43 protein-coding genes are annotated in these 53,879 nt (G+C 73.0%); 21 read left to right on the top strand and 22 right to left on the bottom strand.

Annotated features, from left to right (window positions below; translation table 11 throughout):
- From K7C98_RS18805 to elbB, 4 genes are all read right to left on the bottom strand, one after another.
- Positions 1–1,032, bottom strand: a 1,032-nt coding sequence (locus K7C98_RS18805) for a DUF692 domain-containing protein (RefSeq protein ID WP_224193065.1), incomplete at its 3' end; no start/stop codon positions are given.
- 246 nt (positions 1,033–1,278) lie between these two features.
- Entirely contained in the window at positions 1,279–1,731 is a 453-nt protein-coding gene (locus K7C98_RS18800) for a hypothetical protein (RefSeq protein WP_224193064.1), read from the bottom strand.
- Between the two features lie 62 nt (positions 1,732–1,793).
- Positions 1,794–2,675, bottom strand: a complete 882-nt coding sequence (locus K7C98_RS18795; RefSeq protein WP_224193063.1) for a hypothetical protein — start codon at positions 2,673–2,675, stop codon at positions 1,794–1,796.
- 54 nt (positions 2,676–2,729) lie between these two features.
- On the bottom strand, positions 2,730–3,401 hold the full coding sequence (gene elbB / locus K7C98_RS18790; protein ID WP_224193062.1) for an isoprenoid biosynthesis glyoxalase ElbB: 672 nt from the start codon (positions 3,399–3,401) through the stop codon (positions 2,730–2,732).
- Between the two features lie 64 nt (positions 3,402–3,465).
- Between elbB and K7C98_RS18785 the strand changes: the two genes are divergently transcribed.
- From K7C98_RS18785 to K7C98_RS18770, 4 genes are all read left to right on the top strand, one after another.
- Complete coding sequence (locus tag K7C98_RS18785) at positions 3,466–4,467, top strand: hypothetical protein (protein WP_224193061.1); 1,002 nt, start codon at positions 3,466–3,468, stop codon at positions 4,465–4,467.
- Positions 4,468–4,472: 5 nt separating this feature from the next.
- Entirely contained in the window at positions 4,473–5,060 is a 588-nt protein-coding gene (locus tag K7C98_RS18780) for an RNA polymerase sigma factor (protein ID WP_224193060.1), read from the top strand.
- A complete protein-coding gene (locus K7C98_RS18775; RefSeq protein WP_224193059.1) occupies positions 5,057–5,875 on the top strand; it encodes a hypothetical protein in 819 nt (272 codons plus the stop codon). The genes K7C98_RS18780 and K7C98_RS18775 overlap by 4 nt, the downstream gene beginning before the upstream one ends.
- 100 nt (positions 5,876–5,975) lie before the next feature.
- Entirely contained in the window at positions 5,976–7,136 is a 1,161-nt protein-coding gene (locus K7C98_RS18770; protein ID WP_224193058.1) for a hypothetical protein, read from the top strand.
- Positions 7,137–7,589: 453 nt separating this feature from the next.
- Here the strand turns inward: K7C98_RS18770 and K7C98_RS44870 are convergent, their stop codons facing one another.
- Complete coding sequence (locus tag K7C98_RS44870) at positions 7,590–9,512, bottom strand: M1 family metallopeptidase (protein ID WP_224193057.1); 1,923 nt, start codon at positions 9,510–9,512, stop codon at positions 7,590–7,592.
- Between the two features lie 161 nt (positions 9,513–9,673).
- The gene (locus tag K7C98_RS18760; protein WP_224193056.1) at positions 9,674–10,399 is read right to left on the bottom strand and encodes a Bax inhibitor-1/YccA family protein; all 726 of its coding nucleotides are present in this window, start codon (positions 10,397–10,399) and stop codon (positions 9,674–9,676) included.
- A 174-nt stretch (positions 10,400–10,573) separates the two neighbouring features.
- On the opposite strand from K7C98_RS18760, the gene K7C98_RS18755 reads away from it, so the two are divergent.
- From K7C98_RS18755 to K7C98_RS18740, 4 genes are all read left to right on the top strand, one after another.
- Positions 10,574–11,068 (top strand): YkgJ family cysteine cluster protein, encoded by a 495-nt coding sequence (locus K7C98_RS18755; RefSeq protein ID WP_224193055.1) that lies wholly within the window; start codon positions 10,574–10,576, stop codon positions 11,066–11,068.
- 8 nt (positions 11,069–11,076) lie between these two features.
- Positions 11,077–12,060 (top strand): ABC transporter ATP-binding protein, encoded by a 984-nt coding sequence (locus K7C98_RS18750; RefSeq protein WP_224193066.1) that lies wholly within the window; start codon positions 11,077–11,079, stop codon positions 12,058–12,060.
- A 52-nt stretch (positions 12,061–12,112) separates the two neighbouring features.
- The gene (locus tag K7C98_RS18745) at positions 12,113–12,919 is read left to right on the top strand and encodes an ABC transporter permease (RefSeq protein ID WP_224193054.1); all 807 of its coding nucleotides are present in this window, start codon (positions 12,113–12,115) and stop codon (positions 12,917–12,919) included.
- A 74-nt stretch (positions 12,920–12,993) separates the two neighbouring features.
- Positions 12,994–13,761, top strand: a complete 768-nt coding sequence (locus K7C98_RS18740; protein WP_224193053.1) for an ABC transporter permease — start codon at positions 12,994–12,996, stop codon at positions 13,759–13,761.
- Positions 13,762–13,890: 129 nt separating this feature from the next.
- Here the strand turns inward: K7C98_RS18740 and K7C98_RS18735 are convergent, their stop codons facing one another.
- The gene (locus K7C98_RS18735; RefSeq protein ID WP_224193052.1) at positions 13,891–15,207 is read right to left on the bottom strand and encodes a hypothetical protein; all 1,317 of its coding nucleotides are present in this window, start codon (positions 15,205–15,207) and stop codon (positions 13,891–13,893) included.
- A gap of 445 nt (positions 15,208–15,652) precedes the next feature.
- On the opposite strand from K7C98_RS18735, the gene K7C98_RS18730 reads away from it, so the two are divergent.
- From K7C98_RS18730 to K7C98_RS18715, 4 genes are all read left to right on the top strand, one after another.
- The gene (locus tag K7C98_RS18730) at positions 15,653–16,552 is read left to right on the top strand and encodes a tetratricopeptide repeat protein (protein WP_224193051.1); all 900 of its coding nucleotides are present in this window, start codon (positions 15,653–15,655) and stop codon (positions 16,550–16,552) included.
- Entirely contained in the window at positions 16,549–18,126 is a 1,578-nt protein-coding gene (locus K7C98_RS18725; protein ID WP_224193050.1) for a PQQ-binding-like beta-propeller repeat protein, read from the top strand. Before K7C98_RS18730 ends, K7C98_RS18725 begins: the two co-directional genes overlap by 4 nt.
- A 138-nt stretch (positions 18,127–18,264) precedes the next feature.
- Positions 18,265–18,873 carry a flavin reductase family protein gene (locus K7C98_RS18720; RefSeq protein ID WP_224193049.1) on the top strand — a complete coding sequence of 203 codons (609 nt, stop codon included), beginning with the start codon at positions 18,265–18,267 and terminating at the stop codon, positions 18,871–18,873.
- 58 nt (positions 18,874–18,931) lie between these two features.
- Complete coding sequence (locus K7C98_RS18715) at positions 18,932–19,855, top strand: hydroxymethylglutaryl-CoA lyase (protein WP_224193048.1); 924 nt, start codon at positions 18,932–18,934, stop codon at positions 19,853–19,855.
- Positions 19,856–20,078: 223 nt separating this feature from the next.
- Here the strand turns inward: K7C98_RS18715 and K7C98_RS18710 are convergent, their stop codons facing one another.
- Positions 20,079–22,115 (bottom strand): hypothetical protein, encoded by a 2,037-nt coding sequence (locus K7C98_RS18710; protein WP_224193047.1) that lies wholly within the window; start codon positions 22,113–22,115, stop codon positions 20,079–20,081.
- A gap of 92 nt (positions 22,116–22,207) precedes the next feature.
- Between K7C98_RS18710 and K7C98_RS18705 the strand changes: the two genes are divergently transcribed.
- The 5 genes from K7C98_RS18705 (at position 22,208) to K7C98_RS18685 (ending at position 27,659) form a co-directional block, all read left to right on the top strand.
- On the top strand, positions 22,208–23,398 hold the full coding sequence (locus K7C98_RS18705; protein WP_224193046.1) for a cysteine desulfurase family protein: 1,191 nt from the start codon (positions 22,208–22,210) through the stop codon (positions 23,396–23,398).
- Positions 23,395–24,474 carry a tRNA 2-thiouridine(34) synthase MnmA gene (gene mnmA / locus K7C98_RS18700; RefSeq protein WP_224193045.1) on the top strand — a complete coding sequence of 360 codons (1,080 nt, stop codon included), beginning with the start codon at positions 23,395–23,397 and terminating at the stop codon, positions 24,472–24,474. Before K7C98_RS18705 ends, mnmA begins: the two co-directional genes overlap by 4 nt.
- Positions 24,471–25,256, top strand: a complete 786-nt coding sequence (locus tag K7C98_RS18695) for a ribonuclease III family protein (RefSeq protein ID WP_224193044.1) — start codon at positions 24,471–24,473, stop codon at positions 25,254–25,256. Before mnmA ends, K7C98_RS18695 begins: the two co-directional genes overlap by 4 nt.
- Before the next feature lie 328 nt (positions 25,257–25,584).
- The gene (locus K7C98_RS18690) at positions 25,585–26,811 is read left to right on the top strand and encodes an ATP-grasp domain-containing protein (protein WP_224193043.1); all 1,227 of its coding nucleotides are present in this window, start codon (positions 25,585–25,587) and stop codon (positions 26,809–26,811) included.
- Between the two features lie 407 nt (positions 26,812–27,218).
- Positions 27,219–27,659, top strand: coding sequence for a hypothetical protein (locus K7C98_RS18685; protein WP_224193042.1), 441 nt, complete (start codon positions 27,219–27,221; stop codon positions 27,657–27,659).
- 27 nt (positions 27,660–27,686) lie between these two features.
- On the opposite strand, the gene K7C98_RS18680 is transcribed toward K7C98_RS18685, so the two are convergent.
- The 8 genes from K7C98_RS18680 to K7C98_RS18645 all read right to left on the bottom strand — a co-directional run bounded on the left by K7C98_RS18680 (position 27,687) and on the right by K7C98_RS18645 (position 39,073).
- Complete coding sequence (locus K7C98_RS18680; RefSeq protein ID WP_224193041.1) at positions 27,687–28,184, bottom strand: hypothetical protein; 498 nt, start codon at positions 28,182–28,184, stop codon at positions 27,687–27,689.
- A 50-nt stretch (positions 28,185–28,234) separates the two neighbouring features.
- Positions 28,235–29,758, bottom strand: a complete 1,524-nt coding sequence (locus K7C98_RS18675; protein WP_224193040.1) for a vWA domain-containing protein — start codon at positions 29,756–29,758, stop codon at positions 28,235–28,237.
- Positions 29,759–31,846: 2,088 nt separating this feature from the next.
- Positions 31,847–34,051 carry a prolyl oligopeptidase family serine peptidase gene (locus K7C98_RS18670; RefSeq protein WP_224193039.1) on the bottom strand — a complete coding sequence of 735 codons (2,205 nt, stop codon included), beginning with the start codon at positions 34,049–34,051 and terminating at the stop codon, positions 31,847–31,849.
- Positions 34,052–34,131: 80 nt separating this feature from the next.
- The gene (gluQRS, locus tag K7C98_RS18665) at positions 34,132–35,061 is read right to left on the bottom strand and encodes a tRNA glutamyl-Q(34) synthetase GluQRS (RefSeq protein WP_224193038.1); all 930 of its coding nucleotides are present in this window, start codon (positions 35,059–35,061) and stop codon (positions 34,132–34,134) included.
- On the bottom strand, positions 35,058–35,567 hold the full coding sequence (locus K7C98_RS18660) for a hypothetical protein (protein WP_224193037.1): 510 nt from the start codon (positions 35,565–35,567) through the stop codon (positions 35,058–35,060). The genes gluQRS and K7C98_RS18660 overlap by 4 nt, the downstream gene beginning before the upstream one ends.
- Positions 35,568–36,003: 436 nt before the next feature.
- Positions 36,004–36,696 carry a hypothetical protein gene (locus K7C98_RS18655; RefSeq protein ID WP_224193036.1) on the bottom strand — a complete coding sequence of 231 codons (693 nt, stop codon included), beginning with the start codon at positions 36,694–36,696 and terminating at the stop codon, positions 36,004–36,006.
- Between the two features lie 269 nt (positions 36,697–36,965).
- Positions 36,966–38,036, bottom strand: a complete 1,071-nt coding sequence (locus tag K7C98_RS18650; protein ID WP_224193035.1) for a hypothetical protein — start codon at positions 38,034–38,036, stop codon at positions 36,966–36,968.
- Between the two features lie 320 nt (positions 38,037–38,356).
- A complete protein-coding gene (locus K7C98_RS18645; protein WP_224193034.1) occupies positions 38,357–39,073 on the bottom strand; it encodes an NUDIX hydrolase in 717 nt (238 codons plus the stop codon).
- 132 nt (positions 39,074–39,205) lie between these two features.
- On the opposite strand from K7C98_RS18645, the gene K7C98_RS18640 reads away from it, so the two are divergent.
- Both K7C98_RS18640 and K7C98_RS18635 read left to right on the top strand, forming a co-directional pair.
- Complete coding sequence (locus K7C98_RS18640) at positions 39,206–41,800, top strand: ATP-binding protein (RefSeq protein ID WP_224193033.1); 2,595 nt, start codon at positions 39,206–39,208, stop codon at positions 41,798–41,800.
- Positions 41,797–42,777 carry a response regulator gene (locus tag K7C98_RS18635; protein ID WP_224193032.1) on the top strand — a complete coding sequence of 327 codons (981 nt, stop codon included), beginning with the start codon at positions 41,797–41,799 and terminating at the stop codon, positions 42,775–42,777. The genes K7C98_RS18640 and K7C98_RS18635 overlap by 4 nt, the downstream gene beginning before the upstream one ends.
- Before the next feature lie 92 nt (positions 42,778–42,869).
- Here the strand turns inward: K7C98_RS18635 and K7C98_RS18630 are convergent, their stop codons facing one another.
- The 5 genes from K7C98_RS18630 to K7C98_RS18610 form a co-directional block, all read right to left on the bottom strand.
- Complete coding sequence (locus K7C98_RS18630; RefSeq protein WP_224193031.1) at positions 42,870–43,457, bottom strand: TlpA family protein disulfide reductase; 588 nt, start codon at positions 43,455–43,457, stop codon at positions 42,870–42,872.
- On the bottom strand, positions 43,457–44,020 hold the full coding sequence (locus tag K7C98_RS18625) for a sigma-70 family RNA polymerase sigma factor (RefSeq protein ID WP_224193030.1): 564 nt from the start codon (positions 44,018–44,020) through the stop codon (positions 43,457–43,459). Before K7C98_RS18625 ends, K7C98_RS18630 begins: the two co-directional genes overlap by 1 nt.
- A 240-nt stretch (positions 44,021–44,260) precedes the next feature.
- Complete coding sequence (locus K7C98_RS18620) at positions 44,261–46,234, bottom strand: HEAT repeat domain-containing protein (RefSeq protein WP_224193029.1); 1,974 nt, start codon at positions 46,232–46,234, stop codon at positions 44,261–44,263.
- A gap of 212 nt (positions 46,235–46,446) precedes the next feature.
- Complete coding sequence (locus tag K7C98_RS44865) at positions 46,447–49,158, bottom strand: amidohydrolase family protein (RefSeq protein ID WP_224193028.1); 2,712 nt, start codon at positions 49,156–49,158, stop codon at positions 46,447–46,449.
- A 133-nt stretch (positions 49,159–49,291) separates the two neighbouring features.
- On the bottom strand, positions 49,292–49,657 hold the full coding sequence (locus tag K7C98_RS18610; protein ID WP_224193027.1) for a hypothetical protein: 366 nt from the start codon (positions 49,655–49,657) through the stop codon (positions 49,292–49,294).
- Between K7C98_RS18610 and K7C98_RS18605 the strand changes: the two genes are divergently transcribed.
- Positions 49,656–51,080 (top strand): choice-of-anchor L domain-containing protein, encoded by a 1,425-nt coding sequence (locus tag K7C98_RS18605; RefSeq protein WP_224193026.1) that lies wholly within the window; start codon positions 49,656–49,658, stop codon positions 51,078–51,080. The two genes, K7C98_RS18610 and K7C98_RS18605, sit on opposite strands and share 2 nt — an antisense overlap.
- Before the next feature lie 463 nt (positions 51,081–51,543).
- Positions 51,544–52,686 (top strand): hypothetical protein, encoded by a 1,143-nt coding sequence (locus K7C98_RS18600; protein WP_224193025.1) that lies wholly within the window; start codon positions 51,544–51,546, stop codon positions 52,684–52,686.
- Positions 52,687–52,818: 132 nt separating this feature from the next.
- Here the strand turns inward: K7C98_RS18600 and K7C98_RS18595 are convergent.
- The coding region (locus K7C98_RS18595; RefSeq protein WP_224193024.1) for a WD40 repeat domain-containing protein at positions 52,819–53,879 on the bottom strand (1,061 nt) is incomplete at its 5' end.

Raw genomic sequence — 53,879 nt, 5'->3', positions numbered from 1 at the left:
TCGCGCGCGGAACCACTCGAGGGGACCGCTCACCAGTCGTTCGCCGTCATGCTCGACGATCAGCTGCTGCACCCCCCGCTGGAGCTCGTCGAGCTCGGTCGCGCGGCTGTCCTCGCGGACAGTGCCCGAGAGGACATGTCTTTCAGGACATGCGACGGGCGCGGCCGAACGATCGGCGAGGGCGGCCTCGTAGATCGCGGCCAGTTCGCGGACCTCGGCGACGAGCTCGGCGTACTCGGGGATGTTGTGATCGCGCTCGTAGAGGACGGGCACGGGGCCGAGGCGGGCGACGACGCGGGCCATCAAGGCGCGGACGGGCGAGGGGACGGGCGCACCGTGGGTGTCGATGAGCAGGCCGCCGAGCTGCGGGCGGACCTCGCCGCCGGCGACGTGCAGGCGGACCACACGGTCGAGCGGCAGGTCGGCGACGAAGGCGTCGGGGTCGAAGCCGTGGTTGATGGCGTTGACGACGACGTTGTTGACGTCGAGCAGCAGACCGACGTCCGCGCGGGTGAGCACCTCGTGGAGGAACTCGAGCTCGCGGGCGGCCAGCGCGGGGCCGCGGTCGCCGCCAGGAGGGGCGCCGGCGGCTGCGTAGTAGCTGATGTTCTCGAGCGCGAGCGGGCGCGCGAGGGCGTCCTGGGCCCGACGGATCTGGTCGGCCGCGCGTCGCGCCGAACCCGTGGTGAAGGGCAGGGGCAGGAGGTCGTGGAGGCACACGCCGTCGCGGCCGGTCCAGCACAGGTGGTCGGTGTGTTCGGCGACGCCGAGCTCGTCGAGGAAGGCGCGCAGCTCGGCGAGATAGGTCGTGTCGAGGCCGGTCGCGGCGCCGACGTTGAGCATGAGGCCGTGGGTCAACAGCGGACGCCGCCCGGCCATGGTCGCCAGCGCGGCCGGAAAGTAGCCGCCGCGGCGCATGTAGTTCTCCGGCGAGATCTCGAAGAAGGCGAGCGCCGGGTCGACGGGTTCGGCGAGCGCCTCGTCGAGGAAGCCCCAGCGCAGGCCGAGGCCGATGCCGGTCGGGCGGGTCATCGCGTCAAGCATACGGCTTCGGTCGTCGAGCGCGCGGACCGCCGGGCGAGGCGACCGCAAGGCGGTCGCGGGCAGGATGCTGGCTCAAAGGACAGGAGACCGCGAGGTGCCGGGCGACGCGCGGCGGGCGGTGCTCGCCGGCGTGGGGTTCGTGGGAGTCGAGCTGGCCCAAGGGACAGGTTGCCCGAGCGTTGCGAGGCCGACCCGCGGCCTGGGCAGGCCGGTCGGCCGGGACGTCGGAGAGGCTCAGCCGCAGGTGCCCTCGCCGCAGGCGGCCTCGCCTCCCTTGGCCTTCTTGGCGGCCGGCTTCTTCTTCTTCTTCTCGGTCGTGGTGGCGGTCGGCTCGGCCGCCGCGGTGCTCGGCGCGGTCGCGGTCTCGGTCGTCGCCGGATCGGTGGCCGCCGCGGGATCGGCCGCCGCCGCCGTCTCGGTCGGCTCGGCCTTGGCGCCGCCGCAGCCCTTCTCGCCGCCGCAGCCCTTCTCGCCGCCGCAGCCCTTCTCGCCGCCGCAGCCCTTCTCGCCGTTGTGGCCGCCGCAGCTCTTCTCGCTGTCGTCGGCGTGGCCCTTGCACGACTTCTCGCCCTCGGCGGCGGTGTTGCCGGGGACCTCGGTCGCGTCGGTCTGGGTCTTGTTGCAGCCGCCGAGAGTGAGGCCGGAGCCGAGCAGGGCGAGGGTGGCGGAGATCGTGCGAATGTCCATGACTGAGGTGCTCCTGTGCGTTCGTTACGAGGATGGGCGCGCGCCGGATCGCAGCGCGCGAGTCACTTGGCTGCGGGCGCGGGGGCGGGCTGGGCGGCGGGATCGGAATTCGGGGCGGGCGCTGGTGCGGTCGCGGGACCGGGATCGCCGGGCTTGCCGTCGGGGCGGGCGATGAACTCGAGCGAGACCTCGGCCTCCTTGGCGACCTTGGGCGCCAGCTGATCGAGCGTCTTGGCGGCGAGCTTGCCGAAGCCGGAGCGCGGACGGACGTCGTACTCGTCGAGGCCGATCGTCAGCGGCTCGACGCTCTTGACCTCGACCTCGCGCAGGACGTCGCCGTCGTAGCGGAAGGTGGCCTCGAGCTCGACCGACTTCTCGGCCTTGCGCTGGTGCAGCAGGAAGTCGCCGCTGGCGGTGAAGGTGACCTTGCGCTCCGGACCTGTCACTTGGGTCAGGTCGGTGACGGACGCGGCGGTGATGCGCGTCAGGGCGAACTCGATGATCGCGTTCTTGGCGAGGTCGTCGGCCGGGGTGTCGGGCGAGATCTCGAGCCAGTCGCGGGCGTGCTGGTTCTGCGTGTCGCTCTTGACCTCCTCGCCGAACTCCTTGCCGGGCTCGGGGGCGGTGCGCTGGAACAGCTCGAGGTCGCGGAGATCGACGCGCACGAGGCCGCGTGACTTGGCGAGGTCGGTCGGGTCGAGCCACACCTCACCGCTGAGGGCCGAGGCCGGGACCTTGCCGCGGATCTTCTCGATCGGCGCGTCCATGTCGAAGCCGAGCCGGCCGCTGGTGCCGTCGACGACGAGGTGCACGGTGGTCGGAGCGGGCGGCGGCGGCTTGACCTCGAGCTTCTGGGCTTTCTCGGCCAGTTTGACGGGTTCGCCGCCGCAGGCGCAGGCGAGGGCGACGCAGACGACGAGGGCGGAGGCGAAGCGGCGCGGCATCGAGGACTCCTCGGCAACGGGGCGGGCGGGCAGTTGTTACACGGGCTCGATCGCTCAGCGCAGCCAACCCGCGAGGGTCGCGACGGCCTGCTCGATCCCGGCGCCGACGTCCCGCGGACCGGGGCCCAGCATGTAGGCCGGCGTGGAGACGATCCGGAGCCGCTCGTCGACGATCGCGCGATCGACCGCGCAGGCCTCGTGGCGCGCACCGAGGGCGGTCACGGCGGCAGCGGTGCCGACGTCGTCGCCGATGGTGAGGCGGGCGCCGCCGATGCCGAGCTTGCGCAGGGCCGCGGCGAGGATCGCCGGGCTGATGCAGATGGCGACCAGCGGCTTGCCCCGCGACAGGGCCTCGCCGACGAGGCGCACGAGGTCGGGATCGATGTCTGCCTCGGGGCCGCGGACGGCGAAGTCGCTGAGGTTCTTGGCGACGCCGTAACCGCCGGGCAGCACGAGCGCGTCGAGTTCGTCCATCCGCGCGCGATCGAGCGGTTCGACCTTGCCGCGGGCGATCCGGGCCGACTCGACGAGGACGTTGCGCGTCTCCCCGGTCGGCTGACCGGTCAGGTGGTCGACGACATGCATCTGCGGGCGGTCCGGGGCGAAGCAGCGAGGCTCCAGACCGGCGCGCTCGAGGAAGTAGAGGGAGAGGACCGCCTCGGTGATCTCGGCCCCGTCGAGGTAGCCACAGCCGGCGAGGACGACTCCGACGCGTTTGCCCTGCATCGCGCCGACCTTACCACGAGAAGCGACTGGCGAAGCGCGGGCGAGGCGACGCATCCTGGGGTCCGTGCTCGTCTCCGTGCTCGCCGCCGGCCTGCTGCTCGCGCCCGCGCCTGCGGCTGCGCCACCGCGCCCGCTGCGAGAGGTGCTGCGCGTGGAGCCGGGGGCGACGTGCCTGACGGCGAGCGGGCTCGCCGAGACCATAGCGACGTGGCTCGGACGCGACACGATCGATGTGCCGGTCGCCTATATCGATGTTCGCGGCGATCCGACGCGCGCGCAGTCGGTGACCATCGCGCTCGAGATCCGCGGCGAGTTGGTCGAGCGGAAGTTCGATCCGGTGCGACCGACGTGCAGCGACCTGCATGCGGTGGTGGGACTCGGGATAGCGATCGCAGTCGACGCGGCGGTGCTCGAGGGGCTCGGCTACGAGGTGATCGATCCGGGCGAAGAAAGCGTGCCGCAGGCGTACGATCCGGAGCGACCGCCGCTCACGCGACGCTCGCGGAAAGGCGAGCCGAGCGAGGCGCCTCCCCGGCGCGCGTCGGTGTCCGTGGTGGCCGCGGTGCGCAGCGGACTGTGGCTCGGTGTGCTGCCCGGTCTCGCCGGCGGTGGTGGGGCCCAGCTCGAGCTCGGCTGGCGGCGGTGGGTGGACCTGCGCGCGAGTCTGTTCGGCGGCTACGCGGGGCCTCGCGCGCTCGACGCTGACACGCGGGTGACGCTCGGACTGGTGGGAGGACGGGTCGACGTGTGTGCCGCGCTTGCACGTCCGCGAGTGCGGCCTCGCCTGTGCTTCGGGCCAGCCGCGGGTGCGCTCCAGATCGGCGCGAGGACGCCCGGCGTGCGCGACGCGGTCGGACCGTGGGTGGCGCTGACGGTGGCGCCGGAGCTGCGGATCTGGGCCGCGAAGCGCTTCGCGGTCGACCTCGCGGTCGAGCTGATCGTCCCGGTGGTGCGCCCGGTGCCCGCCGAGCGCGATCCGAGCAAAGCAGGTATGATCGGCGACTCGCTCGCGGTCCCGCCGGTGGGGGCCATGGTGAGTCTGGGCGCCGCGTTCACGATCCGGTGAAGGATTTGACGGACCCGCGACATACAGCCAAGCGTGACGGCCCTCAGGTCCTCGATGCGGCGCGCCTGTTCCGCGACCACGCGGAGTTCGTCGCCAACTTCGCGGTCCGCCTCGGGGTCGGTCGCCCCGAGGTCGACGACGTGGTTCAAGAGGTCTTCCTGGTCGCCCATCGTCGCGGGGGCTTCGTGCCGGGGGCTGCGCGCCCGACGACCTGGCTCGCCGAGATCACGCTGCGAGTGGTGTCTGCAGGCCGCCGCCGCCTGCGACGCTCGCGGGAGGACGCCGACACCGAGGCCGTCGCGGCCGCCACCGCCCAGGGCGGCAGCTCCCCGGGCGAGCAGGCCGAGACGAGCGAGGCGCTGCGCCGCGTGCAGCAGGCGCTCGACACCCTCGAGGAGGGCAAGCGCGCCGTGTTCATCCTCTTCGAGCTCGAGGGCGAGAGCTGCGAGGCGATCGCCGCCGGCCTGGGGATCCCCATCGGAACGGTGTATTCGCGGCTGCACAAGGCCCGCAAGCAATTCATGGAAGCCCACGCGCGCCTCGTCGCGGGGCCCCCTCGGCCGCTCGCTCGCTCGCAAACGGTGACGTCATGACTCAAGAGCCCACCCGCCTCCTCGACGACGTGACGACCTCCGCCGGACTGCGCCGCGACCTCACGGCCGCCGTTCGCCACCGCGTCCCGTACGACGCCGGCGCGGGCGCGGCCCGCTTCGAGGCCTCGCTGGCCAAGGGCGCGGGCGCGGCCTCGTCGGGCTGGGGTGCCGGCACGCTCGGGCTCGGGGCGCTGATCCTCGGCGGCCTGATCGGAGCCGGACTCTGGCTGTCGCGCGGGCCCGATCCGAGCCCGCCGGAGGTCGCGCTCGGGGGTGCCGGCGTGACGGCCCGCTCGGTGCAGGCGGCGCCCGAGACTGTCTTGGAGGACAGGGTCCAAGAGACAGATCGTCCGGGCGCGCAGGGGCCTGTGGCTGTCCTGGAGGACAGGTCCGGAGAGACAGCCGGCGCGGCGCCGGCGGAGGCGCCCGAAGAGGTCGTCGAGGACATGTCCGAAAGGTCAGCTGCCGATGCCCGCGGCGACGGCAAGAAGGCGCGGGCGCGCAAGGCGGCGCGTGTCGAGGCGGCGCGCGGATCGGGCGACGGGGCGGCCGACTACCTCCGGGAGGCCCGCAGCCTGCAGGCGGCCCGCGGCTTCCTCGGACGCGATCCTGCCGAGGCGCTGGCGCGGGCCGAGGCAGGGGCGGCCGAGTTCAAGGCCGGGCAGTTCGCCCAGGAATGGGAGGGGGTGGCGGTGCTGGCCCTGTTCGAGCTGGATCGGCAAACCGAGGCAGAACGGCGCGCGGCGGCCTTCTTGACCCGTTTCCCGAACGGGCCCTACGCCTCCCAGGTGCGCGAGGCGCTCGACCGGCAGTGAGCAGCGACGGGCGAATTCGTCCGCGCTCGCCACAGATCTCACATGCCGGGCTGCCGCTCGGCCAGTGCCGTGAGTTGACTCCGGTGGCATGCTCGCCAAAGTGCGCTCCCCCCACTCTGCGCTGATCGTGGCCGCGGCATGCCTGCTCGAGAGCGGCTGCCTCGTGACGGTCTTCGTCAAGGATGCGGGCGGTGAAGCGGATGGGACTGGCGGGGGCAGCGGGTCAGTCGGCTCGGACGACCAGGTGTCTCAAGAGACAGGTTCCAGCGCCTCGACGTCGGGGACCACCGGCGAGCCGACGAGCGAGGGCTTCGGGGTGACCGTCGACGTCGACTTCGACCTCGGCGAGCAGGAAGACTGGAACTCCTGCTCGCTCGTGCGGGTGCCGTGCGACGGCGACAGCGAGGACATCGACCACGCCCTGGGGATCAACTGCGACGGTGGCCTGCAGACCGAGGGGGCGCTGACTTGGTCGGGGCCTGCCGGGTCGCGGCTGGTGGTCGACCAGGTCCTCGGCACCACCGAGGTGTACGCGCCGACCGAGGGCTCGCGCCGGGTGGCGCTGTCCACCGGCGACGCCAGCCACTTGCTGCTGACGCTCCCGGAGATGCCCGACCTCGGCAACTGCCCGGTCTCGCAGACGTGCCCGTCGACCGACTGGCCGGGCGCCGACCTCGACGAGCTGCCGCCGCCGATGGTGGCGAAGGCGAAGCAGTGCGAGGAGGACGAGCCGGTGGGGGTCCCGGGCGACTGCAGCCAGACGATCGAGAGCCAGTGGCTCCTCGGCGGGGATATGATGAAGGCGTACGATTACACCGAGCTGCGCTTCTCCGCGGTCGCGCCGCTCGGCACCGCCGGATTCGCGTTCGACTTCGCGTTCCTGACCGCCGAATTTCCGCCGCGCTTCCCGGGCGGCTACAATGATCTGTTCGTGGCCTGGGTCGCAAGCGAGCGCTACACCGGCAACATCGCCCTGGACCCCGACGGCAACCCGATCGGCGCGGTGACGCTGCCGTACACGATCAAGCTCGATGAGATGCCGGCCGGCTGCGGGGACGAATGCGTCGACATCCCGCTCCGCGAATTCGCGTTCGAGGGTCGGGCCGGGACCGCCTGGTATCAGAGCGAGATCGGGATCGACCCCGGCGAGTCGATCGAGGTCGTGTTCGCGCTGTTCGACGTCGGCGACGCGATCGTCGACAGCGTGGTGCTCCTCGACGGGGTCCGCTGGCAGTGCGCCCCGCCGCCCTCGAGCCTCTGACCCGTACACCTGACCGCCGGACCTTCGCGGCCGACCTTCAGCGGACGCAAAAAAAATCCTCGCGAGCGTGAAGGACAGACGAGGCTCGGGACATGAAGTGATGTGAGCCTCGCACGAAGCTCGCGCCTCGGGTCCGCCCGGAGCGCTCTTCCTCTCCGCGTCTGCCCGAACGGCGGCGCGGGGTGCCGCGGTCCACAGTCCGAACTCGCCGGGTCCCGCGATTCCCGATCACAGCGGGGGTTGTATGGGGGGTCCGAACACCGCTCAAGTCGCCGGGTGCACGTCGTCGTTGCGCCCTGGAGTCCGCGGGGGTCTCGTCGAGTCTCGGACATTCTTGTGTAGTGGTGCGTCGGAGCACTGGGGGGTGCTCCGCCGCGGCGCGCGTCAGACAACTGACGCGCGCTTTTTTTTGCGCCGAGATCGACCTGTCCCGAGGGACAGGCCATGGCCCGCTCACGGGACGCCGAGCAGGGCGTCGAGGCTGCCGCGGGTGATCGCGTGGTAGCCGGGGCGGGCGACGGCGAAGATCTCGCGGGCCAGCGCGGCGCCCTGGGGGGTGGCCAGCAAGGCGTCGTAGATCGGCAGGACGTACTTGCGGCGGCCCACGCCGGTGAGAAACTCGCGGATCCGCGCGTCGGCCGGGCGGTGGCCGTACCGCGCCGCGAGGATCAACCACTCACTGAGGACCTCGGCGTTGGCGGTGGCGGTGAGGTGATGGGCGGCGTCGAGTTCGGCGAGGATCGCGGCGGCCGGGCGCGGCCCGGCGGTCAACGGCAGGGCGCGCAGGAAGTGGATCCACTGCAGCGGGGAGAAACTCTGGACGTCGACCTTGCGCCCGGCCGCGAACTCGCGGGCGGCGTCGGCGGCCAGCGTGAGGCTGGCCGCCTGCGGACGCGGGGCGTCGTCGGGCAGGCCGGGCGCCTCGAGCCAGCGATCGATGTCGGGGGCGGTCTGGCCGGGGAGCAGCGGGGCCGTGAGCTCGGCGGTCAGGAAGGCGCGGAAGGCCTCGGTGGTCTGACCCGTGAAGGCGTGGCGATCGAACCATGCGCGCACGAACGGATCGAAGGCGTCGCGGCCGTACGCCTCCTCGAGGCGGCGCAGGAACAGGGCGCCTTTCTCGTAGGCGATGTCGCTGACGCCGTCGTCCGGATCGCGGCCGGCGAGGTCGAGGTGGAGGATCTGGTCGCCTGGCCGATCGGCCATGTCCGCGAGCTCGATCTCGAGGTGCTCCCGGCCGAGCGCGGCCTCGACCTCGGCGCGCTCGCGGCCGTAGATGGCCTCGAGGATGCGCCGCTCGACGTACGTCGTGAACCCCTCGTTGAGCCAGAAGTCGCGCCAGGTGGCGTTGGTGACGAGGTTGCCCGACCAGGAGTGGGCCAGCTCGTGGGCGATCAGCGACACGAGCGAGCGATCGCCGGCGAGGATCGTCGGGGTGACGAAGGTGACCCGCGGGTTCTCCATGCCGCCGAACGGGAAGGCGGCCGGGAGCACGAGGACCTCGTAGCGGCCCCACCGGTAGGGCCCGACGGCCGCCTCGGCGGCGCTCAGCATGGCCTCGAGGTCGGCGAACTCGGAGCGCGCGCGCGGGAGCACGCCGGGCTCGGCCCACACGGCGGTGCGCGGGCCGAGCTGGACCGACTCGAGCCGGCCGACCGCCAGCGCCAGCAGGTAGGCGGGGATCGGCTGATCGAGTTTGAAGGTCCTCAGGACATGTCCGTCAGGACCTGGCTCTGAGGACAGCTCCTCGGCGGCCATGACGGCGCGGTAGGGCGCGGGCGCGGCGATCCTGGCGGCGACGGTGGCGCGGATCCCGGGGCTGTCCTGGCACGGGACCCACGAGCGGGCGTGGATCGCCTGCGACTGGCTGTAGAGGAACTCACCGGCGCGATCGCTGGTCTGCTCGGGCGCCAACCACTGCAGGCCGGTGCTGGCGGGGCTGGTGCGGTAGTGGACGCGCACCTGGTCGGCGCCGGGCGGGAGGTCGACGGTGAGCGCCCGGCCGAGGATCGGGTGCGCGCCGCCGAGGGCGTGGGTGGCGGCGATCCAGTCGGTCCCTTCGGGCAGGCGCGCCTCGACGCGCTCGATGGTGAGGTCGCGCGTGTCGAGCACGAGCGGGGCGTCGGCGACGGTGCGCGTGAGCCGGTGCGTGACGCTGCCGTGGAGGACGTGGGCGGTGAAGTCGACGGTGAGGTCGAGGTCGACGGCGTCGACGCGGACCTCGTCCGGGCGGGCGAAGGAGTGCGGATCGCGGCCCGGCTGGGCGACGGCGGGGAGCTGCACGACGGCGGCCGGCGGGGTGACGAACGAGGCCGCCGGAGGAGGCCCGGAGCAGGCCGAGACGGTGAGCGCGGCGAAGGCGACGAGGAGGCGGGACACGCGGCGGTGATTGTAGCGGCTGCGACGCCGCGGCTTGAGCGCGAAGAAGTGAGTCGCCGCGGCGAGCGAGGCGCGGCCGGATGCCCGCGAGGTCCGGGCCGAGAAAGCGAAACGGGCGCGGGGGTCACCCGCGCCCGCTCAGGCGCCGCTGCGCGTGCGGCCTACTCGCGGTTGAGCGAGATGAGGAGGCGCAGGACGTACCAGAACATCAGCGCGACCGAGGCGAACAGCGCCAACGCGGCCGAGACGTACTGGTCCTCTTCGTAGTGATGCACCACGTTCGAGGTGTCGTAGAGGATGTAGCAGGCGGCCAGGATGATCATGCCGATCGTGAAGCCGAGCCCGAGGGTGAACCCGAACAGCAGGCTGGCGATGATCAGGCCGAAGACGCCGAAGCTGACGATCATCAGCGCCGACCGCATCCACGAGAAGTCGCGCTTGGTGGCGAGGACGATGCCCGTGAGCGCGGCGAAGGTCGCCAGCGTGGTGACGCCGGCGGTGAGGATGATGTTGTTCTCCGGGCCGCTGAAGTAACTGGCGATGAGCAGCAGCGGGAGGAAGATGATCGCCTCGAGGACGACGTAGAGGCCGAGGCCGAGGTACTGCATCGGCTTCGAGCGCGCCGCCTGGGCCATGTGGGTGGCGACGGTGCCGACCAGCATGAACAGGCCGAGGACGATGAGCCAGCTGGTGGAGCTGCTCATCATCTGGAGTGCCATCTTGGACGCCGGCGAGTTGAGGAGCACGGCCTCGAGGGCGACGAACAGGGCGATCGCGCCGGCGAGGTGGATGTACGTGCGCTCGATGAACTTGGCGCGGCCCGCGAGGGCGGCCTGGGGAGTGGCGGTGTCGGCGTAATACGGCTGCTGTTGCTGATTGAACGTCACGGGGCGGCCTCCTCGACCGTGGGAGCGGCTCCCACGATGCCTGAGATTGCGATCGGTGAGGGAGATTAGCCAGGGACGCCCACCGGAGCAAGTCCGCGCGCATCCGCGAGCGGGCCGGGGGCGCGTGGCGGCGACGCTCGCGTCGCGCTCCAAGGTGCGCTACAGCCCCCGACGATGCCGCGGTCGCGCGACCCCCTCGGGCCCTTGATGAACCTGAACGTCGGCCACGTGCCCCTGGTCGCGCTCCAGCGCCTGGCCAATCGCATGCGCGTGGCGAAGATCTCGGTCACGGCGCTGACAGAGCAGAGCTCGGTGGATCCGGAATCCGGGGCCGTCACACGGGCGCTGACGCTGTGTCACAGCTGCCAGGGGACGTGTTGCACCAGCCTCCGCGTGCCGATCACCCGCTCGGACGCACGCCGCCTGGCGCGCCACGTCGGCACGACGCTCCGCGGCCTGGGCCTGTATCCGACGCAAGGTGGCGAGGACGAACCGGACGATCTGGCGGGCTACCTCACGCTCGGCGATCGGCCGTGCCGCTTCTTCTCGGCCGGCTGCACGGTGCACGTGGCCCGCCCCGACGTGTGCCGCAGCTTCGGCCTCAACGCGTGCACGAAGCTCGGCACGTTCGTGCCGCTGCGACAGGTCCAGCGCCGAGGCAAGCCATGAGCGCGCCGATGGTGCGGGTCGAGGGGCTGCGCAAGCGCTTCTCGGTGCCGCGACGCGAGGCGGGGCTGCGCGCCGCGCTGCGGGCGCTGGTGCGGCGGGAGTTCCGCGTGGTCGAGGCGGTGCAGGGGCTCGAGTTCTCGCTGGCGCCGGGCGAGCGGGTGGGCTTCCTCGGGCCCAACGGGGCCGGCAAGACGACGACGCTGAAGATGCTGGCGGGCCTCATCGTGCCGTCGGCGGGGCGCGTCGAGGTGGCCGGGTTCACGCCGAGCGACCGGCGGCCGGAGTTCCTGCGCCGCGTCAGCCTGGTGATGGGCCAGAAGCGGCAGCTCAGCTGGGACCTGCCGGCGATCGACAACTTCGAGTTCAACCGCGTGGTCTACGAGATCGAGCCGGCGCAGTACCGGCGGCGGCTCGACGAGCTGACGGCGCTGCTGGACGTGGGCGAGGTGATGCGCCGGCCGGTGCGGCAGCTCAGCCTCGGCGAGCGGATGAAGTGCGAGCTGGTGGCGGCGCTGCTGCACGGGCCGCAGGTGCTGTTCCTCGACGAGCCGACGATCGGCCTCGACGTGTCGATGCAGCTCGGGATCCGCGAGTTCATCCGCCGCTACAACGCCGAGCACGGGGCGACGGTGATCTTGACCTCGCACTACATGGAAGACGTGGCGGCGCTGTGCCCGCGGATCCTCGTGATCGACGAGGGCCGGCTGCGCTTCGACGGCAGCATCGAGGCGCTGCGGCGGCAGATCCGCCCGCTGCGCCGGGTGTCGGTGCGGGCGGCGACGCTGCCGGCCGAGCCCGCGGCGCTCGGGCGGGTCGTGCTGTGCGAGGGCTCGCGCCTGGTGCTCGACGTCGAGCCGGAGCGCGTGCCGGCGGTGGTGCAGGCGCTGGTGGCGCTGCCGGAGGCGCAGGACCTGGCGGTCCACGACGCGCCGCTCGAGGAGGTGATGCGGGCGCTGTTCGGGCGCGAGGAGGAGGCGGCCGAGGTCGGCTGAGCGATCGGGCATGCGCGAAGGAGCAGGACCAGAGGGACATGTGCGATGGAGCATGTCCCAGCGGGCAGCTCGACTCGGGCGGGTGAGCGCGGCGGTGTGGCGGATCAGCCTGGCGGAGGCGATCGCGTACCGGGTGTCGATGCTGATGTGGGTGCTGACGACGACGTTCCCGCTGGTGTCGCTGGCGCTGTGGTCGGGGCTGGCGGCGTCGGGGCCGGTCGGCGACTACGCGCGGCCGGACTTCGTGGCGTACTTCGTGGCGGCGTTCCTCATCCGCCAGTTCACGGCCAGCTGGGTGGTGTGGGAGCTGTCGGCGCAGATCCGCAGCGGGGACCTCAACACGCTGCTGATGCGGCCGATGTCGCCGATGCTGTACCACGCGATCCAGAACCTGGCCGCGCTGCCGATCCGGGTCGCGCTGGCGCTGCCGATCGGGGTCGTGGTGCTGGTGCTGGCCGGGAGCCTCGGGTGGCCGAGCCCGGGCTCGCTGGCGCTGTTCGGGCTGTCGCTGGCGCTGGCGTGGTTGCTCAACCTCGGGGTCCACGTGTGCATCGGCTGCCTGGCGTTCTGGGTCACGGAGTCGACGGCGCTGTTCGAGGTGTGGCTGGGGCTGTACCTGGTGCTGTCCGGGGCGGCGGTGCCGACCAGCCTGTACCCCGCGGGGCTGGCGGAGGTGGTGCGCGCGCTGCCGTTCCACGCGTCGCTGGGCTTCCCGGTCGAGCTGGCGATCGGGCGCGCGACCGGAGCCGCGGTGACGCAGGGGCTCGCGCTGCAGGCGCTGTGGGCGGCCGGGTTCGGCGCGCTGGGGGCGTGGCTGTGGCGCCGCGGGGTGCGGACGTACGAGGCGGTGGGGACGTGAGGGCGCTCGGGGACATGTCGGATCGGGCAGGTCCATCGCGACATGTCCCTCGCGTCCTGTTCTATGTGCGCCTGGTGGCGGCCCAGCTCGAGATGAGCACGCTGACCGCGCTGCAGTACCGGCTCGGGTTCTGGACGGAGGGGCTCCTGGGCCTGTTGTGGAGCGTGCTCGGCATCGCCCCGCTGTTCGTCGCGGTCGACCACCTCGGCGCGGTCGAGGGCTGGGGCCGCTGGGATCTGGTGGTGCTGACCGGCTGCTTCACGATGCTGTCGGGGCTGTTCACGGCGCTGCTGCAGCCGGCGCTGCGCGAGAGCATGACGCACATCCTCAAGGGGACCCTCGACTACGTGCTGCTGCGCCCGGCCGACGGGTTGCTGCTGTGCCTGACGTGCGCGTTCCGGCCGTGGCACCTGGTCGAGGTGCTCGGCGGCGCGGCGCTGGTGATCGCGGGGCTGTCGCTCGGCGCGGTGCCGGTGACGGCGACGGGGGTGCTGGCAGGGCTCGTGACCGGGGCGGCGGGCCTGATCGCGCTGTACGCGTTCGGAGTGCTGGTGCTGTGCGCGTCGTTCCGGGCGCTGCAGCTGCAGTCGCTGACGCACGTGATGGAGGCGCTGATGGACTTCGGCCGCTGGCCGGCGCAGGTGTTCCCGCCGCTGCTGCGGGCGCTGTTCACGTTCGTCATCCCGCTGCTGGTGATGACCAGCTACCCGGCGGAGGCGCTGCTGGGGCGCCTGTCCTGGGGGACAGTCGGGCAGCTGGTGGCCGTGAGCGCGACGCTGCTGACGCTGGCGCGCTGGACCTGGCTGCGGGCGATCCGCGGCTACACGTCGGCGTCGAGCTGACTGCGCGGCGGGAGCTCGGCGGTGGCGGGACCGGGGCTGCGCCTCCGACCGCGTCATCGGCCGCGCGGGCTTGCCGGCTGGCCGCTCAGGAGTCGAGGTCCCGGGCTTCGCGACATGTTGGGCGCTGCGCTAGGGAGACGGCCGAGCTGATGGAGTGGACATGTCTCGTGCGACAGGCTGTGCCGCGAGCTCGACCGCGCAGGTGAGGGCGGCGCGCCCGGGGCCGACGACGAGGGGGACGCGGATGGGCGCGTCGTCGTCGACCTCGAGCTCGAGCCACCAGTCGATGTGGAACAGGGCGCCGCGGTAGCTCGGAGGGGCCTCGGGCGCGACGAGGCGGAAGCGGCGGCGCTCGCCGGCGGCCAGGGCGACGCCGGTCTCCTCGCTCTCGCCGGCGCCGCGATACGGGTCGTCGCTGCCGTGCGCGGCGACCTGGGGCAGGCGGGACACGGAGATCCTGCGCACGACCTCCCGTCGCTCGCCAGGGTCGAGCGCGGCCCGCGACTGCCAGACGAGGCGCAGCGTGGCCCGGACAGGCGCGCTGGCCCGCTCCCAGGTGATCTCGCCGGCGATCGCGTCGCCGGGGGCGAACTCGCGGTGCCCGCCCTGGAGCGTGAGCGCGGGCTCGTGACGAGCCGGCGACGCGAGCTGCGGGGCGTCGTCGCGCGGGGGCGCGTCGCCGGCCTGGGCGCCGCGGACGAGCAAGGGGAGGGTCATGGAAAAACCTGGCCCGAAAGACAGATCGGCCGCGAACTCGAGCCGCCAGGCGATGGTGTGCGGGCCGAGGAGCAGCGTGGGGACGGCGCCGGCCGGGAGCGTGGCCACGTCGTCGGCGCCGACGCGGAGCTCGTGCACGCGCTTGACCTCGATGCGCGCGTCACGGCGGTACAGGTGCTCGGCGCGCTCCTCGGCGATCAGCACGGCGCGGGCGTCGTGGACCCGCGCGGGCGCCGACACGCGCCAGCGCACGGTGAGCGCTTGCCCGGGCCGCGGCTCGCCGGGACTGAGGTGCAGCGAGAGGTGGGTGCAGTACGACAGGGACTGGCGCACGAAGGCGGGGATCGCGAGCAGCGCGCACACCAGCAGCGGCCAGCTGCTCCACGTGAGGCCGGCGACGGCGACGCTGAACGAGGCGGTGGCGGCGACGAACCCGAGGAAGACGACGCCGAGGCCGGCGGTGCCGCGACAGGCGAGGCGCAAGCTGCCGTCCTCCTGCGGCTCGCGGCGCAGGTCGTAAGAGGAGAAGCCGATCGCCAGCGCGGCGAGCCCGATGAGGGCGAAGCCCAGCTCGAACAGGAGGCCGGCCTGCTCTGCCAGCGGGAAGCGGCCGGGGGCCTGAAACGCGGAGTAAAGCAGGCCAGGCACGCCGACGAGCACGAAGAGGATGCCGACCAGCACGAGGCCCGAGTTGTCCGGATCCTGCGCACGAATGTCGAGGTCCGCCACACGACCATCGTACCACGAGGCCGAGCGAGCGACGCCCGTTCCGGGCCCGGGCGGGGCGGGATCTGGGAGACATCGCCAGGATTCCTCGCCCACAGGATCGGTGGGCGGCGGCCCGCATCTTGTGGTCTTGAGGACATGTTCCATGGGACATGCCGAGAGCGCACCGCTCCCGTCCTGCGCATGGTTGAAACGATGATCCGACGGAGCAGCCGGGCGAGGGTCGGGAGCGGATCGCGTGCCAGGGACCGCCAGGCGGGCGGCGATCCACGGCTCCGAGGATCTGCGCAAATCGCGCGAGCGGCCTGGCCCGTGGCATGACCCGCTGAGGCGGCCGCAGGACCGGCGCGGAGCGCGGCGGCGCGGTCCAAGGTGGTCCGGCGTGGGCGCAGGGCGGGCCGCGGCGGGCCCGGTGGACAAAGCCGCGGGGGCCCGGTAGACAGCCCCGGTGAGCGAAGAAGACAAGGCGCCGGCGACCGGGCAGAACGTGCGCATGGAGCTGCCGACGTGGGACCACAGCCGCAGCAAGCGCCGTGGTGGTGACGCCGGCCCGCAGGAGGACGCTTTCGTCACCGGCGTGAAGCAAGCAGGTCGCACCGCGAGGGCTCGCGGACCGCTGGTGATCGGCGGCGTGATCGCGGTGCTGGCGGTGCTCGTCGGCATCATCGTCGTCTACAACAGCCGGCAGACGGCGTCGGCCCAGGCGACGCGCCAGCTGGCCACGGCGGCGCGCTACGAGTCGGAGGCCGAGGTCGGCGATCCGGCGCTGCTGCTCGGGGCCAACAAGGGCAAGCCGGTCGCGCCGATCGTCAAGGACGAGGCGGAGCGGACCGCGGCGGTCAACAAGGCGCTCGACGGGCTCGACGCGTCGGCGGCCGGGAGCGACGCGGCGCTGGCCGGCACGCTGGTGCGCGCCACCGGGTTGCTCCGCGCGGGCGACCCGGCCGGCGCCGAGGCGCTGTACCGCGAGTTCCTCGGCAAGGCCGGGGCAGGGCATCCGCTTATCTTCTCGGCCCGCGAGGGGCTGGCGTTCGCGCGCGAGGCCCAGAACGACCTCGACGGCGCGCTCGCGGAGCTCGAGACGCTGGCCGGGCAGAAGGGCGCGTTCTACCGCGACATGGCGCTGTGGCAGAAGGGCCGGATCCTCGAGCGTCAGGGCAAGACGGAGGCGGCGCTCGAGGTGTACCGCCAGTACATCGCCGAGTACCCGCTGCAGCAGCCGTCGATCGCCCAGAACGAGGTGCGCAAGCGGCTCGAGGAGCTCGATCCCAAGGCGCTCGCCGGCGAGCCCGCGCCCGAGTCGCCGATCCAGGTGATGGACGCCCCCCCAGGAGCACCGACCCCGTGAGCCGCCCGGTCCTCGCCTGCTGTCTTTGGGGACATGTCACCCTGGCCATGTCCTTGGGGGCATGTGCGGGCGAGGCCCGCACGGTGATGCCGCACCCGGAGCTGTCGCCCGGGGCGCGCGCGAACCTCGAGCTGGCGCGCGTGCAGCAGATCGCGCTGCACGACTACGGCGTGCTCAACCCCGACGAGTTCGCCGGGGTGGCGCCCGATCCGGGGCGACGCCTGATCTACGTCGGCACGCGCGGGGGCTCGCTGCTGGCGCTGTCGATGGAGACCGGCGAGGTCGCGTGGGAGCAGCAGTTCCCCGGGGCCATCTCGAGCGTGCCGAAGCTGTCGCCCGACGGCGAACTGATGCTGCTCGGGACCGACAACGGCGACCTGCTGGCGATCGAGCTCGAGACCCGCAAGACGCGCTGGAGCTACGCGACGCTCGGGACCGTCCGCAACGAGCCGCTCATCCGCGGGGGCACGGTGTTCGTCGTCAACTCGCGCGACCAGGTGTTCGCGCTCGAGCTGAAGACCGGCGCGTGGCGCTGGCAGTACGAGCAGCCGTACCCGACCGAGTTCACGGTCCACGGGCACGCGGGGCTTTCGTACCTCGAGGGCGAGGGCGTGGTGGCGCAGACCATCGAGCCGGCTGCGGACGCGAGCAGGATCGCGGCCGAAGTGATGCCGGGCGAGGAGGGCGAGGGCGGCGAGACCGGCGACGGCGACATCGAACCCGCCGAGGCGGTGGAGCGCGAGCCGGCGCCGTCGGGCTCGGCCGCGGCGAGTGAACCGGCGAAGTCGGGCTCGGCCGCGGGGAGTGAACCGGCGAAGTCGAGCTCGGCCGCGGCGAGTGAACCGGCGAAGTCGGGCTCGGCGGGCGCGCCGGTCGAGCCGGTGAATTCGGGCGAGGGCGGCGCGGCTCCGGCGAGCGGCGCCGCAGAGGCAGGCCCGAGCACGCCGCCGGCCGGGACAATTTTCACGGGCTTCAGCAACGGCAAGGTCGCGGCGATCGGAGCGCAGTCGGGTGAGCCGCTGTGGCTGGCGAACGCGGCGCCGCCGGCGGGCGGCGACTTCGTCGACTCCGACGGCACTCCGCTCATCCTCCTCGACCGCGGCGAGCTGGTGGTCACCGGGCAGAGCACCGGCGTGTACGGGCTGGCGCTGGCCGACGGGCTCGAGCGCTGGTATCGGCCGCTGCGCGGGGCGGGCACGGTGGTCGCGGGACCGCGCGGGCTCATGATCGTGGCCTCGGCGCTCGAAGGCGTGTTCGCGCTCGAGCACGGCGGACGCGTGCGCTGGCGGCAGCAGCTCAACCCGGGCTTCGTGCAGACGCCGCTGGTCGTCGGCGACATCGCCTTCGTGGCGCACTCCGACGACGGCCTGCTCGCCTACGACGTCGAGACCGGCGAGTACCTCGCCAACCTCAACACCGGCAGCGGGATCTCCGGTCCGCCGGTCTACGACGGCGAACTGAGGCGCTTCTACACGATGTCGAACCGCGGGATGCTGGTGGTGTTCCGCACGGTCGAGGACGACGGGCGAGGCTTCGTGCGCGGGGCGGCGGAGTCTGTCCCTTCGGTCAGGTGACCGGCGAGCGCGACGATGTGAGGGTCCAGACGGATCTGCCGCGCAAGACGGGCGCGCTTTTCTGCTAACTAGAAGAGCATCTCCGTCCACACCGAGATCCCCGCGCCGAACCTCGGCGTCGCCGAGACCTACCGGTTGATGACCGACCTGGTCGCGCCGCGGCCGATCGCGTGGGTGTCGAGCGTGAGCAGCGACGGCCGCCGCAACCTGGCGCCGTTCAGCTACTACCAGGCGGTCTGCTCGCGCCCGCCGATGGTCGTGTTCAGCGTCGCCTGGTGGCCCGACGGGCGGATGAAGGACACGCTGGCGAACGTGCTGGCGACGCGGGAGATGGTGATCAACCACGTCACCGACGCGCACGCGGCGGCGATGAACGCGACGTCGGCGGCGTTTCCGCCGGAGACCTCGGAGTGGGAGGCGTGCGGAATCGCGGCCGAGCCGGCTGCGGTCGTTGCGCCTCCTCGCGTGGCGGGTGCGCTCGCCTGTCTCGAGTGCAAGCTCGTCCACGCGCTGCCGCTGGGGGTCGGCGCCCCCGGCAAGCCTTCGACCACGCTGGTGGTGGCCGAGGTGCTGCATTTCGCCGTCGCCAGCGAACTGCTGCGGCGCGACGCGCGAGGCCGTCTGCTGCCGATCGACCCGGCTGAATTGCGGTCGATCGGTCGCCTCGGCGGGATCGCGTACACTCGCACGTCGGATCGCTTCGAGCTTTTGCGCCCCGAGGCGCCCGGGAGCAAGGCCAGTGACTGATTCGTCCGCACGACCCTCCGGAACCGACACTGTCGAACCGACGCGGCTGTTCGGGTCGATGCCGGCCGAGGTGTCGATCTACGAGGTCGGGCCGCGCGACGGGCTGCAGAACGAGGCGACGATCCTGTCGGCCGACCGCAAGATCGAGATGATCGAGGGTCTGGTCGACGCCGGCATCAAGCGCATCGAGGTGACGAGCTTCGTCAACCCGCGCTGGATCCCGGCGCTCGCCGATCACATGGAGGTCGCGACCCGGATCCGTCGCAAGCCTGGGGTCACGTACAGCGCGCTGGTGCCGAACCTGCGCGGGCTCGACGCGGCCTCGCGCGCGGGCATGCAAGAGATCGCGGTGTTCATGGCGGCGTCGCAGACGCACAACCGCAAGAACATCAACAAGACCACGGAAGAGGCGCTGGCGACCTACCGCGAGGTGGTGACCGAGGCGCGCGCGCGCGGGATGACCGTGCGCGGCTACGTCAGCACGGTCTACGGCTGCCCCTATGAGGGCGAGGTGCCGTTCGAGCAGGTGCTGCGGGTCGGCGCGAGTCTGCTCGAGATGGGCTGCTACGAGCTGAGCCTCGGCGACACGATCGGCGTCGGCACGCCGCGCCAGGTCGAGTTCATCCTCGACGGCCTGCTGCGCGCGGGCATCCGCCTCGATCAGCTGGCGGTGCACTTCCACGACACGCGCGGCACGGCGCTGGCCAACATCACGGTCGCGCTGCAGCTCGGGATCCGCACCGTCGACTCCGCCATCGGCGGGCTCGGCGGCTGCCCCTACGCGCCGGGCGCCTCGGGCAACGTGTCGACCGAGGACGTGGTGTACATGCTGCACGGGATGGGCGCGCGCACCGGCATCGACCTCGATCGCCTGGTCGCCATCAGCGCCCGCCTCGGCGGGCACCTGGCCCGCGAGCTGCCGAGCAAGTACCTGAAGGCCCACCTCGGCCACTGCGCGCGCGTCGGCAAGCCCCTCGTGTGAGCGGGCAGGTCGGGCGACCGAAGGGTTCGCTCGCGGGACGGAGCCTGTCCGTCCCGGGGCGATGCGCGCTCGCTCGATGGGACAGGTCCGAACGAATAGGTCCGATCGAACAGGTCTGAACGGATAGGTCCGAAGAGACAGGTCCGAACGGACAGGCGTCGGGCCCGGACACGGCGGGTGCGTGGCCTTCGGGACATGTCCCTCGGGCCACGCGTTCAGCGGATCACTTGCCGCGCGCCTTCTCGAGCACGATGATGCGCTCGAGCGCGGCGGCGACCTCGTGGGTCAGCTCGTGCAGGCTGCGTGGGTCGACCGGGTTGCTCGATCCCGAGGCGAACACGATCAGCGGGACCTTGTCGCGCAGGAGGACCGGGAGCACGAGGATGACGCCCTCGACGCCGCCGAGCGCCGAGAAGAACGCGGCGTCGATCGGGGTGTCGGTGCGCATCGAGCCGAAGTAGGGGGCGCGGCGCTCGATCACGCCGGAGAACACCGAGGGGCCGCCGGCGGGGATCCGGATCTGGCGCACGGCCTCGACCAGGAGGTCCTCGCCGCGCGCGTCACGGCCGCGGATCTCGCCCTTGACGTGGACGAACATGATGACCCGCGAGAAGCCCTCGGCGAGGAAATCGAGCAGCAGGTCGGTGACCTCGTCGCGCGACTTGACGGTGGCGAAGCGCGGCAGCAGACGGTGGAACGCCTCGGGCGAGAGCGGGATGATCTCGTTGGCCGCGGTGAAGCTGGGCGGGATCCAGGTCTGCGTCTTGGCGGCGTCGAAGTTGCGCTGGATCCCCGAATCGGCGGCGGAACCACCGTCGCGATCGCTGGTCTCGAGATCGTCGAGCGGGATGTCGAGGTCGTCGGACGGCCGCGCCCCGCCGGCGAGCGTGTCGGCGGCGTCGTCGTTGCCGGGCTCGGTGTGCCCGCGCGAGCTGTCGACCTCCTCGGCCGGGCGCAAGGTGGCCATGGCGCCGGAGAACACCGGGACGGTCTGCGCCGACGACGGTTTCGCCGCGTCGGGCGCCGCGGCCGGCGTCGTGCTGGCCGAAGAGACAGGTGTGGCCGGCGCGACCGCGGGCGCGGCCGCACCGCTCAGGACGCCCGAAGCGAACGCCTGGGTGGCGCTGCCGGCGGGCGGGCTGACCGAAGGGACAGGTGCAGCGACGGGCGGCTGGACGACGCTCGAGGAGGCGAACGGCTGGGTCGTGGTGCCGGCGGGCGGGCTGGCCGGAGGGACAGGTGCCCCGGGCGCGGCGGCGGGCGGCGGCTGAAGGCTCGCGGCGTTGCCGGCGGGGGCGGGGACCGCGGGAGCGACGACCGCCGCGGCGAGGCTCGCGGAGCCCTGGGTCTGGGTGACGGCGCCGGAGGGCGGGCTGACCGGAGGGACAGGTACCGTGGGCGCCGCGACAGGTGCGGCGACCACCGGCGGGCTCACGGGGGCGGCCGGCTGGGCCGGGATGCCGTACGGCGAGGGCGCGAAGGCGGCGGCCGGGAGCACGGCCGCGGGCCGCGGGGCGCCGGGCATGAGCACGGCCGAGGGCTGGAGCACGGCGGCGGGGCGGATCGCGGCGCCGCTCGGCGCCGAGGGACGGTGGCCGGTCCCCGCGGGAGCGCTGGCCGGCGCGGGCTCGACGACCGGCGGCGTGACGACCGGCGCGCCGTTGGGCGGGCCGACGCTCGGCGCGGCGATCGTCGGCGGACTCACCGTGGGGACGGTGATCACGGCGGCCGGGGCGGGGCGACTCGAGCTGGCGCTCGAGACAGGTACGGAGCCGCCCTTGCCGACCGCGGGGGCCGGCTGGGTCGCCTGCAGCGAGGGCAGGATCGGCGCGGGGATGCCGTAGTGGTGGGCGATCGCGGAGCGGATGACTCGCAGCGGAGCGACCGCGCGGACCAGGTACGCGCCGGTGTGCGCGGAGATGGCGTCGACCGCTTTCATGTCGGTCGGGTCGACCATCGCCAGGGTGAGGTTGCCGGTCTCGTCGCTCGAGATCGGCAGGACGGCGTGGCGCGCGGCCAGGTCGCCCGGGATCCGATCGAGCGCGACGCGGTCGACACCGTCGAGGATGCTGGCGCCCACCTTGGGGATCATCAGCTTGCTGTGAAGGAAACCGACGACGCTGTCTTCATCGGCGAAGCTGTGCGAAAGCAGTGCTTCGACGAAGGAGAGCTTGCGCTCGGCGCTCGTGGCCTGTACCGCGGCTAACTGCTCGTCGGAGAGCAGGCCCGCTCTCACCATCATGGTCCCGAGGAGACTCACGCGCTGTGATGATTCAACGCCGGAGCCCGTCGCGTCAACAAGCCGGCGTAAACGGGCCGCACGCGCCGGGCCTCGTGCTATAGCCGCCGTGGGTGCGCTACCTCGACCACAACGCCACGACACCCCTCGATGCCCGGGTGCGGGACGCTGTTATCGCCGCCTTGGCCGATCCCCTCCTTCAGGGGAACCCGGCCAGCGTACACAGCACCGGGCAGCGCGCCCGGGCCGTCGTCGAGCAGGCGCGCCGGGCGGTCGCTCGGGCGCTCGGCGCCGAGGCGCTCGAGGTCACGTTCACGTCCGGGGGCACCGAGGCCGACAACCTGGCGCTGCTCGGGGCGGCGCGGGCGCTGCGGGCCGCCGGACGCCCCGCAGGGGTGCTGACCTCGCCGCTCGAGCACCCGGCGGTGCTGGCCGCGGCGCGTCGCCTGACCCGGGAAGGCCATCCGCTGGCGCTGGTCGCGGTCGACGCCGCCGGACGGATCGAGGCCGACGCGCTGCGCGCCGCCCTCCGGGAGAACCCGGAGACCGGAGTTGTCTCGCTCGCTGCCGCAAATCACGTGCTCGGCAACGCCTACGACATCCCCTCGCTGGTCCGCGTCGTGCGCGAACTCGCGCCGCACGCGCTGTTCCACTGCGACGCGGTCCAGGCGTTCGGCAAGCTGCCGCTCGACTTTCACGCCTGGGATCTCGACCTGCTCAGCGTCAGCAGCCACAAGATCTACGGCCCGAAGGGGGCTGGCGCGCTGGTCCACCGCCGCCGGCTGGCGCTCGACCCGCTGCTCCTCGGCGGCCAGCAAGAGCGCGGGCGCCGGGCCGGCACCGAACCGGTCGCCACCATCGCCGGCTTCGGCCTCGCGGCTCAGCTGGCCGCGACCGAGCTGGCGGCGCGCCACACCCACGTGGCCGCGCTCGCCGACCGGTTGCGAGCTGGCCTTTCGAACATGTCCGACGTGACAGTCCACGGCGACCGCGAGCGCCGGGTCGGCAACACCGTCAGCGCCGGCTTCCACGGCTGCGACGCGCAGCTACTGGCGATGAACCTCGACCTCGCCGGGATCGCGGTGTCGTACGGCGCGGCCTGCAGCTCGGGCACGCCGGAGCCGTCGCCGGTGCTGCTGGCGCTCGGGCTGGCGCCGGCCGCGGCCCGCTCGGCGCTGCGGATCTCGTTCGGGGTCGGCAACACGGAGGACGACGTCGACGCGCTGCTGGCCGCGCTGCCCGAGGCGATCGCGCGCGTCCGCGGCGCCGAGGGCGGCGGCGACTGGCGCGAGGTGACGCCGTGAGGATCGTCTGCGCCATGTCCGGCGGGGTCGACTCGTCGGTGGCGGCGGCGCTGCTGGTCGAGCAAGGCCACGAGGTGGTCGGCCTGACGATGCGCCTCTACGACGCCAGCGGCCACGAACGCCAGGGCCGCGGCGGCTCGTGCTGCTCGCCGGCGGAGATCGATCAGGCGCGCGACGTGTGTGCGCTGCTCGGGATCTCGCACTACACGGTCGACGAGCAGGAGCGCTTCTCGACCCACGTGATCGACGACTTCGCCCGCGAGTACGCCGGCGGCCGCACGCCCAACCCGTGCGTCCGCTGCAACGAGCACGTGAAGTTCGGCCCGCTGGTGGCCCGCGCCCGCGCGCTCGGGGCCGAGGCGCTGGCGACCGGCCACTACGCGCGCCTGGAGGGCGGGGCGCTGCTGCGGGCGGTCGACGAGGCGAAGGACCAGAGCTACTTCCTGTTCGCGGTGCCGCCGGCGCTGCTGGCGGGGGTCCGGTTTCCTCTCGGGACATGGCACAAGGAACATGTCCGGGAGCGCGCCCGCGCGCTCGGGCTACCGAGCGCCGACACGCCCGACAGCCAGGAGCTTTGCTTCGTCGGCGGGCGCGATCACGGTGAGGTGGTCGAGGCGCGCGCGGCGGCGCTGGGCCTCGACGCCGGCGAGCTGGCGCCCGGCGAGGTCGTCGACGCCGAGGGGCGAGTGCTCGGCGCGCACGCGGGGATCCATCGCGTGACGATCGGCCAGCGCCGCGGGCTGCGGATCCCGGGCTCGTCGCCTCGCTACGTGCTGCGCGTGATCCCGGAGCGCCGCCAGGTGGTGGTCGGCGACGCAGGATCGTTGCAGACGCACGCGCTGGTGCTCGACGATTTCCGCCGCCTGGCGCCGCTCGGCGAGCGCGAGGCGCTGCGCGCGTCGGTGCAGATCCGCCACCGCGGCAAGCCGGCGCCGGCGGAGCTCGAGCTCGACGGCGGCCGCGCGCGCGTCCGCTTCGTCGAGCCGGTCCAGGCGGCCGCGCCGGGGCAGGCGGCCGTGGTGTACGACGGCGACCGGGTGCTCGGCGGCGGCTGGATCGCGGAGGCGAGCGGATGACGGAGTTGTTGGAAGATCTGCCGGATCGCCGCGGCTCGCCGACCTGGCCCGACAACGAAGCCCGCCTGATGCCGCTGCAGGAGCGCCTCGGCTACGCGTTCGCCCGCCCGGCGCTGCTGCGCGTGGCGCTGACGCATCCGACGTGGGTCAACGAGCACCCCCGCGCCGGCTGGCCGAGCAACGCGTGCCTCGAGTTCTTCGGCGACTCGGTGCTGGCCTTGCTGGCGACCGAGGCGCTGTGGCGCCGCTTCCCCGACCTGCCCGAGGGCGTGCTCACGCGCCTGCGCGCGAGCATGGTGTCCGCGCCGGCGCTGGCCGAGGCGGCCCGCAACGTCGAGCTCGGGCCGGTGCTGTGGGTGGCGCACCGGCAGGCCGAGCTGCGCGAGCACGACGGCTCGCTGGCCGACGCCGCCGAGGCGGTGCTCGGCGCGGCGTTCCTCGACGCGCGCGGAGCCGGGCGCGATCCGCTGGCGACCGCGGGTGCCGTGTTCCTGGCGCTGCTGGGGCCGCGCCTCGCCGGCCTGCGCCCCGACGACGGCAAGCCGGCCAAGGCTCGCCTGCAGGAGTGGGCCCAGGCGCGCTGGCGCCGGCCGCCGATCTACGTGCCCCTCGGCGACCGACCGCCGCACGAGCGCTCGCACTGGCGAGTGCGGGCGGAGGTCGCATGTCCCGACGGCCTGATCGTGACGCTGGCCGAGGGCGAGGGCCCGAACCTGCGCGCGGCCGAGTCGGCGGCGGCCGAGGCGGCGCTCGAGCGGATCGATCGCGGCGAGCTGGGCTGAGGCTGTTCGCAGGGACATGTCCATGAGGCCATGGCTGTATGGGCATGTTTGCGAGGACAGGTCATTGCTCCCGGTCGCGCGATTTACTTGTCCGTGAGGACATGGGTCGAGCGGGGTGAACCCGTAACGCCCGGGCTTGGAAGCGACGATGCGGGCCGCGGATCGCTCCGCCGGGCTGGCCGATCGGCGTCGGCGCCGGCTGGCGAGGCTGTCCCCCCGGGCATGTCAGGGCGCACCCCGGCCGTCGTCTGCGGGCGCAGGATCGCCGGGGCGCGCCGGGGATCCGCGTCGCCGGGTGACGGCGGATCTGGCATGATCGCGGCCGCGCATGCCCGTCCACGTCCTCTACGTCGCCCCGTACTACAGCGCCAACATCCTGCAGTGCCTCGACGCGCTGGCGTCGCTGGCCGATGTCCGGATCGGCCTCATCACCCACGAGCCCGAGTCGACCCTGCCGGAGCGCTACCGCGGCCGCGTCGTCGGGCACTACCAGGTCCGCGACTGCCTGGACGCGGAGCAGCTGGTCGCCGCCGGCAAGGCGTTCCAGGCCGGTTGGGGCCGCGTCGATCGCCTGATCGGGTTCCTCGAGCAGATGCAGATCCCGCTGGCGGTGGCCCGCGACAAGCTCGGGATCCCGGGGATGACGGAGACGATCGCCCGCAACTTCCGCGAGAAGAACCGCATGAAGGCGAAGCTGCGCGAGGCGGGGCTGCCGGTGGCCAGGCAGGCGCTCATCGGCTCGGCCGAGGACGCGCGCAAGTTCGTCCGCGAGGTCGGCTACCCGATCGTGCTCAAGCCCCCGGCCGGGCTCGGCTCGCGCGCGACGGTCCGCGCCGCCGACGACGAGTCGCTGGCGGCGGCGCTGGCCGACCTGTTCGTGACGCCGTCGAACCCGGCGCAGGCCGAGGAGTTCGTGCGCGGCGAGGAGCACACGTTCGAGACGATCACGATCGACGGCAAGCCGGTGTGGCACTCGTCGAGCTACTACCTCCCGGGCCCGCTGTCGGTGCTCGAGAACCCGTGGATCCAGTACTGCGTGCTGCTGCCCCGCGAGCAGCTGCAGCCGCACGCGCAGACGTTCCGGGCCCTCAACATCCGCGCGCTGCAGGCCCTCGGCGTCGGCACGGCGCTGACCCACATGGAGTGGTTCCTGCGCGCCGACGGCTCGATGGTGATCAGCGAGGTGGCCGCGCGCCCGCCCGGCGTGCACCTGATGCCGATGATGGGCCTGTGTCACGGGGTCGACATGTGGCAGAAGTGGGCCGAGCTGATGGTGTTCGACCGCTTCGAGGCGCCGCCGCGCCAGTTCGCCGCCGGGGCGGCGTTCTTCCGCGGACAGGGCCCGGGCCAGGTGGTCCGCGCGGTCGAGGGCCTGGCCGAGGCCCAGGAGCGCGCCGGAACGTGGGTGGTCGACCGCAAGCTGCCGCAGATCGGCCAGCCGCGCGCGTCCGGCTACGAGGGCGAGGGCTACGCGATCGTCAAGGGCGAGACGACCGAAGAGGTGGTCACGGCCCTGCGCGGGCTGATCAGCTCGGTGCGCGTGATCCTCGGCTGAAGCGCTCGGCGGCGGCCTGTCTGAAAGGACAGGCCGATCCTCGTGTGTCCGAACGGACAGGTGCAGAGACACGAGGGGGTGTCTGAAGGACAGGGGACCGGGCGGCGTTCTTGTGGCCGATGAGCCCCACCACGTCGGTCCTCGCGCGATCGGTCGATCGGCGGGCGGACAGAAGAAATTCGCGCGGTCGCAATTTTTCTCCCGTCGTCGGCGACTCCAGGTCCGGAGACACGATGATGGCCGCGACTTCGAAGACCTGGACGAGCAATGACGCGTGCGAGCGACTGGCGCCGTCGACCGCGGTGGGCACGGAGACGCGGCGTCGGGCCGCCGGCCCAATGCGGGGAAAGTGCTCTGACCGAAGGGACAGGCGCCGACGCGGGTGGCGCGACCTGGTGTGCGCGGTCGTGCTCGGCGCGTTGCTGCCCGAGGTCGCCGCGGCCGCGCCCCTCGCTCCGGCGAACGAGCTCGGCGATCCGATGGCCGGACCGGCGACGATGATGCCGACGCCCACGCTCGCGCCGGCGTCGACCGACGAGATCTATCAGAAGTGGTCGGCCAAGCGCCGCAAGCTGCAGATCCAGACGGGCGTGTCGGCGGGGCTGGCGGTCGCGCTGCTGGGCACCGGGCTGCTGGCGCTGTTCGCCCCGTCGGTGTGCCGCGACCCCGACCCGGATTTCGGCTGCGGCGAGGGCTACGGCCGGTTCTTCACGGCGATGACGGTGCTCCCGGCGTCGGTGGTGACGACGATCCCGGCGATCGTGTTCGGCGTGCGACTGCACCGCCACCAGAAGCAGCGACAGGTCGCGCTTCAAGCAGGCCCGGGCGGCTTCGTCCTGCGCTTCTGAGGCCCGCGGCGCTCGCCGCCGAACCGCTCACTCCTGGCCGGCCCAGCGCTCGAGGAAGATGGTCCGCGCGGCCTCCATCTCCGGGGAGACGGGCTTCTCCGAGGGGAAGCCGGTGACGAGCAACCAGCGGCCGGTGAAGGCGGAGGCGGTGTAGTAGGGCGGCTCGCCGGGCAGGAGCAGGCGCGGGTCCTGCAGCGCGGCGAACATGGCGCTCTGGTCGGCGAACTCGAACACGAGCAACCACACCTGCGGGCTGGTGGCCGTGAACAGCCGGTGGCTCTGCACGCCCCGCGCCTTCAGGTCGGCCTCGACCAGCGGCGTGGGTAGCTCGAGCGGCACGACCGGGTTGTGGTCGAAGCGCAGGCGCGACAGCGGGAACCCTTCGAGCGCGCCGCCGTCGGCGGCAGCAGGCGGAGGTGTCTTTGCGGACATGTCCGAAGAGGATTGCGCCTCGCCGGCGCCGGTGCAGGCGAGCGGCGCCGAAAACGCCAGGAGGAGGTTGATGATCGCGGCGCGCGACGACACCCGCGCAGGGTAGCGCCGCGCGCCCCGCAGGGCAAACGCGGCAGCGCAGCTCACGGGCCGTCGATGCGGTCGAGGAGGTTGTTGCGCGGCCCGCTCGAGACGACGGACGCACGCGACGGCGCAGGCGTGGTCGGCAAGCCGCTGACGCGATCGACGCTCGGGCTCGCCAAGGCCGGCTCGCCGGCGTGTCCGGACAGCCTGGCGAGGGTCCGCTCGAGGGCGAACACGAGCGTGCGCTCCTCGGCGAGATCGGGGTCGCGATCCTGGCGGTAGAGCGAGGCGAGGGCGTGCACGAGCTGATAGGCGCCCTCCTGGTCGTTCTTCTCGTGGTGCAGGGCGGCCGCCCTGGCGAGGGTGGTGGCCTGATCGACGAGCCGCGCGCCGCGCACGAGCCCGACGCTGGCGCTGGCACCTGGCTTGTAGACCAGGTCGACCGCAGAGCTGCGCGGCTTGCCGGCCGCGACCTCGGTGTAGGCCAGGCTGATCTGACCGAGCGGCCGATCGACGACCTGCTTCGGCGTGGGCAGGTTGCGATCGGCAGGCCCGAAGCCGACGAAGATGGCCCCCTTCTTGCGGCTGAGGAAGATGGTCTCGACGCTGAGCCGGATCGCTCCGCCCGGCGCCCACTCGATCGCCTTGCCGGGGATCCCGTACACGCCGGCGATCTTGAGGCCGGCGGCCGGCTTCACCTCGAGCTTCAAGTCGTGGGCGAGCTCGGTGACCATGGTGTCGAACTCCTCGCGGAAGACCCGGGTCATGCGCGCGGCGTCAGGGAAGAAGAACAGGTTGCCGCCCCGCACGCTGCTGATCGCCGTGGCAAGCTCGGCACCGAACTGCACGCCGACGCCGACAGTGGTCAGGCCGATGCCGCCGTGCGAGGCGTCCCGCGCCATGCCCATGAAGCTCTGCTTGTCGGTGGCGCCGACGTTGGGCCGCTCGTCGGTGAACAACATGACGCGGGTGGTGCCCTTGAAACCCTTGCCGCTGCGCTGCGCGAGCTCATACCCGACCCGCAAGCCCTCCTCCATGGCCGTCGAACCCGCGCTCTCGATGCCGGCGATCTGTGCGGCGATCGCCCGCTTGTCCCGGGCCGACGTGGGCGCCAAATGGACGTGCGCGCGGTCGCCGTAGAGGACGATCGAGAGCTGATCGTCAGGCCCGAGCTGATCGAGGACCCGATAGAGACTCTCGCGCACGAGATCGAGCGGCTGGCCCGACATCGATCCGGACTTGTCGATGACGGCGACGAGGTTGAGCGGCGACCGCTTGAAGGTCCGCGGATCGAGGCCGGAGCTGAAGCCGAGCTGGGCGAGGTACTGCACGTCGGGCTGGGCGAGCAAGGCGGCTCCGGTGGCCTCCCCGACGGTACAGAGGAGCTGATCGCAGGTGCGCCCGGCCGCGAGCGGCAGATCGTGCTCGCTGAACAAACCCTCGGGCGTGAACGTGTTGGGGTGCGGGATCTCGCCGGCGTTGGCGCGATCGCGGAAATACTGGATGTCCTGCGCACCACCAGGGGTGGCTCCCATGGCAGGAGCCGGAGCCATCATGTCGGCGGAGAAGTCGTAGACCTTCATCCTCGTGGGCTCCCTGCGCTCGCGCTCCTTGTCGGGGGCGGCCTCGGCTGTGACAGCGAAAAGAGCGAGCGCGGCGAGACAGGCGAACGAACGCAGACGGATGGGCATGGTGGCCTCGGCGACAACGTGCGGCCGCTGACGAGGATCTACGGCGCGGAGAAGTCGCGGGGGCTGGTCGTGCGAGGGCGATCGAGTCGGAGCGCGGGGCTGGTGGGGCGAGGGCGATCGAGTCGGAGAAGTCGCGGGGGCCGGTGGTGCGAGGAGGATCGAGTCGGAGAAGTCGCGGGGGCTGGTGGTGCGAGGAGGATCGAGTCGGAGAAGTCGCGGGGGCCGGTGGTGCGAGGAGGATCGAGTCGGAGAAGTCGCGGGGGCTGGTGGTGCGAGGAGGATCGAGTCGGAGAAGTCGCGGGGGCTGGTGGTGCGAGGAGGATCGAGTCGGAGAAGTCGCGGGGGCTGGTGGTGCGAGGAGGATCGAGTCGGAGAAGTCGCGGGGCCGTGTGGTGTGGGGGGTCGGCGACCGGGGGGCACAGGTCCCTCGCTTTCGGCGGGCACCCCCCCAAGGCACGTGCTCGGCGCTGCACCTCCGAATCCCGTAGCCCATGATGCGACGGCGCTCGCTATGAACCCGGATTGTGCGCCTCCGCGCGAGCCTTGGGCTCCGCCCCGCCGGCGTCCCATGCCCCCCGCTCGCCTTGAGAAAGTTTGGGCGGCCCCGCTCGTCGTCGTGCGTCGATGCTCGCGTCGTGTCCAGATGCCCCGCTCGTCGCCGGGCGTCGATGCTCGCGTCGTGCCCAGGTGCCCCGCTCGCCGCCGTGCGTCGATGCTCGCGTCGTGTCCAGATGCCCCGCTCGTCGCCGTGCGTCGATGCTCGCGTCGTGTCGAGGTGCCCCGCTCGTCGCCCTCTCCATCGACTTGAACCCGGCCGTTGCACGAAGGACATGAATGCGTGATGCGGAAGCCGGCCGTAGCACGACAGACCGGTTGACATGCGGCCAGCAAACATCGAGCGCGGCGCGGAGAATCGGTGACGAGCGGACACCCGGAATGACGCGACGAATCACAATCGGCAACCACGCGGTGAACATCGACCGGCGACGAGCGAACGTCGGGTATGGCGCGACGATCCTCAACGGGCGACGAGCGAGCGTCGGGTACCAACCGGTGAACATCGACCGGCGACGAGCGGGGTCGGCACCGCGCGATGATCCGCAGCTGGCGATGAGCGGGCGTCGGGTACCACGCGGTGATCATCGACCGGCGACGAGCGGGGTCGGCACCGCGCGATGATCCTCAACCCCGGCAACGAGCGGGCGTTAGGCATCTCGCTATGAACATCAACCGGCGACGAGCGGGGCCGCCAATCCTTCTCAAGGCGAGCGGGGGGCATGGGACGCCGGCGGGGCGGAGCCCAAGGCTCGCGCGGAGGCGCACAGCCCCGGTTCGTCGTAGTTGTCGCCGCCCTGCAGGCAATTGTGGTTCGTAAGGAACGGCGCCGAGCACGTGCCTTGGGGGGGTGCCCGCCGAAAGCGAGGGACCCATGCCCCCCGCTCGCCGCCCCCCCACACCCCACGGCCCCGCGACTTCTCCGACTCGACGTTCTTCGCGTCGAGACGCCCGCGACTTCTTCGGCTCGACGTTCTTCGCATGAGACGCCCGCGACTTCTCCGACTCGACGTTCTTCGCGTCGAGACGCCCGCGACTTCTTCGGCTCGACGTTCGTCGCATCGAGACGCCCGCGACTTCTTCGGCCCGACGTTCGTCGCATGAGACGCCCGCGACTTCTTCGGCTCGACGCTCGTCGCATGGAAACGCCCGCGACTCCTCGATCTCGACGCTCGTCGCATGGAAACGCCCGCGACTCATCCGTCTCGAAGCTCGTCGCATGAGACGCCCGCGTCTTCTTCGGCTCGACGCTCGTCGCATGAGACGCCCGCGACTTCTTCGGCTTGACGCTCATCCCGAAACGCATCGCATGAGATGCGCGCGATTCGACGGGTCGAAGCGTCGCGTGGCGGATCACGCGAGGTGCATCGACTCGCGGTCGAGGCGCCGCGACATCGCAGCGCGGCGCCTCGAGAGGTCGGCTGTCTAAAGGGACATGCCGAGGTTGTGGACGACGAAGCCCCAGAGGTCGGTCCACTCCTCGATCTGCTTGCTGGTCGGCTTGCCGGCGCCGTGGCCGGCGCGGACGTCGATGCGGATCAGCGTGGGCCTGTCGCCGGCCTGGGCGGCCTGCAGGGCGGCGGCGAACTTGTAGCTGTGGCCGGGGACGACGCGGTCGTCGTGATCGGCGGTGTAGACGAGGGTGGCGGGGTACTTGGTGCCGGACTTGAGGTTGTGCAGCGGCGAGTAGGCGTGCAGCGCCTTGAACTGCTCGGCGTCGTCGGACGAGCCGTAGTCGGAGACCCAGGCCCAGCCGATCGTGAACTTGTGGAAGCGCAGCATGTCCATGACGCCGACGCCGGGCAGGGCGACGGCGAACAGGTCGGGGCGCTGGGTCATGGCGGCGCCGACGAGCAGGCCGCCGTTGCTGCGGCCGCCGATGGCGAGCTTGCTCGGCGACGTGACCTTCTCGGCGACGAGGTACTCGGCCGCGCCGATGAAGTCGTCGAAGACGTTCTGCTTGTGCAGCTTGGTGCCGGCCTCGTGCCACGCCTCGCCGTACTCGCCGCCGCCGCGCAGGTTGGCGACCGCGAGCACGCCGCCGAGCTCGAGCCACATCAGATCGGGGACCGAGAAGTTCGGCGTGATGGCCACGTTGAAGCCGCCGTAGCCGTAGAGGTAGGTCGGGTTCTGGCCGTTCTTCTCGAGGCCCTTCTTGTGGGTGAGGAACATCGGCACCTTGGTGCCGTCCTTGCTGGTGTAGAAGACCTGCGTGGTCTCGTACTTGGCAGGATCGAAGGCGACCTTGGGCTGGCGGAAGATCTCGCTCTGGCCGGTCTTGAGGTCGTAGCGGAAGATGGTGGTCGGCCAGGTGTAGCTGGTGAAGGCGTAGAAGGTCTCGGTGTCCTTGGCGCGCCCGCCGAAGCCGCCGGCGGTGCCGAGGCCCGGCAAGGCGATGTCGCGCTCGAGCTTGCCGCCCTGATCGAACACGCGGACCTCGCTGCGCGCGTCCTTGAGGTAGGAGGCGATCAGCTTGCCGCCGACGTGGCTGACGCTGCGCAGGGTCTCGGCCGCCTCGGGGATCACGACCTTCCAGGTCGCCGGATCGGAGGCGTCCTTCTTGGCGACGTCGATGGCGACGACCTTGCCGCGCGCGGCGCCCTGGGTGGTCTGGATGTAGAGGGTGCTGCCGCTGCTGCCGACGAAGTTGTACTCGGCGTCGAACTTGTTCAGCAGCTCGACGACCGGCTTCTTGCCGACGCCGCCCGAGAGGTCGTGGACGAACAGGGCGTTCTTGTCGGCCGAGCCCTCCCACACGCGGATGACGAGCCAGCGGCCGTCGTCGCTGACCTCGCCGCCGAAGCCCCACTGCGGGTGATCCTTGCGCTCGTAGACGAGGACGTCCTTGTCCTGCGGGGTGCCGACCTTGTGGTAGTAGAGCTTCTGGAACTCGTTCTTCTGCTTGAGCGCCTCGCCGTCCTGGGGCTCGTCGTAGCGGCTGTAGAAGAAGCCCTTGTTATCCTTGGTCCAGGCGGCGCCGCTGAACTTGATCCACTTGAGGTGATCGTCGAGGTCCTTGCCGGTCGCGATCTCGCGGACGCGGTACTCCTGCCAGTCGGAGCCGGCGGCGGCGAGGCCGTAGGCCATGTACTTGCCGTTCTGGCTGATCGCGGTGCCGGTCAGCGCGACGGTGCCGTCCTGCGAGAGGGTGTTGGGATCGATGAGGACGCGCGGCTCGGCTGTGAGGCTGTCGGCGACGTAGAGGACGCTCTGGTTCTGCAGGCCGTCGTTGCGCGAGTAGAAGTACTTGCCGCCCTCCTTGAAGGGGACGCCGTAGCGCTCGTAGTTCCACAGCTCGGTGAGGCGGGCCCGGATCCCGTCGCGCTGCTTGATCCCGCCGAGGACGCCGAAGGTGAGCTTGTTCTGCGCGTCGACCCAGGCGCGCGTCTCGTCGGTGTCGAGCTCCTCGAGCCAGCGGTAGGGGTCGCCCACCTGCGTGCCGTGGTAGGTGTCGACGGTGTCGGCCTTGCGCGTGGACGGATAGTCGTAGGCGGAATTGGCGGCGACGACGTCGCTGCCGGTCCCGCCGGGCGCGGTCTCGGTGGGCCCGGTGGTGGAGGCGGCGGGCTTGCAGGCGACGAGGGCGAGGGCGGCGGTGAGGCACGCGAGGGGCGAGAGGCGACGGGGCATCGGCTGGAACTCCGGAGGATTGGGGTTTTATCGACCCGCGCGAGCCCGGACAAGGCTTCGCAAGGGCGACGTAGGGCGACTCACAGGCCGCCGAGATCGAGCGGCCGCGAGGTCAGACGCGCGAGCGGATCGGCGGGCGAAACGGCGGTCAGGAGCTCGCTCGGCCGCAATTCGCGGACGTCCGGGGGCACCAGGCCCACGCTGCGGGCGAGCGCCGCGACGACGCGCGCGGGCGAGGCGCCGGCCTCACGCAAGGCGCCGAGGTCGGGGGCCCCGTCGCGCTTGCTGAGCTTGGCGCCGCCGGCACCCAGGATCAGCGGGACGTGAGCGAAACGCGGGACAGGAACGGCGGGGTAGAGCGCGCGCAGGAGGTGGAGCTGCCGCGGCGTGCTGTCGAGCAGGTCGGCGCCGCGGACGATGTCGGTGATCGCCATGTCGGCGTCGTCGACGACGACGGCGAGCTGGTAGGCCCAGGCCCCGTCGCCGCGGCGCAGCACGAAGTCGCCGACGTCGCGGGCGATGTCCTGGTGATGCTCGCCGCACAACCGATCGACGAAGCCGACCCGGCCCGGCGGGACGCGCCAGCGGAGCGCCGGCGCGCGGCCGGGGCGCGTCTGTCCGTTGCGACATGTCCCCGGGTACACTGGCTCTCCGGTCATGCTGGTGACCGGCAGGGCGCGCAGCTCGCGACGCGTGCAGGTGCACGGGTAGGCGTCGAGGCGCGCGAGGGCGGCGGCGTAGCGGTCGCCGCGCTCGGACTGGCGGTAGGGGCCGAAGGCGCCGCCGACGTCGGGACCCTCGTCCCAGTCGAGCCCGAGCCAGCGCAGATCGAGGAGCAGCTGCGCCTCGTACTCGGGACGAGCGCGCGTGAAGTCGACGTCCTCGATGCGCATGACGAAGACGCCGCCGCGGGCCCGCGCGTCGAGCCAGGCGAGCAGGGCGGTGCGAGCGTTGCCGAGGTGCAGCGGACCGGTGGGGCTGGGAGCGTATCGGCCGCGGACCCCGCTCATGTGCGAGGAAGATACGCCGCGGGGATCGGGCAGTCCTCGCGCTCGTCGGTCCAGAGGATCGTGAGGATCCACCAGCGCCGGCCGTCGTGCCGCAGCTGGACGCTGTTGATCCCGCGGTAGAGCAGGTGGTCGGCGCCGCCGTCGTCGGTGCGGCTCTCGTAGGTGGTGAAGACGTGGGCGATCCCGGCGAACACCTCGGTGCGCCGGAACAGCTCGCGCTCGGCGAAGCCGCGCAGGCCCTGCTCGTTGATCCGCGTCTGCACGCGCTCGACGAACTCGGGGACGCTCATGTCGTCGATGTTGTTGGCGTGGACCTTGATCAGGCGGCCGTGCGGGACGCACAGGCTGGCCAGACGGTCGGCGTCAGGCCCCCGACCCTCGGTGAAGGAGACGGCGGCGTACATGGCGCGAATGATGGCGTCGATCGAGTTGACGTCGTCGGCGAGGGCTGGTGGATGGCTCGGCCAGGGGCCGGAGCCGCCGGCGAGGACAGCCGCGACGGACATGGAGGCGGAGGACGTGGACGAACTCGGGCCCGGATCGACAGGCATACCCTTCCACTATACCTGGGCAAGCTCGCGCGCAAAGGGGCCCCGAGGCCACGCTGCGGCGAAGGGGCACAGATGGGCCTTTCGAAGCCCGCCCGGCGTGGAACCGTGAGCGTACGGAGTTCACGCGGCGCGAGCGGGTCGCGGGCTCGCGCCCCCGCGGCTGGCGTGCGCGCGCAGCGACCGTGCGCGCGAGGACGCCGATCGGTGCGATGCGTCACGGGCGCAGCGCGCGATGTCACGTTCGATCGAGCATGTGCGGAGAGGCAGGTCCGATCGGGCATGTCCGATCGGGCATGTCTGAGGAGACGTCGGAGGGCTCGCGGAGGCGGCGCCGACGACACGCGCGCGCGCGATCGGGCGAGAGGTGGCGGAGGCCCCGCGGCGAGAGCGGTCAGCCGGCGGGCGCGGCGTCGAGGGCGACACGATCAGGCCAGGCGCGCAGGGTCCGCGGAGCGGCGGGGGCGTCGCCGGCGAGCAAGCCGCGGCCGCCGAGGACGACGCGGATCGGGGCGGCTTCGAGGCGGGTGAGCGCTTCGCCGGGGATCTCGGCGCGCCGGCCGGCGCCGAGCTCGGGCGGCCTCGCCTGGCCCTCGAGCCAGCGCCGCAGCTTGCCGCCGGCGCCGGCCGGGACGAGCGCGAGGCGGTCGTCGGCGAGGAACACGAGGTCGTGCGGGAAGCCGCGCGCGGGGTCGGGCTCGGCGATCGGGCCGGCGGCGGTGGCCCGGCTGGTGACGCCCCAGGCCCGCGCGAGCGCGGCTTGCAGGACGCCGAGGTCGCAGCGGACGCGGAGGACCCACACGACGTCCCCGCCCGGGCCGTGCAGGAGGAGCAGCTCGCGGGGCGTCAGCGCGGCGTCGGCGAGGTGGCGGCGGAGGATCTGCAGCTGGGTGCCGACGAAGCCGAGGCCGAGCGCGGCGACCACCGGCATGCCGGGCGTGGTGGCAGTGGCGCGCGCGAGCTCGGCGGCGGCGTCGTCGACGCCCGGATCGCCGAGGTCGAACAGCGCTGCGAGGCGGACGTCGGCGGGGATCCACTCGAGGTCGCCGAGGACGTCGTGGGCCTCAGGGCATGTCTCTTTGGACATGTCCCCGGGACCCTGTGCCCGGGGACCTGGTTCCGGGGGCATGTCCGCGGGGACAGAGACCTGAGCGGGCGCGGCGTCGCCGGGCGGGACGTCACGGGCCCCGCAGGCGGCGAGGGCGGCGAGGACCAGGGCGCGGACGGCGAGACGGCCGCTCGCGGAGCCGAGGGCGGGCGCGGGCGCGGGCGTGGCGGCGTGGGCGACGCGGGGGTTCACGGAGCGGGGGGAGGGTCGAGGCACGAGGCGGCGCTCGCTCGCGGGGCGAGGGCCGCTCACCCGCCGCCTCCGCGGCGCAGGGGCGCGAGGTCGTCGGCGGCGAGCTGCAAACGGCCGCGGACGATCGGGCCGTCCTGGGTGTAGGCGACCTTCTTGTAGAGGTCGCGCAAGACGTCGGTGGCGGCGCCGGCGGGGGCGCGGGCCTCGAGGGCAGCGGCGGCCTCGCCGACGTCGCCGAGCGGCTGGAGGATGACCTCGCCGTCGATGCCGGCGGCGTCGTGGCGGGGCAGGGAGCGGGCGCCGTCGCCCTCGACGAGGCGGCGCAGCGACAGCTTGGCGACCCCGACGTCGTCGCTGAGGTCGAAGTGGAGCATCGCGCCCTGGACGTAGAGCTCGAGCAGGAGGCCCGGGTCGGCGGCGACGACCTCGCCGATCGTGCGCGTGAGCTCGGACTTCGGCAGGTCGCGCGCGGCGGTCAGCGGGCCGAGGCCGTTGCCCATCTCGGTGAGCGAGAAGGCGCCGAGCAGATCGTCGGCGAGGAAGACGAGGCGCCACGGGAACACCAGCGCGGGCGCCAGCCCGGGGGCGCTCCCCGCGGGCACCTCGGCGGCTTCGGGACCGGGGGTCCACACGGACAGACCCTCGACGGTCTCGACGTCCAGGCCGCCGGCGCGCAACCAGGCCTCGACGTCGGCGCGCGGGGCCTGCAGACGACGCACGAGGTAAGGGCCGCGCGCGAGCACGGGCTGCATGACGACGAGGTCGCGCGCGAGCCACTGCGCGGGCGGCGGCGCGGCCGGGCCGATGAGGGCGGCGAGGCCGGACTCGAGGCTGAGCGGGGCCCGCAGCAGGGCCAGAGCCCGCGGCGGGAGGGCGAACAGCTCGCCGAGCGCCTCGGGCTCGAGGTCGGCCGGCAAGCGCATGTACGCGACGGCGGGCGAGTCGGGGTCGAGCCAGGCGAGGACCTTGCGCTCGTCGGGGACCGCGGGCGCCTCCCCAGCGGGCGGCGCCGGCTGGACCGGCGCGGCGGTGGCGGCCGGAACGCCGGCGACGGGCGGGCGCTCGGGATCCGACTTGCCGCAGGCGAGCGCGAGGCCGAGGAGGATGAGGGCTGCGCGATGGGACATGGCGCTCCGGACAGGTTCGGTGCGATGCGACATGGTGCTCGAGACAGGACCGATAGTCGCTGGCCGATGGGACATGGCGCTCGAGACAGGACCGATGGGCGCTGTGCGATGCGACATGGCGCCAGGGACAGGGGCGGCGCGAGGCCACATGGCGCTCGGGACAGGGAGGGCCCCGGTGCGCGGCGAGGGGGCGCTCGGGGCCGCGCTCGCTGCCTGGACATGGTCGACTGGCGGTAACAACATGTCCGTAGGAACATGTCGTTTCGCGCCTGAACCTGGGAACATGCCACGGGCATGTCCGCGGGGACATGACCGGCGGGTCAGCACGGGCGCCAGATCCTCCCGGCGCGGACGAGGCGGTGGGGCAGGTCGGCGGCGCGGGCGGGGGCCGGGACGCCGTCGCCGGGGAGCTCGGCGTAGGCGGGGTCGTGGGGCAGGACGACGACGAGTTGGGCCTCGCCGGCGGCGTCGGGCTGGAGGAGGCCCTTGGGGAGGATCGGCTCCTGCACGGCGGCGGCCGGGAGGCCGAGCAGGCCGGCGCGGCGCTCGTCGGCCAGGCGCATGACGGTGCAGAGGGTGGGCGGCGGGAGGTCGACCTCCTCGCGGGCCCACGCGGCCAGGATCTCGCCCGGCGTGGCCCAGCGGCCCTCGTGGGTCTCGTGGCCGTCGGCGGCGGCGTCCTCGGCCTCGCCCTCGGCCAGACGCGCGAGGTAGAAGCGGGCGAAGTAGCGGCGCGGCTCGAGGGCGGGCGTGAGCCAGGTGTCGAACCAGTGGAGCTCGTGGACGTCGAGCACCACGCCGGCCTCCTCGCGGCACTCGCGGCGGGCCGCGGCGTCGAAGGCCGCGTCGCTGCCCTCCGGGCCGTCCCCGGGGTCGACGGCGCCGCCGGGAAAGACCAGCGTGTCGGGCATGAAGGGGCTCCGGGCGCTGCGCCGGAGCATGAACACCTGGGGATCGCCGGCGGGGCGGTCGCGCAAGAGGACGACGGTGGCGGCGAGTCGCACGCCCGCGAGGCGAGCAGGGTCGGAGAGCGTCATCGGCGCGGCAATCTAGCAGGCCCCAGGGGGGCGGGCGAGACGGCGCGGCGCGATCACGACCCCGGGCACCAGGCGGGGAATTTTGCTAAGCATGCCGCCTCACTCGTGGCCCAGGGCTCCAAGACTTCCTCGTTGCCGCGCCTCGGAGACGCCGAGGCGACGATCCGCCTCAGCGCCGACAGCGCGCTCGGCGCCTACAGCGAGATCGTCGCCGCGCTGGCGATGCCGGCGGCCGTGCTCACGCCGGCAGGCCTGATCCTGGCGGCCAACCCCGGGCTCGCCGAGGGCCTCGCGGCCGCGGATCTGGCCGGCGAGCCGTTCCTCGCCTATATCGCGCGCGCGAGCGAACGCAGCGCGTTCGGCCGCGCCTTCACCGGCCTGCGCGGGCGCCAGGCGGGGCACAGCTTCTCGCTCGAGCTGACGCTGGTGCCCGGCCGCGGGCGCGCGTGGCCCTGCGCGGTGCGGGCCAGCAAGCTGGCCAGCGACAACGTGCTGCTCACCTTCACCGCGCCGGAGCGGTCGGCCACGCCCGACGTCGGCCGCTCCCTGGCGCGCTGCCTCGAGGCGCTCGACCAGGGGCTGCTGCTGCTCGACGGGGCGGGGATGATCGTGCACGCCAACCCGGCCGCGCGCGACATGTTCGCCGGCGACCCGCGGCTGCGCGCGCGCCCAGGGGCTGGCGCAGAGGACATGTCCGGCAGGACCTCGCCCTCGGGGCAGAATCCCGGGCGCGCGGGCGAGGCTGGCGTGGAGGACATGTCCGGAAGGACCTTGCCGCGGGGACAGGACCCGGGGCGCGCGGGCTCGGCTGGTGCAGAGGACATGTCCGGAAAGACCTTTCCGCAGGGACATGGCGTCGAGGCCAGGCGGAGCGCGGCGTCGGGCCCGGCGGCCCGGGCGCGGTCCGGCGCCGCGGACACGTCCGCGCGGACCGGCGGGCAGGACCCGGAGGCCTGGAGCGGGCCGCACCTCGGCGGGCGCAGCCTGCTCGAGCTGGCGGAGCCGGCGGCGGCGCGGGCCCTCAGCGACGCGCTGACGCAGGCGCGGGTCGGCAACTGGCACGGGGAGATCGAGCTGCGCCGGCTCGACGGGGCGCCGCTGCCGGTCGAGCTGTCGCTGGCGGGCGGGCGCGAGGAGGGGGCGCCGACGGTGGCGCTGCTCCGCGACCTCCGCGAGCGCCGACAGCAGGACTTCGAGGACCGCCTGCTGGCGCAGGTCGACCGCCTGCTGGTGTCGACGGCCCGGCCGCACGACAACGTCGCGGCGGCCTGCGGGGCGATCATGGACACGCTCGGGTTCACCCGCGGCGTGGTGCTGGCGCGCGTCGGCGAGGGCTGGCAGCGCTGGACCCTGCGCACCGGCTGCGCGCCGCGGATCTCGACGCTGCCGCCGGAGGGCGAGCCGCCGGCGGCGTGGGGCAGCGGGCCCGCGGTGATCGAGATCGACGCGACCGAGCCGACGCATCGCCGGTGGTTCGGCGACCTCGAGGGCCGGCGCCACGCGATCCGCCTGGCGCTCGGCGCCAACCCGCGGGTGGCCGGGTTCTTCGTGCTGGCCGGCGCCGGCCCGCGCGACGCGCCGCCGACCCGCATGCTGGCGCTGCTGGCCCCGCAGCTGGCGCTCGGGCTCGAGGGCGGGCGGCTGATGCTCGAGACCGAGGCGCTGGCGGCCTACCAGGCGCTGCTGCTCGACCAGACCAGCGTGCTCATCAATTCGATCGACGCGGCCGGGCGGGTGGTGACGTGGAACCGCGCCAGCCAGCAGCTGCTCGGGGTGTCGGCCGAGGCGGCGCGCGGGCGCAAGTTCGGGGTCGAGGTGGCGCGCCTGGCCGAACCTGCCCGATGGGACAGCTTGTGGGCGAGCCTGCGCTCGACCGGCGCCATCGCCTCCGAGGTGATGGTGCTGGCCGAGGGCGGGAAGGAGATCCCGCTGCACCTCGAGGGCCGGCTGCTGCGCGGGGCGGACGACCCGCAGGCCGGCGCGGTGCTCGTCGCGCTCGACCTGCGGCGCCGCCGCGCGCTCGAGGACCAGATCTTGCGCACGCAGAAGCTGGCCGCCGTGGGCCTGCTGGCGGCGGGGATCGCCCACGAGATCAACAACCCGCTCAGCGGCGTGGTCGGCTACAGCCGGCTGCTGCTCGAGAAGCCGCTCGACCCGCCGGTGCGCGAGAAGGTCGAGAAGATCGCGGCCAGCGGCGAGCGCTGCCGCAAGATCGTCGAGGGGGTGCTGCTGTTCTCGCGCCAGCGCGAGGGCGGCAAGCGCCGGCCGGTCGACCTCAGCAAGCTCATCGACCGCGTGATCGGCATCGGCGAGTACCAGTGGCGGATGCACAACGTCCGGATCCTGCGCTCCGGGCTGCCGGAGGCGGTGATCGTCGGCGACGCCGACCAGCTCGAGCAGGTGCTCCTCAACCTGCTGTCGAACGCGGTCGACGCCATGCCCCGCGGGGGCCGGATCCGGATCCGCCTCGACCGGGAAGAGGCGCGCGTGGCGGTCGAGATCGCGGACGAGGGCTGCGGGATCGCCCCGGAGATCCTCGATCGCATCTTCGACCCGTTCTTCAGCACCAAGGACATCGGCAAGGGGACGGGCCTCGGGCTCGCGATCTCCTACGGAATCATCAAGGACCACGGAGGTGATATCCTCGTGCGGTCGCAGCCCGGGCTGGGTACGACCTTCACGATCCACCTCCCGGACGCCCCCGAAGGGCAGCCCACCAGCGTATGAGTCGCGGACGTACACCAGTCAAAGACACCTACTCCACCCACGACGTCGCGCGGATCTGCTGCGTCACGCCGACCACCGTGATCCGCTGGATCGAGGACGGTCTGATCCCGGCGTTCAAGACCGTCGGCGGCCACCGCCGCGTGCGGCGCGAGGACCTCGAGCGCGTCTGTCAGGAGCGCGGGATCCCGTTCACGGTGCCGACCGGCGACGAGGTCGGGCGCCTGCTCGTGATCGACGACGAGCCGGTGGTGCTCGACCTGGTCCGAGATGTCCTCAAGGACCTGTCCCATCAGTTCGACGTCGAGGTCGCCCGCGACGCGTTCGACGCCGGCCGCCTGGTGGCGACGTTCCGCCCGCAGCTCATCTTCCTCGACCTGATGATGCCCGGCGTCGACGGCTTCGAGGTGTGCTCCCGCCTCAAGCGCGACGCGTCGACGATGCACACCGAGATCATCGCCATCACCGGCTACTACACCGAGGCCAACATGGAGCGGATCCTGGCCGCGGGCGCGTCGGCCTGCCTCAAGAAGCCGCTCGACGTGGCCGAGGTCCGCCGCCGCGTGGTCGAGGCGTTCCACCTCCGCGACGAGCCCCGCATCGACCCCACGCCGGAGTCGCGCGAGAACGCCAAGGTCCTGCTCGTCACCCAGAACGCCGACTTCCGCGCCAAGGTGAAGGAAGAGCTCGAGCGCGCGACGCCGCCGCTCGAGATCAAGACGGCCCAGACCGGCGCCGACGCGCTCCTGGTCGCCCAGGCCGCGCCGCCGCGCTACGTCATCCTCAGCATGTCGGTGCCCGACTTCAAGAGCTCCGAGGTGCTGGCCAAGCTGGCCGCAGGGCCGGGCAACCCGCAGATCATCGCGGTCCACGACACGCCGACCGACGAGCTCCGCGCGGCCGCCCGCGCGGCCGGGGCCCGCATGTGCCTGCCCACCGCGGCGGTCGCCGGCAGCGTGCGCGAGCTGCTCGGGGTCTGAGGCGCGAGGCTGTTTGAACGGGCATGTCCGAGAGGACATGCCCGTTTTCGCATGTCCGGACGGACATGCACCGAGAGGCATGTCCTTCCGCGCTACCGCGCGGGCGCTGGCTCGGCGAGGGCGGCCTCGAGCACGGCGGCGAGGTCGGGGTCGCCGGCCGGGATCATGCCGTCGCGGCGCCAGCGGAGGGTGCCGGCGCGGTCGATGACGAAGCTCGCGGGGTAGCCGATGATCTGGAACGGGGCGCCGATCCGGTTGGGCTCGTCGTGGATCACCGGGTAGGTGAGGCCGAAGCCGGAGACCATGTTGCGCAGGGTCTTGAAGTCGCGGGCGGCGTCGGTGCTGACGCCGAGCACGGTGAGGCCGCGCGCCTCGTGGCGGGTGTGGAGCGCCTGCAGCTCGGGCAGCTCCTCGCGGCAGGGCTCGCACCAGGTGGCCCAGACGTTGAGGAGGACGACCCGGCCGCGCAGATCGGCGAGGCTGAGCGGCTCGCCGCGCAAGGTGGTGCCGGCGAAGGGGGGGGCCGGCGCGCCGACGGCGAGGACCGGGGCGGGGCTGCCGGGCTGGCTCGCCGCGCCGCCTCCGGTCCCGGCCGCGGGCTTGCCCTCGCAGGCGCCGACCAGCACCAGTCCCAAAAGACAGGTCGAGACGAGGACGGGGTGAGGACGGCGGCGGAGCATCAGGCGGCGGCGGCGTGGAGGCCGTGCTGCTGAGCATAGTCCGAGAGCTGGTCGCGGAGGAGCCGCCGCGCGCGGTGCAGCCGGCTCATGACGGTGCCGAGCGGACAGCCGAGCTGCTCGGAGGCCTCCTTGTAGGCGAGCCCGTGCAGGTCGACGAGCTCGACGACCTCGCGGTAGTGCTCCGGCAGGGCGGCGAGCGCGGCGGCCACCTCGTCGGACAGGCCCTCGGCGTGCCAGGCGGCCTCGGGGGCGCTGCAGGCGTCGATCCGGGCGACATCGAAGAGGTGCTCGGCGATGTCGCTGCGCTCGGCGGTGACGTCGACGACGCGCTGGTGGCGGTGACGCGAGATGAAGGTGTTGACGAGGATCCGCGACAACCAGGCGCCGAGGCTGCCGCCGGGCCGGAAGCGGTGCCAGTTGGCCCACGCCTTGGTGAGCGCCTCCTGCACGAGGTCCTGCGCCTCGCTGCGCTGCCGCGTGAGGCGCATGCCCACGCTGGTCAGTCGCGGCAGGTGCGGGGTGACCTGGGCCAGAAACTCGTCGGCTGGGGTGACGGCTCGCATACCCGACCCATTGAGCAATTCCGGGTCCAGACGAAAAATCGTGTGGTTACGCCTGCTTGTGCGTGAGGACCGGGGCTGGGTGGCGGCGATGATTGCTTTCTCGACGAGAAAGCAACTTTTGATGACTTCGCGGGCGCCGGGCCGGCGAACTCGGCTGCACGCGGCCGCGGGAAGCGATCTGCCGGCCCGCGGGCTCGCCGTGGGCCTGCTGTCCGAAGAGACAGGCGGCTCGCGCTTCCTTTAGTCGAAGACGATGCGGGCGCTGGTGATGTCGGCCGGGGTGCCCCCCGCGGGGTCGAGCAGCGTGGCTTCGCCGAGGCCGGGGCCGAAGGCGAGGCGGAGGGTGCCGAGGGTCTCGGCGGGGACCAGCAATTCGTGCCCGCGCAGGCGCAGGGCCAGCCAGGGACCGGCCTCGCCGGGCGGGGCGAGGACGAGGCCCCAGCCGGCGCAGCGCTCGGGATCCCGGGCCAGCTCCAGCGCGCGCAGGACGGCCGGTTCGGGGTCGCGAACGGCCATGAGGGCGAGCTGGGGGGCGAACCCGGCGGCGGGGCGGTCGCGGCAGGCGAGGGCGAGGACGGCGCTGGTGCGCACGCGGGCCGAGGGGTCGCGCAGGAGGCCGGCGAGCAGCGGTTCGGCGGCCCGCGGCGACATCCAGGCGAGGGCGCCGGCCGTGCAGGCGCGGACGGCCGGGTCGACGGCAGCGGCCTGCTCGCCGGCGACGCGCAGGAAGGGCGCGCCGTCGGGCCGGTGCCGGGCGAGGGCGGCGACGGCGAGGCAGCGATCGGCGCTCGCCAGGCCCGGATCGCCGGCCCAGACGCCGAGGCGGACGAGCAGCGCGGGCTCGAGGGCGGTCCATCCGGGGGCGCTGGCGAGCGCGAGCAGCCAGGGGCGGCGCGTGTCCGCGCCGCCGGCGAGCGCGAGCCGGTGGCCGGCCGCCCCGCCGAGCCAGTCGGGAGCGCGGGCGCCCAGAGCGGAGGCGGCCCGCAGGCGCGCGGCCGGGTCGGGATCGGCGAGCGCGGCCTGCCAGGCCTCGCGGTCGCCGTCGGCCGGCCACGGCGGGGCGAACACGGCCGGCTTCTGCGGCGGATCGAGGGCGGCGAGCAGGCGCCGGACCTCGCGCTCGAGCGGCGGCTCGAGGCCGCGGGCGAGGGCGGCGGTCAGGGCCGGCCGCGCGGCCTCGCCGAGGCCGAGGAGGGCGTCGAGCGCGGGCTGACGGAGGGCGTGCAGTTCGGTCTGGCGCAGCGCGTCCTCGCGCAGGCGGGCGACCAGACCCTCGGCGAGCGCGGCACCCGGAGCGCGCCGGCGCGCGATGGCCTCGGCGACGTGGCGCGGGAGGAGGTTGCGCGGCGGGGCGTCGAGCAGGCGCAGGAGCTCGGCGTCGATGTCGAGGCCGTCGGGCGCGGCGTCGCCGGGCCGGGTGCCGGGGCCGGGCAGGGCGGCGAGGGCGTGCAGGAGGCTGCGCCCGACGTAGGTCTCGTCGCCGACCTGCAGGGCGCGCAGGAGGGCCGGCGCGGCCCGGGGGTCGCGCAGGCGGGCGAGGGCGTCGGCGGTGTCCTGGCGGACCTGGGGATCGGGATCGAGGAGCAGGCGGGTGAGCGGGAGCGCGCCGTCGGACCGGCTGCTGCGCGGGTCGTCGGGGCCGAGGACGCCGAGGCCGTGGGCGGCGGCCCGCCGGACCTCGGGGGTCGGGTCGGCGAGCTTGGCGATCAGGTTGGTGCGGACGACGGCCAGCTGGTCTTTGGGCCAGGTCGCCGCGGCGAAGGTGCGCATCGACTCGGCGCGGATCAGGGGGTCCGGGTCGCGCAGGGCCGAGAGGAACAGCTGCAGGCGATCGCCGTCGGGGGCGAGGACGACGACGCGGAGCGCGGCGACGCGGAGCGCGGGATCGTCGAGCTCGGTCTGCCAGATCTTGCGCGCACTCGGGGCGCAGGCGAGCAGCTGGCGCTCGAGGCAGGCCTGCAGGACCTCGCGGCGGACGGCGCTCGCGCGATCGTCGAGCGCGGCGACGAGGATCGGGGCGACCAGCGGGGTGGCGAATACGTCGAGGTCGCGCACGGCGGCGACGCGCCGGCTGTCGCGCACGAGCCGGAGCTCGGACTCGGGCGGCGCGACGAGGGGCTCGGCCGCCCGCGCGACCTCGGTCGGCCACAGCGGCCAGCGCCGCGGCTCGTCGGCGTCGGCCCGGGCGGCAAACAGGCCGACGAGGCCGGACACCAGGGCGCAGGCGAGGCCGCGCGAGGTCCTCGACGCGCGACGCCCCGGCTCTGACGAGACCGAGGCGAGGCGAGGCGGGCGGCCCGGAGCGCGCGGCACCGGGCGAGTCTAAAACTTCGAGCGGGGCATTTCGACCCCGTTCTCCGCTTCACGGGCCGAGAAGGGCCGTCCTCGCGCCTGGCGGATCCGGGCGCGAGGACGGGCGGCCGGCGCTACGGCCACGGGTTGCACATGTTGTTCGGCCCGAGGACGAGGTCGCTCTTCACGCGCGGCTGCAGCTTGGTGTTGTCGAAGCTGAAGCCGAGCACGCCGGCGATCGACTCGATCTCGGTGCCGACGGGGCAGGCGTTGGCGAGCTGCATGTCCTTGAGCGCGTCGGACAGGCCGTCGTCGATGCGCAGGTTGCCGGTGACCGAGAACTCGTCGAAGTCCATCGGCGCGTCGGGGTTCTGGTTGGTGATCGAGAGCATGTCGACGACGACGAGCATCGACTGCAGCGCGGTGGCGTCGGGGCCGCCGGTGGCGATGTCGGCCGGGTCGACCGGCAGCGGGTCGAACGGCAGCACGTCGCCGGTCTCGACGATCGAGACCTGCGGGTACGAGATCTCGTCGAGGCCGAAGTACTGCTCGTAGGTGCCGGTGATGTCGACCTTGTCGCCGACCTTGACCGGCGGCGAGGCGTTGCCGGTGAACACGAAGATGCCGGTGAAGGGCATCTGCGTGCCGGTCTCGATGTGGAAGCCGCGCGAGTTGCCCATCGCCGGGCGGATGCCGGTGACGTAGGCGCCGACGACCTTGACGGCGGCGCCGTCCTGCGGGTGCTGCGGGTGGTTGGGGTCGCGGATGGCCTCGATCGAGATCGGGCACGGCGAGTAGCCGGGGTTGGCGGCCGGGCAGCTGTCGCACTCGTCGCCCTTGCCGTCGTCGTCGGCGTCGGCCTGATCGGCGTTGGCGATCCGGATGCAGTTGTCGGCGCCGTTGGGCACGCCGTCGTCGTCCATGTCGTCGGCGTCGACGAAGGTGCAGGTGTCGGTGTTGTCGAGCGGGCAGGGGTCGCAGGCGTCGCCGGCGGCGTCGCCGTCGGCGTCGGGCTGGACGCCGGGCTCGATCAGCAGCGGCGGGTTGAAGACGTTGGGGCAGTTGTCGTCGGCGTCGAGGATGCCGTCGCCGTCGAGGTCGTCGGCGACCGGCAGGCCGTCGTACTCGCCCGGCCGCGAGGGCACGCAGGTCGGCTCGTCGTCGGGCGTGCCGCAGAAGAACATCGGGTAGGTCGTCTCGATCGCGGCCTTCATCTGGGCGTAGGTGACACCGCCGGTGTCGCCGCTGACGCAGGCCTGCTTGGCCCGACCGCACACGTCGATGTCCTCGCAGGTCATGGCGTCGAAGCCGGCCATCACGGCGGCGTCGCCGTAGAGCGGGAGGCCGCCGCGCATGACGAGGACGACGCCGGGCAACTCGGCGCGGACGACCGCGGCGTGGCGCTCGAGCTCGGCGCCGTCGAACACCGAGATGTCGCCGGCGTAGCCCGGCCGCAGCACGCCGATCGCGTTCTCGCTGCCGGTCGCCAGCGCGGCGTTCAGCGTGACCATGTTCCACAGGTCGCGGTCGCTGAAGTGGTTGTTGTAGTAGGTGGTGTTGAGCTCGTCGGCGCAGCGCAGCTCGCGGAGCATGTTCATCGAGCCGGAGGCGACCCAGTCGGTGCCGAGCGCCAGCGGGACGCCGAAGGTGTCGAGGACGGTGGCCTGGGCGGTGTTGCCGTAGAGGACGACGTTGGAGCGCGGCGACCAGACGACGCGCGCCCTGTCGGGGTGGATGGTGGCGGTGTCCGCGGCGGTGAGGCCGATCGCGTGGATGATGGCGGTCTGGCCGGCGATGACGTCGGTGTCGCCCTGGCTGAGGCAGACGAACTCGTTGCGCGCGCTGGCGTCGATGCCCTCGGCGATGTGCGGCAGGTAGGCGTTCTCGTCGGCCATCTCGCTGGTGAGCGTGACGTTCGGGTAGCCGCAGTCCGAGGTCTCCTGCCAGCCGTTGCTGTCGCCGAGCGGGAAGGTGTCGCTGTTGGCGACGGGGATCGGCAGACCCTCGAGCAGGCCCATGTCGAGGTTGCGCAGCAGGCCGGGCCTGCCGCCGGCGGCCGCCGTCGAGGTGGCGCCGCTCATGATGAAGCGGAACTCGGCCGCGAGCATCTCTGCCGCGGACGCGCCGCCGGGCACGGTGAGCTTGGCGTGGCCGTTCTTGCCGACCCGCCAGTCGTGGCGGTGCTCGTAGCGATCGACGCCCTCGCCGATCGGGGCGTTGGCGGCGAAGGAGATGTGGTCGTGCGGGTTGATCAGGCCGGGCGAGATGACGCCCTGGGCGCAGCCGAGCTGGGTGGCGGCCTGCGCCTCGGGCAGGTCGAGACAGTCGCAGCCGACGCAGGCGATCACGCCGGAGGGGTCGACGAGGACGGCGCCGTTCTCGTAGGTGGCGTCGGGGCCGAGGACGGTGCCGCGGATCAGGGTGCCACCTGGCCCTTGGGCCAGGACCTCACAGGTGCCCTCGGCCGGCGGGACCAGCGGCGGGGCGTCGCACTCGATCACGCCGTCGACCGGCCCGCCGGTGTCGGTGTCAGTGTCGGTGCCCGTGTCGGTGTCGGTCCCGGTCTCGGTGGTCGTACCGGTCTCGGTCGTGGTGTCGGTGGAGGTCTCGGTCGTGGGCTCGGTCGTCGTCGGCGACGTGGTGACCGTCACGTCGCTGGTGGTGCCGGTGGTGGTCGGCGTCGTGGTGGTCGGCGGCGCGCCGGTCTCGCTGCCCGGCCCGTCGGTGGTGCCGGTGCTCGAGGTGTCCGTGTCGCTGGCCGTCGGGGTGCTCGTGTCGTCGTTGCAAGCGGGGAGCGAAATCGCGCTCACCAGCAAGACCAGGCTCGGTCGGGTCCCAAACTGCATCGCGGGGCACCTTACCCGGGTTGTTCGTGGCTTCGCAATGACACCTCCGTCATGAACGAGTGTCCGTTGCAGGAGCAAGTGACGCGGAGGTGTCACGACCTCGGGTCGGCGATGAGGACGGGTGACGACAGCGTCACACGTGAGTTGACGGAAGAAGCCCCCGCGTGCACCCGCAGGGGCTTTTTGGCATAGCTTCGCCGCGCTCGCGTCGCGCGAGCCCGGAGGAGCACGCGATGTCTCGTTCTTCACGAAGGCCGGCACCGGCCGCGATCACCACGCTGCCACTGTGGGCGCTCCTCGCTTGCGGGGGCGGTCCGGCCGCCACCAGCAACGGATTCGCCTCGGCGACCGAGACCTCGACCTCCACGTCTCCATCGGTCACGGAGACGACCACCGTCGGCGAGGCGAGCACCGCGCCCACGACCGGGCCGGAGCCGACGAGCGCGGGGACGACGTCGGGGTCGACCACCGAGGCGCTGATGACTGGCTCGACGACCATGTCCGGAACGCCATGTTCTTCGGACCAGGATTGTAAAGACAGCCCGGAGGGCCCGCTGTGCGACCTCGACGCCGGCGTGTGCTCGCAGCCGTGCGAGCCGGGCGAGGAGCAGCCGTGCTACGGCGGCCCGGACGGCACCGAGGGCGTCGGCGCGTGCGCCGCGGGGGTCAAGAAGTGCCTCGACACGGGGCTCGGCTTCGGCGCCTGCGAGGGCGCGGTGTGGCCGGTCGCGGAGGTGTGCGGCAACTCCGTCGACGACGACTGCGACGGCGACGCCGACGAGGACAGCGACGAGGACGGCGACGGCTGGGGCGTGTGCAGCGGCGACTGCTGCGACGTCGCCAGCGGCGCCTGCTCCGACCCGGAGCTGGTCAACCCGGGCGCCTACGAGTTCGTCGGCAACACCGTCGACGACGACTGCGACGGCAACACCGACGAGGAGGCGCCCAGCTGCGACGCGGCGCTCCTCAGCGACTCGGCCGACCCGCTCGACTACGCCCGCGCGCTCGACCTGTGCCAGATGACGGTCGAGAACCCGGCTGACCCGAAGGACAGGACGTGGGGCGTCATCGGCGGCAAGTTCAGCCTGGCCGACGGGACAGGTCTGCCGGCGCCGGCGTCGCGCTCGATCCGCGCCGGCTTCGGTGACGTGATCGGCCCGCAGAAGCACAGCCGCCTGATGGTGCTGTCGAGCGGCCACGCCGCCGACATCAACGACACCAAGCCGACGCACGTGAAGTTCGAGGGCGGGGCCAACCTCAACACCTCGAGCCCGCCGCCGCAGGACTGGTGGACGGCGATCGGCGGCAAGCTGCCGAACCCGCCCGGCTGCAACGTGCCGCAGGTGCCCTCGGCCAACGACCCGATCATGCTCAAGCTGCGGATCCGGGTCCCGACCAACGCGAAGTCGTTCGCGGCCAAGATGTACTTCTTCTCGGCCGAGTACCCCGAGTACGTGTGCAGCCAGTACAACGACTTCTTCGTCGCGCTGGTCGACTCGAAGGCCGAGGGCAACCCCGACGACAAGAACGTGGCGATCTACGACGACGGCGACACGCAGTGGCCGATCGGCGTCAACCTGGTCAAGGTGGCCGACGGCCTGTTCACGCAGTGCCAGGGCGGCGAGGTCGGCTGCGAGGCCAACGGGGTGCCCCCGAGCGACTACAACGGCTGCGAGGGCACGGCCGAGCTCAAGGGCACCGGCTTCGACAGCATGGACAACGCCGTGTGCGAGCAGGGCCAGACGATGATCGGCGGCGGCACCGGCTGGCTGACGCTGCGCGGCAACGTGTCCCCCGGCGAGATCATGGAGATCCGGCTCGCCATCTGGGACACCGGCGGCCACATCTTCGACTCGGTGGTGCTGCTCGACGCGTGGGAGTGGTCGCTCGAGCCGGCCGCCCCGGGCGTGACGCCGGGCTGATGTGGCGGGGCGCCGCCCGGCGCCTGTTGAATTGGACATGTCTCCGAGGTTCTTGCCTCGGGGACATGTCTTATCGAACATGTCCTGTGGAGCAGGCGCGACCGCGGGCGCGAGGCCGTCGCGCGCGAGCCCACGCGGCGGTGCGGGCGATGGCGTCGTCGAGCGCGGCGGCGCCCGGCGGCGATATCTCGACCCTGGCCGTATGCTCGAGTGCGCGACCTCGTCGGGGTGCGACACGAGGCGGCGCCTGGTGAGGACGACCGAGGACTGGTCGGTCGACGATCTGTGGCTTGGAGGACACAAGTCGCAGCGAGAGCTGCCGCGCGTGGCCGCGGTGCGGGAGGTGCCGAGCGAGGCGCTCGCGGGGGGTGAAGGCGGCGCGGGCGGCCGCTCGCAAGAAAGCGTGAGCGCCGGTGCGCGAGCAGCTACTGCGGCGCGAGCGGCTCGCATACACTGCGCGGCGATGGTGCCCGACGACTTCGAAGCGATGCCCGACGAGCCGCTGCTCGAGGCCGTGCGCGCCGGCTCGATCGAGGATGTCCGGCGCCGGCTGGACGCGACGATCGACGACATCGACGCGCGCAGCCGCGAGTACGAGTTCACGGCGCTCGAGCTGGCGATCATGCTGCGGCGCCTCGACGTGGCGCGGCTGCTGCTCGACGCCGGCGCCGATCCCAACGCGCCGTCGGCCGACGACACGGACGCGCTGGCGGTGGCGATCCGCGAGTTCGGCGAGGAGGCGCGGCCGCTGATCGATCTGCTGCTGGCCAAGGGGGCCCGCCCGACCAACGAGGCGGTCCTCGCCGCGGCGCAGCTCGGCGATCTGCGGGCGGTCGATCAGCTGCTCGCGGCGCTGCCACCGGGCGCGGCGCAGGTGTACGACGTCGACGCGATCGAGGGCGCGCTGCTGGCGGCGGCGGTCCGTCGCGGGGATTCGGGGCTGTTCGAGCGGGTGCGGACGCACGGCGATCCGCTGCCCGAGCGCTTCTTGCAGTGGGCGTTCGACGCGGCGGCCGAGACGGGGCGCTCGGCGATGTGGGATCGACTGCTGCTGCTCGGCCAGCCCGATCGCGCGCGCGCGGCCAGGGCGGCGGCGGTCGGGTTCCTGCGCGACGCCCGGCCCGAGCAACACGCGCTGCTGCGCCGGATCGCGCTCGAGGCCGGGCCGGCGGCGGCGGGGCAGCTGTTCGCGCTGGCGGTGATGTCCGACTGCCCGGAGCGCGAGCCGTTGCTGGCGCTGGCGATCGCGTGCAACGGTGACCTCGAGGGCCGTCACAACGACGGGATGACGCCGTTGCTGCTGGCGGCCGACCGCCACGACGTGGCGATGATGCGGCGGCTGATCGCGCTCGGGGCCGATCGCCACGCGCGCGACGACGCCGGGCGAGGGCTGAGCGCGTACGTGGAGCGGTGGCCGGAGAGCATGCGGCTGGCCGAGGCGCGGGCGTACGTGGCGACCCTCGGGGTGCCGGTCGAGGCGCCGGCGCGCGGGCCGGCGCCGGGCCGCGAGCCGGACCCGACCTTCGCCGCGCTGCTGGTCGGGCTGGCGCTCGGGGTGGCGATCGTGGCGGTCGTGCTGCTGCTGCACGCGCTCGGGTTGCTGTAGGCCGGCGGCGCGGCGGCCATGTCCGAGTGACGTGTCCGAGGGGACATTATCGTGAGAACATGTCCAGGACGACAGGTTCATTCAGTCATGTTAGTAGGGGCATGTCCGCAGGAGCATGCGCCGTGAGACAAGTCAGCGGGCGGCCTGGCAGGCGCTCGCGTTGGCCTCGGCCAGGGGGGCGGGCTCGCCGAGCAGCTGACCGCGCTGGCGGGCCGACAGGCACACGGGGGAAGCGGCGTGCAGGCGAGCTTGCAGGGCCGCGGGGGTGAAGTCGGCGGTCCACAGGCGGAGCTGGCCGTCGTCTCCGGCGGAGGCGAGCTGCGCGGCGTCGGGGGACCAGGCGAGGGCGCGGACGGGGCCGGCGTGGCCGGTGAGGACCACGGGCTCGTCGCGGTCGTCGAGCGGCCACACGCGCACGGTGGCGTCGTCGCTGGCGGTCGCCAGGGCGGCGCCGTCGGGGCGCCAGGCGAGGGCGCGCACCGGGCCGCTGTGATCCTCGAGGAGCGCCGGCGCGCCGCCGGCCAGCGGCCAGACCCGGACGCGGCGGTCCCACGAGCCGGTGGCGAGGCGCTGGCCGTCGGGCGAGAAGGCGAGGACGGTGACGCTGCCGGAGTGCGGGCCGAGCTCGCGCGCGGCGGCGGCCGGGTCACGGACGCTGTAGAGGCGGGCGGTCCGGTCGGCCGCGCCGGTGGCGAGCTGGCGGCCGTCGGGCGAGAAGGCGAGCGCGGTGACGCTGCCGCGGTGGCCGGCGAGCGGATGCGACGCGCCGCCGGCCAGGTCGAGCAGGCGGGCGCCGTCGGGCAGGGCGAGGGCGGCGTGATCGGCGTCGGCGCTGAGGACGGCGGCCGCGACCGCGGCGCCGAGCGGGCGGGGGCGCAGGGGCTGGCCGGCGCCGTCCCAGCCCTGCAGCGCGCCGCCGCGGGTGACGGTGAGGACCTGGCCGTTCGGACCTGCGCCGGCGAACAGGGTCGGCGCGGGCTCGCCCGAGAGGCGGGCAGGACGGACGCCCGCGGCGGCGACGGAGGGAGCATGTCTCGGAGCGCCTGTTCCGGAGGTCATGCTCGATGCGGCATGTCCGTTCAGACCTGATTCATAGGACATGTGGCCGGCGTCGGCGGGGCCGGCCGGGGGATCGTTCGTACCTGTCACGGAGGACATGCTGGGGGAGAGGTGAAAGGCGCGGCCGTCGCGCG

Source organism: Nannocystis pusilla (assembly GCF_020073745.1).
GTDB lineage: Bacteria > Myxococcota_A > Polyangia > Nannocystales > Nannocystaceae > Nannocystis > Nannocystis radixulma.
The sequence above is the reverse complement of the archived record's forward strand: the minus strand, read 5'-3'. Positions and strand labels throughout refer to the sequence as shown.

Excerpts from the sequence above, each read along its gene's own strand:
- K7C98_RS18800 (WP_224193064.1), bottom strand. The coding sequence starts at position 1,731 with ATGGACATTCGCACGATCTCCGCCACCCTCGCCCTGCTCGGCTCCGGC.
- K7C98_RS18795 (WP_224193063.1), bottom strand. The coding sequence starts at position 2,675 with ATGCCGCGCCGCTTCGCCTCCGCCCTCGTCGTCTGCGTCGCCCTCGCC.
- elbB (WP_224193062.1), bottom strand. The coding sequence starts at position 3,401 with ATGCAGGGCAAACGCGTCGGAGTCGTCCTCGCCGGCTGTGGCTACCTC.
- K7C98_RS18775 (WP_224193059.1), top strand. The coding sequence starts at position 5,057 with ATGACTCAAGAGCCCACCCGCCTCCTCGACGACGTGACGACCTCCGCC.
- K7C98_RS18755 (WP_224193055.1), top strand. The coding sequence starts at position 10,574 with ATGCCGCGGTCGCGCGACCCCCTCGGGCCCTTGATGAACCTGAACGTC.
- K7C98_RS18750 (WP_224193066.1), top strand. The coding sequence starts at position 11,077 with ATGGTGCGGGTCGAGGGGCTGCGCAAGCGCTTCTCGGTGCCGCGACGC.
- K7C98_RS18745 (WP_224193054.1), top strand. The coding sequence starts at position 12,113 with ATGTCCCAGCGGGCAGCTCGACTCGGGCGGGTGAGCGCGGCGGTGTGG.
- K7C98_RS18720 (WP_224193049.1), top strand. The coding sequence starts at position 18,265 with ATGACCGACCTGGTCGCGCCGCGGCCGATCGCGTGGGTGTCGAGCGTG.
- K7C98_RS18715 (WP_224193048.1), top strand. The coding sequence starts at position 18,932 with ATGCCGGCCGAGGTGTCGATCTACGAGGTCGGGCCGCGCGACGGGCTG.
- K7C98_RS18695 (WP_224193044.1), top strand. The coding sequence starts at position 24,471 with ATGACGGAGTTGTTGGAAGATCTGCCGGATCGCCGCGGCTCGCCGACC.
- K7C98_RS18690 (WP_224193043.1), top strand. The coding sequence starts at position 25,585 with ATGCCCGTCCACGTCCTCTACGTCGCCCCGTACTACAGCGCCAACATC.
- K7C98_RS18675 (WP_224193040.1), bottom strand. The coding sequence starts at position 29,758 with ATGAAGGTCTACGACTTCTCCGCCGACATGATGGCTCCGGCTCCTGCC.
- K7C98_RS18670 (WP_224193039.1), bottom strand. The coding sequence starts at position 34,051 with ATGCCCCGTCGCCTCTCGCCCCTCGCGTGCCTCACCGCCGCCCTCGCC.
- gluQRS (WP_224193038.1), bottom strand. The coding sequence starts at position 35,061 with ATGAGCGGGGTCCGCGGCCGATACGCTCCCAGCCCCACCGGTCCGCTG.
- K7C98_RS18660 (WP_224193037.1), bottom strand. The coding sequence starts at position 35,567 with ATGTCCGTCGCGGCTGTCCTCGCCGGCGGCTCCGGCCCCTGGCCGAGC.
- K7C98_RS18655 (WP_224193036.1), bottom strand. The coding sequence starts at position 36,696 with ATGTCCAAAGAGACATGCCCTGAGGCCCACGACGTCCTCGGCGACCTC.
- K7C98_RS18650 (WP_224193035.1), bottom strand. The coding sequence starts at position 38,036 with ATGTCCCATCGCGCAGCCCTCATCCTCCTCGGCCTCGCGCTCGCCTGC.
- K7C98_RS18645 (WP_224193034.1), bottom strand. The coding sequence starts at position 39,073 with ATGACGCTCTCCGACCCTGCTCGCCTCGCGGGCGTGCGACTCGCCGCC.
- K7C98_RS18635 (WP_224193032.1), top strand. The coding sequence starts at position 41,797 with ATGAGTCGCGGACGTACACCAGTCAAAGACACCTACTCCACCCACGAC.
- K7C98_RS18630 (WP_224193031.1), bottom strand. The coding sequence starts at position 43,457 with ATGCTCCGCCGCCGTCCTCACCCCGTCCTCGTCTCGACCTGTCTTTTG.
- K7C98_RS18625 (WP_224193030.1), bottom strand. The coding sequence starts at position 44,020 with ATGCGAGCCGTCACCCCAGCCGACGAGTTTCTGGCCCAGGTCACCCCG.
- K7C98_RS44865 (WP_224193028.1), bottom strand. The coding sequence starts at position 49,158 with ATGCAGTTTGGGACCCGACCGAGCCTGGTCTTGCTGGTGAGCGCGATT.
- K7C98_RS18605 (WP_224193026.1), top strand. The coding sequence starts at position 49,656 with ATGTCCGGAACGCCATGTTCTTCGGACCAGGATTGTAAAGACAGCCCG.
- K7C98_RS18610 (WP_224193027.1), bottom strand. The coding sequence starts at position 49,657 with ATGGTCGTCGAGCCAGTCATCAGCGCCTCGGTGGTCGACCCCGACGTC.
- K7C98_RS18600 (WP_224193025.1), top strand. The coding sequence starts at position 51,544 with ATGGTGCCCGACGACTTCGAAGCGATGCCCGACGAGCCGCTGCTCGAG.